Origin of the sequence: Streptomyces sp. NPDC048436 (assembly GCF_043200355.1) — a bacterium.
In the GTDB taxonomy this organism is placed as follows: Bacteria; Actinomycetota; Actinomycetes; order Streptomycetales; family Streptomycetaceae; genus Streptomyces.
The window spans coordinates 56,743-114,413 of the sequence record NZ_JBICXP010000013.1 but is presented as its reverse complement, the minus strand read 5'-3'; the positions used below and the strand labels follow the sequence as shown (position 1 = coordinate 114,413).

General features: G+C 69.1%; 42 protein-coding genes and 2 pseudogenes (2 of these 44 only partly in view). 30 read left to right on the top strand and 14 right to left on the bottom strand.

Features of this window, described 5'->3' with window-relative positions:
* The 5 genes from ACGFX9_RS32955 to ACGFX9_RS32935 form a co-directional block, all read left to right on the top strand.
* Window positions 1-730: the 3' portion of an ABC transporter permease gene (locus ACGFX9_RS32955; protein ID WP_393481603.1), read on the top strand. 83 nt of this gene lie to the left of the window's left edge; only the last 730 of its 813 coding nucleotides appear in the window; the start codon falls outside the window, past its left edge; it ends in the stop codon at window positions 728-730.
* A complete protein-coding gene (locus tag ACGFX9_RS32950; protein ID WP_393481600.1) occupies window positions 727-1,506 on the top strand; it encodes an ABC transporter ATP-binding protein in 780 nt (259 codons plus the stop codon). Before ACGFX9_RS32955 ends, ACGFX9_RS32950 begins: the two co-directional genes overlap by 4 nt.
* 78 nt (window positions 1,507-1,584) lie before the next feature.
* Window positions 1,585-2,568 (top strand): aliphatic sulfonate ABC transporter substrate-binding protein, encoded by a 984-nt coding sequence (locus tag ACGFX9_RS32945; RefSeq protein WP_393481597.1) that lies wholly within the window; start codon window positions 1,585-1,587, stop codon window positions 2,566-2,568.
* Between the two features lie 192 nt (window positions 2,569-2,760).
* Complete coding sequence (locus ACGFX9_RS32940) at window positions 2,761-4,260, top strand: sulfatase-like hydrolase/transferase (RefSeq protein ID WP_393481594.1); 1,500 nt, start codon at window positions 2,761-2,763, stop codon at window positions 4,258-4,260.
* Window positions 4,257-5,201 carry a formylglycine-generating enzyme family protein gene (locus tag ACGFX9_RS32935; RefSeq protein WP_393481591.1) on the top strand — a complete coding sequence of 315 codons (945 nt, stop codon included), beginning with the start codon at window positions 4,257-4,259 and terminating at the stop codon, window positions 5,199-5,201. The genes ACGFX9_RS32940 and ACGFX9_RS32935 overlap by 4 nt, the downstream gene beginning before the upstream one ends.
* A 66-nt stretch (window positions 5,202-5,267) precedes the next feature.
* Here ACGFX9_RS32935 and ACGFX9_RS32930 read toward each other — a convergent pair whose 3' ends face one another.
* Entirely contained in the window at window positions 5,268-5,942 is a 675-nt protein-coding gene (locus ACGFX9_RS32930) for a helix-turn-helix domain-containing protein (protein WP_393481588.1), read from the bottom strand.
* Window positions 5,943-6,231: 289 nt separating this feature from the next.
* On the opposite strand from ACGFX9_RS32930, the gene ACGFX9_RS32925 reads away from it, so the two are divergent.
* The 4 genes from ACGFX9_RS32925 to ACGFX9_RS32910 all read left to right on the top strand — a co-directional run bounded on the left by ACGFX9_RS32925 (window position 6,232) and on the right by ACGFX9_RS32910 (window position 12,331).
* Window positions 6,232-7,671 (top strand): NCS2 family permease, encoded by a 1,440-nt coding sequence (locus ACGFX9_RS32925; RefSeq protein WP_393481585.1) that lies wholly within the window; start codon window positions 6,232-6,234, stop codon window positions 7,669-7,671.
* A gap of 364 nt (window positions 7,672-8,035) precedes the next feature.
* Entirely contained in the window at window positions 8,036-10,279 is a 2,244-nt protein-coding gene (locus ACGFX9_RS32920; protein ID WP_393481582.1) for an MMPL family transporter, read from the top strand.
* 7 nt (window positions 10,280-10,286) lie between these two features.
* Window positions 10,287-11,621, top strand: a complete 1,335-nt coding sequence (locus tag ACGFX9_RS32915; RefSeq protein ID WP_393481579.1) for a sensor histidine kinase — start codon at window positions 10,287-10,289, stop codon at window positions 11,619-11,621.
* Window positions 11,618-12,331 (top strand): response regulator, encoded by a 714-nt coding sequence (locus tag ACGFX9_RS32910; protein ID WP_393481575.1) that lies wholly within the window; start codon window positions 11,618-11,620, stop codon window positions 12,329-12,331. The genes ACGFX9_RS32915 and ACGFX9_RS32910 overlap by 4 nt, the downstream gene beginning before the upstream one ends.
* A gap of 52 nt (window positions 12,332-12,383) precedes the next feature.
* Here ACGFX9_RS32910 and ACGFX9_RS32905 read toward each other — a convergent pair whose 3' ends face one another.
* Complete coding sequence (locus tag ACGFX9_RS32905) at window positions 12,384-13,580, bottom strand: MFS transporter (protein WP_393481929.1); 1,197 nt, start codon at window positions 13,578-13,580, stop codon at window positions 12,384-12,386.
* 359 nt (window positions 13,581-13,939) lie between these two features.
* Window positions 13,940-14,836: an alpha/beta hydrolase gene (locus tag ACGFX9_RS32900; RefSeq protein WP_393481572.1), complete on the bottom strand. Its 897-nt coding sequence runs from the start codon at window positions 14,834-14,836 to the stop codon at window positions 13,940-13,942.
* Between the two features lie 280 nt (window positions 14,837-15,116).
* Here ACGFX9_RS32900 and ACGFX9_RS32895 point away from each other — a divergent pair, with 280 nt between their 5' ends.
* Window positions 15,117-16,136 (top strand): Gfo/Idh/MocA family protein, encoded by a 1,020-nt coding sequence (locus tag ACGFX9_RS32895; RefSeq protein WP_393481569.1) that lies wholly within the window; start codon window positions 15,117-15,119, stop codon window positions 16,134-16,136.
* 220 nt (window positions 16,137-16,356) lie between these two features.
* On the opposite strand, the gene ACGFX9_RS32890 is transcribed toward ACGFX9_RS32895, so the two are convergent.
* Window positions 16,357-16,764, bottom strand: coding sequence for a hypothetical protein (locus tag ACGFX9_RS32890; protein WP_393481566.1), 408 nt, complete (start codon window positions 16,762-16,764; stop codon window positions 16,357-16,359).
* Window positions 16,765-16,910: 146 nt separating this feature from the next.
* Here ACGFX9_RS32890 and ACGFX9_RS32885 point away from each other — a divergent pair, with 146 nt between their 5' ends.
* The 6 genes from ACGFX9_RS32885 to ACGFX9_RS32860 all read left to right on the top strand — a co-directional run bounded on the left by ACGFX9_RS32885 (window position 16,911) and on the right by ACGFX9_RS32860 (window position 22,969).
* Window positions 16,911-17,195 carry a hypothetical protein gene (locus ACGFX9_RS32885; protein ID WP_393481563.1) on the top strand — a complete coding sequence of 95 codons (285 nt, stop codon included), beginning with the start codon at window positions 16,911-16,913 and terminating at the stop codon, window positions 17,193-17,195.
* A 615-nt stretch (window positions 17,196-17,810) separates the two neighbouring features.
* Window positions 17,811-18,866 (top strand): LacI family DNA-binding transcriptional regulator, encoded by a 1,056-nt coding sequence (locus ACGFX9_RS32880; protein WP_393481560.1) that lies wholly within the window; start codon window positions 17,811-17,813, stop codon window positions 18,864-18,866.
* Window positions 18,867-19,346: 480 nt separating this feature from the next.
* The gene (locus ACGFX9_RS32875) at window positions 19,347-20,450 is read left to right on the top strand and encodes a non-reducing end alpha-L-arabinofuranosidase family hydrolase (RefSeq protein ID WP_393481558.1); all 1,104 of its coding nucleotides are present in this window, start codon (window positions 19,347-19,349) and stop codon (window positions 20,448-20,450) included.
* Window positions 20,451-20,490: 40 nt separating this feature from the next.
* Complete coding sequence (locus ACGFX9_RS32870) at window positions 20,491-21,399, top strand: alpha/beta hydrolase family protein (RefSeq protein ID WP_393481555.1); 909 nt, start codon at window positions 20,491-20,493, stop codon at window positions 21,397-21,399.
* Window positions 21,400-21,466: 67 nt separating this feature from the next.
* A complete protein-coding gene (locus ACGFX9_RS32865) occupies window positions 21,467-22,522 on the top strand; it encodes an endo-1,4-beta-xylanase (protein ID WP_393481552.1) in 1,056 nt (351 codons plus the stop codon).
* 90 nt (window positions 22,523-22,612) lie between these two features.
* Window positions 22,613-22,969 carry a hypothetical protein gene (locus ACGFX9_RS32860; protein ID WP_393481549.1) on the top strand — a complete coding sequence of 119 codons (357 nt, stop codon included), beginning with the start codon at window positions 22,613-22,615 and terminating at the stop codon, window positions 22,967-22,969.
* A 211-nt stretch (window positions 22,970-23,180) separates the two neighbouring features.
* Here the strand turns inward: ACGFX9_RS32860 and ACGFX9_RS32855 are convergent, their stop codons facing one another.
* Both ACGFX9_RS32855 and ACGFX9_RS32850 read right to left on the bottom strand, forming a co-directional pair.
* Window positions 23,181-24,170 (bottom strand): aldo/keto reductase, encoded by a 990-nt coding sequence (locus tag ACGFX9_RS32855; RefSeq protein ID WP_393481546.1) that lies wholly within the window; start codon window positions 24,168-24,170, stop codon window positions 23,181-23,183.
* Between the two features lie 64 nt (window positions 24,171-24,234).
* Window positions 24,235-24,822: a flavodoxin family protein gene (locus tag ACGFX9_RS32850; protein WP_393481543.1), complete on the bottom strand. Its 588-nt coding sequence runs from the start codon at window positions 24,820-24,822 to the stop codon at window positions 24,235-24,237.
* A 242-nt stretch (window positions 24,823-25,064) separates the two neighbouring features.
* On the opposite strand from ACGFX9_RS32850, the gene ACGFX9_RS32845 reads away from it, so the two are divergent.
* Window positions 25,065-25,793 (top strand): TetR/AcrR family transcriptional regulator, encoded by a 729-nt coding sequence (locus ACGFX9_RS32845; RefSeq protein ID WP_393481540.1) that lies wholly within the window; start codon window positions 25,065-25,067, stop codon window positions 25,791-25,793.
* A gap of 205 nt (window positions 25,794-25,998) precedes the next feature.
* On the opposite strand, the gene ACGFX9_RS32840 is transcribed toward ACGFX9_RS32845, so the two are convergent.
* Window positions 25,999-27,081, bottom strand: a complete 1,083-nt coding sequence (locus ACGFX9_RS32840; protein ID WP_393481926.1) for a LacI family DNA-binding transcriptional regulator — start codon at window positions 27,079-27,081, stop codon at window positions 25,999-26,001.
* Window positions 27,082-27,424: 343 nt separating this feature from the next.
* On the opposite strand from ACGFX9_RS32840, the gene ACGFX9_RS32835 reads away from it, so the two are divergent.
* Window positions 27,425-27,628: a hypothetical protein gene (locus ACGFX9_RS32835; RefSeq protein ID WP_393481537.1), complete on the top strand. Its 204-nt coding sequence runs from the start codon at window positions 27,425-27,427 to the stop codon at window positions 27,626-27,628.
* 183 nt (window positions 27,629-27,811) lie between these two features.
* Here the strand turns inward: ACGFX9_RS32835 and ACGFX9_RS32830 are convergent, their stop codons facing one another.
* Both ACGFX9_RS32830 and ACGFX9_RS32825 read right to left on the bottom strand, forming a co-directional pair.
* Window positions 27,812-29,947, bottom strand: coding sequence for a beta-galactosidase (locus ACGFX9_RS32830; protein ID WP_393481534.1), 2,136 nt, complete (start codon window positions 29,945-29,947; stop codon window positions 27,812-27,814).
* Window positions 29,948-30,151: 204 nt separating this feature from the next.
* Entirely contained in the window at window positions 30,152-32,992 is a 2,841-nt protein-coding gene (locus ACGFX9_RS32825; protein WP_393481531.1) for a glycoside hydrolase family 3 C-terminal domain-containing protein, read from the bottom strand.
* Window positions 32,993-33,275: 283 nt separating this feature from the next.
* Here ACGFX9_RS32825 and ACGFX9_RS32820 point away from each other — a divergent pair, with 283 nt between their 5' ends.
* The 10 genes and pseudogenes from ACGFX9_RS32820 to ACGFX9_RS32775 all read left to right on the top strand — a co-directional run bounded on the left by ACGFX9_RS32820 (window position 33,276) and on the right by ACGFX9_RS32775 (window position 45,554).
* Window positions 33,276-34,283, top strand: coding sequence for a hypothetical protein (locus tag ACGFX9_RS32820; protein ID WP_393481528.1), 1,008 nt, complete (start codon window positions 33,276-33,278; stop codon window positions 34,281-34,283).
* A gap of 267 nt (window positions 34,284-34,550) precedes the next feature.
* On the top strand, window positions 34,551-34,880 hold the full coding sequence (locus tag ACGFX9_RS32815) for a hypothetical protein (protein ID WP_393481525.1): 330 nt from the start codon (window positions 34,551-34,553) through the stop codon (window positions 34,878-34,880).
* Window positions 34,881-34,885: 5 nt separating this feature from the next.
* Window positions 34,886-35,896, top strand: a complete 1,011-nt coding sequence (locus ACGFX9_RS32810; RefSeq protein WP_393481522.1) for a LacI family DNA-binding transcriptional regulator — start codon at window positions 34,886-34,888, stop codon at window positions 35,894-35,896.
* Between the two features lie 5 nt (window positions 35,897-35,901).
* The gene (locus ACGFX9_RS32805) at window positions 35,902-36,750 is read left to right on the top strand and encodes a phytanoyl-CoA dioxygenase family protein (RefSeq protein WP_393481519.1); all 849 of its coding nucleotides are present in this window, start codon (window positions 35,902-35,904) and stop codon (window positions 36,748-36,750) included.
* Window positions 36,747-37,042, top strand: a pseudogene (locus ACGFX9_RS32800) (hypothetical protein). The gene ACGFX9_RS32805 and the pseudogene ACGFX9_RS32800 overlap by 4 nt, the downstream one beginning before the upstream one ends.
* Before the next feature lie 48 nt (window positions 37,043-37,090).
* Window positions 37,091-38,086, top strand: coding sequence for an acetylxylan esterase (locus tag ACGFX9_RS32795; RefSeq protein ID WP_393481516.1), 996 nt, complete (start codon window positions 37,091-37,093; stop codon window positions 38,084-38,086).
* Window positions 38,087-38,197: 111 nt separating this feature from the next.
* The gene (locus ACGFX9_RS32790; RefSeq protein ID WP_393481514.1) at window positions 38,198-40,228 is read left to right on the top strand and encodes a beta-galactosidase; all 2,031 of its coding nucleotides are present in this window, start codon (window positions 38,198-38,200) and stop codon (window positions 40,226-40,228) included.
* Window positions 40,229-40,323: 95 nt separating this feature from the next.
* A complete protein-coding gene (locus ACGFX9_RS32785) occupies window positions 40,324-41,829 on the top strand; it encodes a glycoside hydrolase family 43 protein (protein WP_393481511.1) in 1,506 nt (501 codons plus the stop codon).
* A gap of 113 nt (window positions 41,830-41,942) precedes the next feature.
* Window positions 41,943-43,631, top strand: a complete 1,689-nt coding sequence (locus ACGFX9_RS32780) for a cellulase family glycosylhydrolase (protein WP_393481923.1) — start codon at window positions 41,943-41,945, stop codon at window positions 43,629-43,631.
* 171 nt (window positions 43,632-43,802) lie between these two features.
* Entirely contained in the window at window positions 43,803-45,554 is a 1,752-nt protein-coding gene (locus ACGFX9_RS32775; RefSeq protein WP_393481508.1) for a cellulase family glycosylhydrolase, read from the top strand.
* 76 nt (window positions 45,555-45,630) lie between these two features.
* Here ACGFX9_RS32775 and ACGFX9_RS32770 read toward each other — a convergent pair whose 3' ends face one another.
* Together ACGFX9_RS32770 and ACGFX9_RS32765 are read right to left on the bottom strand one after the other, a co-directional pair.
* Entirely contained in the window at window positions 45,631-46,803 is a 1,173-nt protein-coding gene (locus ACGFX9_RS32770) for an SGNH/GDSL hydrolase family protein (protein ID WP_393481505.1), read from the bottom strand.
* A 47-nt stretch (window positions 46,804-46,850) separates the two neighbouring features.
* Complete coding sequence (locus ACGFX9_RS32765) at window positions 46,851-48,425, bottom strand: non-reducing end alpha-L-arabinofuranosidase family hydrolase (protein ID WP_393481502.1); 1,575 nt, start codon at window positions 48,423-48,425, stop codon at window positions 46,851-46,853.
* A gap of 541 nt (window positions 48,426-48,966) precedes the next feature.
* Here ACGFX9_RS32765 and ACGFX9_RS32760 point away from each other — a divergent pair.
* Complete coding sequence (locus ACGFX9_RS32760) at window positions 48,967-50,295, top strand: glycoside hydrolase family 2 TIM barrel-domain containing protein (protein ID WP_393481499.1); 1,329 nt, start codon at window positions 48,967-48,969, stop codon at window positions 50,293-50,295.
* A gap of 46 nt (window positions 50,296-50,341) precedes the next feature.
* Window positions 50,342-51,900, top strand: a pseudogene (locus ACGFX9_RS32755) (beta-galactosidase domain 4-containing protein).
* A gap of 177 nt (window positions 51,901-52,077) precedes the next feature.
* On the opposite strand, the gene ACGFX9_RS32750 reads toward ACGFX9_RS32755, so the two are convergent.
* The 3 genes from ACGFX9_RS32750 to ACGFX9_RS32740 all read right to left on the bottom strand — a co-directional run.
* Complete coding sequence (locus tag ACGFX9_RS32750) at window positions 52,078-54,189, bottom strand: glycoside hydrolase family 6 protein (protein ID WP_393481496.1); 2,112 nt, start codon at window positions 54,187-54,189, stop codon at window positions 52,078-52,080.
* Window positions 54,190-54,339: 150 nt separating this feature from the next.
* Window positions 54,340-55,887, bottom strand: coding sequence for a cellulose binding domain-containing protein (locus ACGFX9_RS32745; RefSeq protein ID WP_393481493.1), 1,548 nt, complete (start codon window positions 55,885-55,887; stop codon window positions 54,340-54,342).
* Window positions 55,884-57,671 carry the 3' portion of a glycoside hydrolase family 48 protein gene (locus ACGFX9_RS32740; protein ID WP_393481920.1) on the bottom strand. 963 nt of this gene lie beyond the right edge of the window, so only the last 1,788 of its 2,751 coding nucleotides appear in the window; its start codon lies off the right edge, out of view; it ends in the stop codon at window positions 55,884-55,886. Before ACGFX9_RS32740 ends, ACGFX9_RS32745 begins: the two co-directional genes overlap by 4 nt.

Below are 57,671 nucleotides of genomic sequence, written 5' to 3'. Positions count from 1 at the left end.
CCTCAACTTCGTGGCACTGGCTGCGGGTATCGCCCTGTGGGCCGTCGTGGCCGTGCTTGGCCTTGTCGACAACCTCCCCACGCCGGCGGCGGTGGCCCAGAAGGCCGGCACCATGATCTCCGACGGCACGCTGGCCTCCGATACGTTCGCCAGCCTGCGCCGGGTCCTTCTGGGCTACGCCCTCGGCGTGCTCGTCGCCGTACCGGTCGGCTTCCTCATGGGCTGGTACCCGACAGTGCGCGCCCTGGTCGAGCCGTACATCCAGTTCTTCCGCACCATCCCTCCGCTCGCGATGATTCCACTGGCGGTCGTACTGCTGGGGATCGGCGAGGTGCCGAAGGTCGCCGTGATCTTCCTGGCCTCGTTCATGGCCTGCGTCGTCTCCTCCTTCCAGGGCGTCATCGACGTGGACAAGACGCTGATCAACGCGGCCCGGGTGCTCGGCGCCTCGGACCGGACCATCTTCGCCAAGGTGGTCGTGCCGGCCTCCACCCCGTTCATCCTCGTCGGCATGCGGATCGGCCTCGGCGCGTCCTGGGCGACCGTGGTCGCCGCCGAACTCATCGGCGCGCAGGAGGGGTTGGGCTACCGGATGCAGAAAGCGTCCACCTGGTTCGAAATGGACACGATCTTCGTGTCCCTGATCACCATCGGCGTACTCGGGCTCGTCATGGACCGGCTGTTGCTGCTGGCCGAGCGACGCCTCACCGGCTGGCAGGAGCGACGATGAACAGCAAGATCACGTTCCGGGACGTGGTGAAGACCTTCCCGCTGAAGGGCACCTCCTTCACGGCACTGGGCGGGGTGAGCCTGGACATCGCGGACCAGGAGTTCGTCACCGTCGTGGGCCCGTCCGGCTGCGGCAAGTCCACGCTGCTGAGCATGGCCGCGGGGCTGCAGGAGCCCGATTCGGGCAGCGTCCTGGTCGACGGCACACCGGTGTCCGGACCGGGCCCGGACCGGGGGGTGATCTTCCAGCAGTACGCCCTGTTTCCCTGGCTGACCGTGCGGCAGAACGTGGAGTTCGGGCTCAAGCTCGCCTCCGTACCGGCGGTGGAGCGACGCCGGCGTGCCGAGCAGGCCATCGGACTTGTCGGCCTGAGTGACTTCGCCGAGGCCCTGCCCAAAATGCTGTCCGGTGGCATGAAGCAGCGCTGTGCCATCGCGCGTGCGTACGCGGTCGACCCCCAAGTGCTCTTGATGGACGAGCCGTTCGGGGCGCTCGACGCCCTGACCCGGGTGCAGTTGCAGGACCAGTTGCTGCAGACCTGGAGCCAGGAAAAGCGCACCGTACTGTTCATCACCCACGACGTGGACGAAGCCGTCTACCTCGCCAGCCGGGTTGTCGTGATGGCCGCCAGGCCCGGCCGCATCCACCAAGTCGTCGACGTGGATCTGCCCTACCCACGTACCGAAGAGATTCGGCTCTCGCCCGAGTTCAGGCGCATCCGCAACGAGGTGTGGACCTCCGTGTACCACCAGGAAGCCCCGGCTGACGCCGCCTGACTCGCCGATCATCCGAGCCCTCGCCCTGGGCCTTCCCAGAACCCACCCGAGCATCGTCCCGAGAGGGGACCATCCCGCATGCCCAGAAGCACGATCAGGCACGCCTTCACGGCCCTGCCCATCGCCTTGATGCTCGTACTCTCCGGCAGCGCGTGTTCCGGTGGTTCCACCGGGGACGACGACACGGTCCGGTTCGGTTACATCGCCGACTACAACGGCGCCAGCCTCCTTGCGATCGCCGAAAAGCAGGGGTTGTGGAAAGAGGCAGGTCTGACCCCGCAGGTGAAGCCCTTCAACAACGGTCCGGTGCAGATCCAGGCGCTCGCCGCCGGTGACCTCGACTACGGCTACATCGGCCCTGGAGCGATGTGGCTGCCCGCCACCGGCAAATCAAAGCTCATCGCCATCGACACCCTCACCTACGCGGACCGCGTCATCGCGAAACCCGGCATGAAGTCGATGAAGGACCTCACAGGCAAGCGCATCGGCGTACCCGAAGGCACCTCAGGCGACATGATCCTCAACATCGCCCTGGAGAAGGCCGGGATGACCGCGAAGGACGTCGAGAAGGTCAACATGGACCCGTCCACCATCGTCTCCGCCTTCTCCTCCGGACGGATCGACGGCGCCGGCTTCTTCTACCCCGCCATCGACACCATCAAGAAGAAGGTCCCGGACCTCGAGGAAATCGCCAGCACCAAGGACACCGGGGACGCCTTCCCCACGGCGTTCGTCGCCGGCAACAAGGTGCCGGAGGGGAAGAACCTGAAGGTGATCAAGGTGCTGCAGCAGGCCAATGACTGGCGCCACAAGCACCCCGAGGAGACCATCGCGCTCACCGCGAAGATGCTGGACGTCACCGAAGCCCAGGCCAGGGCCGACGCCTCCCACGTGCGGACGCTCTCCACCAAGGATCTGGTCGCCAAGACCAGGAATGGCGAGGTGGACGCGTGGCTCAAGAAGCTCGGCGATTTCTTCGTCCGCAACGAGCAGATGGACGACAACCCGGACCCGGGTGAGTACTACGACGGCGACCTGTACGAGAAAGCGCACGGCGAGTAGGGCACGCGTCGGCGAGGCCCGACGCGCCGCTCCTGCCCGCGACGACCTGACCTGACCCGATCCGACCGACCCGACCCGACCATGATCCGGGGCAACGTCATGAGCGGCGGGGGATGACGCCCGCGCAGGATCCGAGAACAGAGCTCCACCGACCGGAAAGGCACTGCCGTGCGCCACAACATGCTCTTCCTCATGACTGACCAGCACCGGGTGGACACTCTCGGCGCCTACGGCAACCCACAGGTGCGCACCCCCAACCTGGACCGGCTCGCCGGCGAGGGCACCCGGTTCGACAGCTGCTACACGCCGACCGCCATCTGCACCCCGGCCCGCGCCAGCCTCCTCACCGGCGCGGCGCCCTTCCGGCACCGGCTGCTCGCCAACTACGAGCGGAACGTGGGCTACTTGGAGGACCTTGCGGAGGGCCAGTTCACCTTCTCCCGACAACTGCGCGACGAGGGCTACAACGTAGGCCTGCTCGGCAAGTGGCACGGCGGTGTGCGGCGGACGGCCGCCGACTACGGGTTCGAGGGCCCCGACCTGGCCGGCTGGCACAACCCCGTCGACCACCCCGACTACCTGGCCTACCTCAAGGAGAACGGTCTTCCGGAGTACCGCATCAGCGACCAAATGCGCGGTACGACGCCGAACGGCAGCCCCGGCAACCTTCTCGCGGCCCGGCTGCACCAGCCGGTCGAGGCCACCTTCGAGTACTACCTGGCCACCCGCACCATCGAGATGCTGCGCCGGTTCGCGGCTGACGAACGCGCGGGGGAGGGTGCCCCGTTCTTCCTCGCCACCCACTTCTTCGGCCCGCACCTGCCCTACATCCTGCCCGACTCCCACTTCGACCTGTACGAACCGGAGTCGGTACCGCTGCCCGCCTCCATAGCCGAGACGTTCGCGGGGAAGCCGCCGGTGCAGAGCAACTACAGCAAGCTGTGGGCGTTCGACACGATGCCGATCGAGGACAGCCGCAAACTCATCGCCGTGTACTGGGGATACGTCACGCTCATCGACGAGCAGATCGGCCGCATCCTCGACGCCATCCGTGAGCTGGGCCTCGACGAGCGCACCGCGGTGTGCTTCACCGCCGACCACGGCGAGTTCACCGGATCCCACCGGCTGCACGACAAGGGCCCCGCCATGTACGAGGACATCTACCGCATCCCCGGGCTTCTGCGAGTGCCGGGCGGGGTCCCGGGGCAGGTGCGTGCGGAGTTCGTCTCCCTCACCGACTACACGGCGACCATCCTGGAACTGGCCGGAAGCGACCCGGCGCCCGCCGTCGACAGCCGCAGCCTGCTGCCGCTGGCCCGCGGCGAGCGGCCGGAGTGGGACGAGCACCACCTGGCCGAGTACCACGGCCACCACTTCCCCTACCCGCAGCGCATGCTGCGCACCCGGCGCTACAAGTTGGTGGTCAACCCCGAGTCGCGCAACGAGCTGTACGACCTGGAAGCCGACCCCGACGAACTGCTCAACCGCTACGACCACCCTGAACTCAACGGCGTACGCAAGCAGTTGATGCACCGCCTCTATCACCTGCTGCGTGACCGCGGCGACAATTTCTTCCACTGGATGACACCCATGTACGACGTTCCGACCGACTACGACACAACCCTGTCCGCGTTCGAGACCCAGGAGACGGAAGGCGCGGGCCCCGCGACGACCGTCGGCAGGACGAAATGACCTGCGCAACCGGCCGGCCACGCCCCTCCTGCTGCGCCCCCGCCCGCACCGAAGCCGGCACGAGCGGTGCGGCGCCGCTCGACGTCTCGCTCCCACCGGGGCCGGTCAGCACGTCGCGCTCGCCCGGCGACGAGACCCGCGTCGCGCTGCCCGGTGGCACCTTCCGGATGGGGAACGAGGACGCCGACGCGAATCCGGGGGACCGGGAGGGACCCGTGCGCGAGGTGGCCGTGGACGCCTTCGCCATCGGCGCGCATGCCGTCACCACCGCCCGTTTCGCGACCTTCGTCCACGAGACCGGGCACCGCACCGAAGCCGAACGGTACGGCTGGAGCTATGTCTTCGCCCGCTTCCTTCCCGCGGAGCTGCGGCGCGTCTCCCCGCGCCCCGATGCCACTCCGTGGTGGTGCGGCGTCCGAGGAGCCACCTGGCGCACTCCCGAAGGTCCCGGCAGCGATCTCGAAGGGCGCCAGGATCACCCGGTCACCCACGTCGGCTGGTCCGATGCGCGGGCGTTCGCGAAGTGGGCCGGCGGGCGGCTGCCCACCGAAGTCGAATGGGAGTACGCCGCACGCGGCGGCCTGGACCAGGCCCGTTACCCGTGGGGTGACGAGCTGACCCCCGATGGCGAGTACCGCTGCAACATCTGGCAGGGCACCTTCCCCGCCAAGAACACCGCCGAGGACGGCTACACCGGTACCGCGCCGGTGCACGCCTTCCCGCCCAACGGGCATGGCCTCTACAACGTGGCCGGCAATGTGTGGGAGTGGTGCGCCGACCGGTGGGACCCGAAGGACTCACATACGCGCGTCATGCGGGGCGGGTCGTACTTGTGCCACGACTCGTACTGCAACCGCTACCGCGTCGCCGCCCGCACTTCCAACACCGCCGACAGCACCACGGGCAATCTTGGCTTCCGTGTGGCGTGGGATCTGGCCTGACCCTACTTGCGGGTCTTCGGTCTTCGGTCTTCGGGTCTTCGCGGTCACAGGCGGCCGGCGTGCCGCCTACCGCTCCAGCGCCTCCCAGAAGCGGTCGATGATGTTGTCGACGTACCGCTGTCCGCCCTCGCCTGCGGCCGAGTTGGAGCCGGCCCGGCTGAGGGTCGCGGCCAGCAAGGTCTGGTACTCGTCGTGCATGGTGCGCAGCGGGTTCTTCAGGTTGCGGTGGTCCAGGGAGGCGAGTTTGGCGATGGCCTTGATGTGCGCCTGCCAGCGGGTGGAGACCGCTTCGGTGAGCAGGCGCGCGAGTTCGTCCTCCAGGCCGGTGACGGCGATCAGGTCGCGGGGGGCCAGACCGAGGAAGCTGCCGAGCTTGGCGGACTGCTGGGCGTCGCCGCTCCAGCGGCCGGCGGCCTCCATGTGCATATAGGCCTCGCGCGGCAGGCCGGTCGCGTCGGCCACGTCGTCCGCGGCGATACCGCGGGCGAGCCGGTGCTCGTACAGGGTCCGCGGCCGGCCCATCAGCTCACCGGGCGCGCACCACAAGGCGCCGGCCAGTGCGGCGAGTTCGCTCGGGTCGGGCGCGGCGACGCCGCGTTCCCACGCGCTGATGTGGTCAGGGGTGATGTGGGTTATGCCGAACGAAACGCTCATGCCGTACGCGACGTGTCCGGGGGCCATCCCGAGTTTCTCGCGCAAGGTCCGGGCGGCACGCGCGTTGAAGGGGATCGGTGGATGCACGGAAAGAGAGTAGGCATTTACGGACCGCGACCGCAGGTCCGCTGTCGTCTGCGTCCGCTTTTGGTGGAGTAGATCCGCAACGATTTTGTAGGAAGGAACATACTGATCGCCACATTGCGACCGCCTCAGTCCCGCCATTTGTCACCGGAATTGAGAACTCCGTCACGCCGCGTATGATCCACCCCCGAGGTGCCGCATGTACGTTCGCACTACTGCCTCACATGCGCCTGCGGTGGCACCTGACAACTCCCGAAAATCCCCCTCATATGCAGGTCCAGGAGACGCAGTCATGCAGACGAGCACGGGGCCGGCCGCGCCGCCCGCCAGATCCGGTGGCCCCCTCGACCGGTTCTTCCAGATAAGCGAACGCGGGTCTACGTACGCCCGCGAAATACGCGGCGGGGTCGCCACGTTCTTCACCATGGCTTACATCCTGGTGTTGAACCCGATCATCCTCGGCGGCGCCGAGGACAAGTTCGGTGAGCAGCTCGACCCCACCCAATTGGCCACCGCCACCACGCTGGTGGCGGCGATGATGACCATCATCATGGGCTTCGGCGGCAATCTCCCCCTCGCCCTCGCCGCGGGCCTCGGTCTCAACGCCGTCGTCGCCTTCCAGATCGCCCCGCTGATGAGCTGGGACGACGCGATGGGCCTGGTCGTCCTCGAGGGTCTGCTGATCTGCGTCCTGGTGATGACCGGCCTGCGGCAGGCTGTCATGCACGCCATTCCGCAGGCGCTCAAGCAGGCCATCAGCGTGGGCATCGGCTTGTTCATCGCCTTCATCGGCTTCGTCGACGCCGGCTTCGTCACGCGCGTCCCGGACGCCGCGAACAGCACCGTCCCCGTCCAGCTCGGCAGCGGCACCCTCGTCGGCTGGCCGATGCTGGTCTTCTGTCTCGGCGTGCTCCTGACCGTCGTCCTCCTGGCCCGCAAGGTCACCGGCGCCATCCTCATCAGCATCGCCGCGATGACCGTTCTCGCCCTGATCGTCAACTCGATCGCCGACGTCAAGTCCTGGGGCCTGATCTCCCCGTCCGTTCCGGACAACGCGGTCGCCGCCCCGGACTTCGGGCTGCTCGGCGAGTTCGACATCTTCGGCTCGTTCGGCCAGGTCAGCGTCCTGACGGTGGTCCTGCTGATCTTCACCCTGATCCTGTCCGACTTCTTCGACACGATGGGCACCGTCGTCGGTGTCACGGCCGAGGCCGGACTCCTCGACGAGCGCGGCCAGGTCCCCGGCCTTGGCCGCGTCCTGCTCATCGACGGCGCCGCGGCCGTCGCGGGTGGCGCCGCCTCGTCCTCGTCGGCGACCACGTACGTCGAGTCCGCCGCGGGTGTCGGCGAAGGCGCGCGCACCGGTTTCGCCAGCGTGATCACGGGCGGCCTGTTCGCCGCCGCGCTCTTCCTCACCCCGGTCCTGACGATCGTGCCCCTGCAGGCCGCGTCCCCGGCCCTGGTCGCGGTCGGGTTCCTGATGATGACGCAGGTCAAGCACATCGACTGGGAGCGCTACGAGCTGGCCGTCCCCGCGTTCCTCACCATCGCCGTGATGCCGTTCACGTACTCCATCACCAACGGCATCGGCGCCGGTTTCGTCTCGCACGTCGTCATCAAGGCCTGCCTCGGCAAGGCCCGCGAGGTGCACTGGCTGCTGTGGGGCACCGCAGGCCTCTTCCTCGTCTACTTCGCGATCGATCCGCTGGAACAGCTCATCGGCATGAAGTAACCGCCGCTGAGCCGGGATCCACGCCGGGGCGCCCCATCCGTTCACGGGTGCGGGCGCTCCGGCTCGTGTCCTCTCTGCAGGGTCGGCGGCGCAGTTCCTCGTACAACGGGGCGCGGTGAGCCATCAGTTCCTTGAGGCGGGTCTGGCGCAGGTCGGCCCCCCCCCGTTGCTCCGGCGCCGGGGGGCCGTTGAGGCCCAAGTCGGCCTGGTGCGTAGGCATCAGGACGCGTGAGTGGCTGGTCCTGGTGCACCAGGGGAAGACGGCGGCGGGGGACGATGCCCGGCGGAGCGCCGGAAGGAAGGGTTGGAGGCGCGGAAATCACGCGCATTCCCCTTTCCTAGCGGTGTCTGGAGTGATCAACAGGTGGCGACATTTCTTTACCGGATCGGACGGTGGGCCTTCCGGCGGCGTCGGCTCGTGGGCGGTGTGTGGCTGGGTGTCCTGGTGGCGGCCTTAGTTGCCGCCGCCGTGGCACCGGCCGGGGAGGAAGAGGACCTCTCCATGCCCGGCACCGAGTCGCAGAAGGCGTTCGACCTGCTGGACGAGCGCTTCCCCCAGAGCAACTCCCAGGGTGCCGAGGCGCGTCTGGTGTTCCAGGCCCCGCACGGGCACCGGGTGACGGCCAGGGAGAACAGGGCGGTCGTCGAGGACACGCTCGGCTCGCTGGACGGGGGCGATCAGGTCGCGTCGACGACCGACCCCTATGAGACCGGCGCTGTCAGCGAGGACGGCAGCATCACCTACTCCACGATCACCTACACCGCGGACGCCGTCGACCTGACCGAGCCGACGAAGAGCGCCCTCGAGGACGCCGCGAGCCAGGCCCGGGACGCGGGGCTGACCGTGGAGATCGGCGGCTCGGCCCTGGATTCGGAAGAGGAACCGGGCGGGACGACGGAGCTCATCGGTGTGGCGGTGGCGGCGGTGGTCCTCGTCCTCGCCCTCGGGTCGCTGGTCGCGGCCGGATTGTCGCTGCTGACCGCCTTCGTGGGCGTGGCCATCGCCTTCGGCCTGGTCTCCGCACTGGCGGTTCCGCTGGGCCTGACGTCCACCGTCGCCATCCTGGCGCTGATGCTGGGCCTCGCGGTCGGCATCGACTACGCGCTGTTCATCACCTCCCGCTTCCGCGACGAGCGCGCCCAGGGCAGCGAGCCGGAGGAGGCCGCGGGACGGGCGGTGGGCACGGCCGGATCCGCCGTCGTCTTCGCCGGCGCGACCGTCTTCATCGCCCTGGTCGGCCTTGGGGTCGTCGGAATTCCCGAACTCACCAAGATGGGCATGGGCGGCGCGGGTGCGGTGGCCCTTGCCGTACTCGTCGCACTGACCCTGGTCCCCGCGCTTTTCGGCTTCTTCGGCCGCCGCGTACTGTCCCGCGCAGGCCGCAAGGCCGTCCCGCGGGGAAGCGAGCGCCCGCACCCGGTGTCCACCGCGGCCGGCCGGAATGGGCTCGGCACCCGCTGGGCGAGGTTCGTGCTGCGCCGTCCGGTGGCCGTGCTGATGATCGCCGGACTCGGTCTCGGTGCCGTCGCCCTGCCGGCGCTGAGCCTCGAACTCGGGCTGCCCGGAGACGAGTCCAAGTCGGTGGAGACCACCCAGCGCCGTGCCTACGACCTGCTGTCAGAGGGCTTCGGCCCGGGCTTCAACGGCCCGTTGACCGTGGTCGTGGACACGTCGGAGTCCGGGGACGCCCGGGCCACCACGGACTTGGTCGTCAAGACCGTACGGGCAGTGGGCGGGGTCGCGTCGGTCGGTGATCCGGTTCTCAGCCGGACCAAGGACACGGCCGTCCTCACCGCCGTCCCGCGGACCGCGCCGAACAGCGGCGAGACCAAGGACCTGGTGCACGCGATCCGGGGCGCGGTCGCAGGCGTCGAGGCCGACACGGGCGCCGGCATCCTGGTGACCGGTACCACCGCGCTGAACATCGACATTTCCGAAGCCATGTCCGACGCCCTCATCCCCTATCTGACCGTGGTCATCGGCCTGGCGGTGCTCCTGCTGATGGTGGTCTTCCGCTCGGTCCTGGTCCCGGTCAAGGCGGCGCTCGGCTTCCTGCTGTCGGTGGGTGCCGCCTTCGGCGTACTCGTCGCCGTCTTCCAGTGGGGCTGGGCGGCAGACCTGATCGGCATCGAGCAGACCGGACCGGTCATGTCACTGATGCCGATCCTCATCATCGGAATAGTCTTCGGCCTCGCCATGGACTACGAGGTCTTCCTCCTCACCCGGATGCGGGAGGCCTACGTCCACGGCGCGTCCCCCGGCGAGGCGATCGTCAACGGTTTCCGGCACAGCGGACGTGTGGTGGCCGCGGCGGCGATCATCATGATCAGCGTGTTCGCCGGATTCATCGGCATGAGCAGCCCGACCATCCAGACGATGGGCGTCGGTCTGGCCGCCGCCGTCGTCTTCGACGCCTTCGTGGTCAGGATGGCTATCGCACCCGCGGTCCTGGCACTGCTCGGCCACCGCGCCTGGTGGCTGCCCCGTACCCTGAACCGTGTGCTGCCGAATGTGGATATCGAGGGTGAGGCACTGAGCAGGCAAGTCCCGGCCTCCGGGGCCAAGTTGGGAGCATCGGTGCCGCGTCTCCCCGTCGGCCGGAACTGAGCCGGCCATGACGAAGGTGAACACGGGTGACGGTGGCCGGCGATCCCGCCGTACGTGGTGGCGGGAGGGAGCGATCACGGCGACGGCGTTCGCGCTCTGTCTGCTCGGCGGCGTGCTGCAGGACGACGGCAGCACGCTGACACCGCCGCCTGCCGCCGCCTACTTCATCGCCGCGGTGTCCTGTGCCGTGCTGCCGGTGCGGCACCGGGCGCCCCTGGCAGCCATGGCGGCCACGACCGCGAGCGGCATGCTGGTGCCGCCCCTGGGCCTCCTGCTGAGCCCGCTCATCGTGGCCCCCGCCGTGATCACCGCCTACTCGCTCACCGCGCGCACCGAACGGCACGCGGCGAGCGCGGTGTCGCTCACCTCTGTGGCGCTGCTCGTCGCCTCCACCCCGTTGTTCGGGGCTCTCTCGTGGAAGGACGCGAGCAGGGTGGGGGCGGTGGCGGCGTTTCCGTTGGTGGCCGGCGTACTCGGGCACTCGACGCAGAACCGACGGGCCTACCTGGCGGCAGTGGAGGAGCGGGCCCGGCGGGCAGAGAAGAGCCGGGACAGTGAGGCGCGCCGGAGAGTGGCCGAGGAACGGGTGCGCATCGCCCGGGAACTGCACGATCTGGTGGCCCATCAGATCACCTTGGCCAACGCGCAGGCCACGGTCGCCGCCCACCTCTTCGACGCCCGCCCGGAGCAGACCCGCAAGAGCCTGAACGAGCTCGTCGAGACCACCGGTGACGCGCTCGATGAACTGCGGGCCACAGTCGGCCTGTTGCGTCAGTCCGGGGACACGGCCGCGCCCGCCGAACCGGCCCCCGGACTCTCCCGGCTCCCCTCGCTCCTCGAGTCCTTCCGCCGCGCGGGTCTGGAGGTGTCGGTGCACCAGGAGGGCACGGCCAGGCCGCTGCCGCCGGGAGTGGACCTCACCGCCTACCGCATCGTCCAGGAGGCCCTGACCAACGTGACCAAGCACGCCGGTACCGGTAGCGCCCGGGTGCGCCTCGCCTGGACCCGCGATCGCGTGAGCATCACCGTCGCCGACGACGGAGGGAAGGCTCGTACGGCGACGACCGCACCCAAGGGACCGAATGCGTCCACGGCGGGGGACCGTCAGCCCGGTTACGGTCTGATCGGGATGCGTGAACGCGCCACCGCGGTCGGGGGACACCTCTCCGCGGGCAGGCGCCCGGAGGGCGGCTTCCTCGTCTCCACCGAGCTGCCCCTCCCGCCCACCAAGGACTCGACGCGTAGGACTGACGGAGCAACAACCTTGGAGGGGCGGGTGGCTGACGGAGTGACAGGCGACGTACGGCCGGGCAATGACGGAGAGGCGGGGGATGTGCCGTGACGCTCCGGGTGTTGCTCGCCGACGATCAAGCCCTGCTGCGCGATGCCTTCCGGCTGCTTCTCGACAGTGCCGAGGACATCACCGTGGTCGGCGAGGCCGCCGACGGCAGGGAAGCGGTGAGACTCACCCGGGAGCTTCGCCCTGACGTGGTGATCATGGACATCCGTATGCCCGAGGTGGACGGTCTCACCGCCACGGCGGAGATCTGCGCGGACCCGGAACTGCGTGCCAGTCGCATCCTGATCCTCACCACGTACGAGACCGACGAGTACGTCGCTCAGGCGCTGCGCGCGGGAGCAGGCGGCTTCATCGGCAAGGGCATCGGGGCCGAGGACCTGCTGGACGCCGTGCGTACGATCGCCGACGGCGACACTCTTCTCTCGCCCGCCGCGACCCGCTCCTTGGTCGCCCGTTTCCTGGCCACACCGGACGACGCCCCGCCGCGCCACCCCGAACAGCTCGCCGTGCTCACCCCGCGCGAACGCGAAATGGTGGCCCTGGTGGCGACCGGCCTGTCCAACCAGGAGATCGCCGAGCGGATGTTCCTCAGCCCCTTCACCGTCCGAGCCCATGTGCAGCGCGCCATGACGAAGCTGGAGGCCCGCGACCGGGCGCAACTCGTCGTCATCGCCTACCGGACGGGCCTGGCCCATGCCGCCCCCGGCGGCGGCACCGGCGGCACCGGCGGCGGGACCGACCGCCTGTCGTAGTCCGATGCGGGGGCCTCTCGGCGGCTCGCTGATCCCGCTCATCGCGGACCCGTCACGGCCCTGCGTTGCCTGCGCCCACGGCCGGGCGCCGCGCCAGGTAGACACCGGCGGCAGCGGCGAGCAGCACCATGACCCCGATGAAGACAAGCGCGGCATCTTCAAGACCGAGTGCCTCGGAGAGCACGCCGATGCCGATGACCGGGATCGAGATACCTGTGTACGCGACCACGAACAGCGACGAGATGACGCCTGCCCGGTGCGCCTCCGGGGCGGCGCCCGAGACGGCTGCCACCGCGGCCCGCAGGGCGAGTCCCTGACCCGCTCCGCCCACAAGTGCGCTGAGTACCACCAAGGGGAGCTGCTCCCAGGTCAACGCCCCTGCCAACAGGCCCAGACCGATGATCAGCAAGAGGCAGCCGAGCGGCAGCGCCCTTGCCACACCGAGCCTGCCGACGAGGAGTTGGCCGATGGTGGACGCGAAGAACGCCAGGAAGACGATCAGTCCGATGAGGGCGAGGTTCGTGACGTCAAGGGTCCGGGTGAGGAAGGCCGGGGACACCGAGGTGAACACCCCCAGCAGGGAGAATCCGACGAAGGCGGCGAGTGCTGCGGGTACGAAGACCTTCCGGACCTCCGGCGGCAGGCTGGGCCCTTGTGGTCGTGCCGTGCGCAGGGGCCGCGGGTCGCGCACGGTCTCGGCCAGGGACCAGATCATGGCGAACGCGACGCCCACCAGGACGAGATGCACCACGAACGGCATCTGCAGCGGTCCCGGCGCGTACTCGGCGAGCAGCCCCGCGAGCAGCGGGCCGCAGCCGAGGCCTCCCATGTTGGCCGCGGTAGATGCGAAGGCGGCCCGCCCCTCCTTGCCGGGCGGGGCGCACTCCATCACGTACGCGGTCGCGGCGCCGGTGAACAGTCCGGCGGACAGCCCCGAGAGGAGCCGTCCGAGGTACAGGAGCGCCAGGCCGCCCTCGGACAGGAAGCACACGGCGCTGAGGGCTGCGAGCCCCAGTCCGCAGAGCAGGACCGGTTTGCGGCCGACGGTGTCCGAGACGTTGCCCGCGAGCAGCAGGACACCGATCACTCCGAAGGCGTAGACGGCGAAGACGACCGTCACGATCAGTTCGGAGAAGCCGAGCTCGTCCTGGTACAGACCGTAGAGCGGGGTGGGAAGCGTGGTGCCGGCCATACACACGGCGAAGGCGCCGGCGGCCCGGAGATATCCGCCCCGGCGACGGTCCGGCACGGCGTTCTGACGATCAGTCACACCAGGCACCGTAGTCGGCGTCGGGAGCCGCCGGGCGCTCTGAGATTCCGGCGTGGTGTCGTTCCCCTCGCAAACCGGGCCGGCTCTGTGAGTGCCGGCGTTGGTCTTCACGCTGAACGCCTGCATCCGAATGCGCGAGGCCGAGAAACTGTCCGCGCACGACGGTCGGCCGACGGCCCGTAGATGAGGCTGGTGGACGACTACCGGTGCGGGTGCCCCTGCTCAGCAGCCGCTCGGCATACCCGATACCCGATATACCCGAGCCCGCGCCGAAGCCGCCCGCTACCGGACTCTCTTTGGCGCAAACGCACTCAGTTACGAGGCCGACCAGGCTGCGCCTACGCCGCGAGTGTGTCCAGGACTTCTGCGATGGGGGCGAGACCCAGGGGCCCTACGTGCGACGCCTCGGGAAAGTTGTGTACGCGGAAGCGGTTGCCGGGTGTGAGTGCGTCGGCCTCCGCGACCATCCTGTCCTGGAGCGCGGTGGCGATCGTCCGGTCTTTACCGAAGCGCAAGTAGGTGCGGGGAATGCGTCCCCAGCTGTCAGCTCGGCCGACCGCTCGGCCCGCATAAGCGGCGATGGGCTCATCGGTCTGCATGCCGGCCATGAACGTGCGGAAGTCGGCGTCGGGGTAGTCCGCGCAGCTCATCTCCTTCAGGAGGGCCAGTTCACGGCCGTCACCTGTCCGGAAGTTCAGCCGCAGCACCCCGAGCCGGTCCTGGTCACCGACCACCAGCTCGACCGGGCTGACGGCGTTGGCGTTCTCGGGTGCCGCCGTGCAGGCGTCCGCTGTGGGCAGGGCACGGCTGGGGCAGAAGGCCGCCATGTAGCAGATGTGGTGAAGCAGATGCGGGACGGCATTGCCGACACGGCTGACCGATACGCCACCCAGGCTGTGCCCGACCAGCACCACCGGGCTGTTCCGCGCCGCGCGCCGCACGATACCCGTGACGCGCGCCTCGTAGTCGTCCAGCCCGAGGCCCTTCAGCGGGGAAGGCTCGACCGCCATCGCTTTGAGGTCCTGCCGCTGACACGACTCCGGGACGAAAGCCTCCGCGCCATGCCCCGGCTGGTCCACCATGACGACGCGGTGACCGCGCAGCGTCAGCTCCCGCGCGATCGGCATCCAGAACGCGCCGGCGCTGTGGGTACCGTGCACCAGCACGTAGGTGGTCGGCCCGCGACGTGGCTCCGCCACCGCCCGTGAGGCTCCGAGCCCGCCGGCCACAGCCATGCTCCCCACCGCAATCCCCAGACCGCGCAGCGCCGTCCGCCTGGTGGTACCCGTTGGCTGTTCGTTCGTGGAATCCCTCATGTTCCGACGCTATGAGTGTCCCGGTGAGCCCACCAGCGGCCCAGCACCCCCGTGGGGGTGGGCCTGACACCACCTACGAACGCGGGGCTCGGTCGATCGCTCTGTGAACACCGGGGCGGATTGGCCGCGAGTCGGTCCGCCTTTCGCTGGAGATGATGGGCGGGAAGGTCCTTGAACAGGAGGGGAGACACCACAAGTCATGCCATCTCAGCGAGTGCTCGGTGTGGCCGTCATCGGCGCCGGGAAAATGGGCGCGGACCATGTACGTCGGATCCACGACGTCATCAGCGGGGCGCGGGTGACCGCTGTCGCCGACATCGAGGCGGAACGGGCGCAGTTGCTCGCCGATTCGATCGAAGGTTGCACGGCCTACACAGAAGCGGCGGCGGCCATTGCGGCGGAAGACGTGGATGCCGTTCTCATTGCCTCACCCGGTCCTGCCCATGAGGCAGCCCTGAGCGAAGCCCTCGGCCGTGACCTGCCGGTGCTGTGTGAAAAGCCGATGACTCCGGACACGGCATCCGCCCAGCGGATCCTGGAAGCCGAGCAGCGGCTCGGACGTCGGCGTATCCAGGTGGGTTTCATGCGGCGCTACGACGCCGAGTACGTCCAGCTCAAAAGGCTCCTCGACAGCGGCGAGTTGGGCGCGGCACTGATGCTGCACCAACGGCACCGCAACCTGCTCATGCCGCCGGGGTTCACCGACGAGATGCTCATCAGCAGCTCGGTCGCACACGAGGTGGACGCGACCCGCTGGCTGCTCGACCAGGAGATCACGGCGATCACCGTGCACAAGCCGACGGCGTCGTCGCATGCCCCGGCCGGCATGAACGACCCCCAGTTCGTCCTCCTGGAGACCTCGGCGGGCGGGCTCGTCGACGTCGAAATCTTCGGCCATTGCGGTTACGGCTACCAGGTGCAGGCCGAGGCGGTCTGCGAGCGGGGCACCGTACGTATCGGAGACGAACGAGGGCCCCGGATCAGCGCCGACGGCCGCTGGGGAGCCCGCATCCCGCCGGATTACGTCGAGCGTTTTGAGGGCGCCTACGACCGCGAGGTGCAGACCTGGGTGGACGCCACCCGCCGGGGCGAGATCACCGGCCCCAGTGCCTGGGACGGCTATGCGGCTGCGGCCGTGTGCGAGGCGGGCCTGGTGTCCCAGCGGGAGGGCGGGCGGGTCGAGGTGGCGCTGATCGAGCGTCCCGAGTTCTACGAGTAGAGCGTAGATCGTAGATCGTAGGGCAAGGGGAGCAGGCGGCGGCTGACCGGTGCCGCCCGCTCCGTCGTGCATACGTCGGTGTTTCCTCTGTGCCTTCGGCCGGGCGCTGCGCCGTTGAACGAACGTAGCAGTACCTGTCGTACGACCCGACCCGACCCGACCCGTTCCGCCGCCCGCGTCCGGCGCTGCGACGAGCAGGACATCGCGGGCGAGGCAAGGCTCAGATTCGCTGGCTCCCCTCAACCTCAGCCCCGTCCCTGCCCCCTGCCTCTCGCCGCGTGCGCGCGGTGCGAAAGTCCATCACTGCCGCGCCGATCGCGATGGCGGGTACCAGCGTCAGCATCAACGCCAACTGCAGGGTCCCGGCAGTGGTCGCGCTCACGGCGCCGAGGACTCCAGCGGCGACGAGCAGCCCCAGGTACGTGCGCCAGGAACTGCCGTACGGCGGAAGCCCCGTATGCCCTGTCCGCACCCCATCGTCCTCATTGGCGAACGCGGCACGCACGGGCTCAGGGTCGCCCTCCAAGCGCGCCTGACGCCAAGCCAGAGTGACGCGCACCGCTGCGTAGACCGCCAGTGCACCGCCGACGGACAACCACTGCTCCGGAGTATCGGGTAAGCGAGACATCCGCCCCGTGTACCCCCGCCCCGCCGGTCGAGTCGTCAAGCCGCCAGGACTTGGATGATGCGTGGCGACCGGCTCGGGCAGGGTCAAAGGCCAGAAGGGCAAGTCGAGTCGCTCTGCTGTTCACGATCGGTGGGTCGATCGGCGCCATGCGCCAGTGGCTGCGCGAGCACTGCGAAGAGATGCGCGGCATGGCCTACCACGCCCGCGTGGTGACCACGAACAGCGGCGTCGACGCGGTCAATATGGCGATCATCGACGACACCGCCGTGCTGTTGCTGCTGACCGCGGACGGATCGTTCACGAGTGGGCACAGCCTGGAGACGGCCGAGGCCGTCAATTCCTTCCGCGACTACTACAGGTCCTGGTGGGCCTCAGCAGAGCCCCTGGAGAGCTACGCCCAGCGCACTGGCCTCATGCCCCCGAATCCCTGACGAGCCTCGCGTCATTCAGGGGGCAGGGTTCGGTTCGGCGTCGGCACGTTGAGGACCTTGGCGAGTTGGGGCAGTCGCGAGGCGCTGTTGGTTCGCAGACTCGGTGCAGGCAAAGATTGGTGACGACCCTGGGCAGCCATGCTTCTGGGACCTTGATCAGCTGCTGGTCGGCCGCCTGAGTGAGCGACAGGTTCACTGAGTGGACGTCTGGCCGTCTGATCGTCTCGGGGGCCGGGCCGGCAACCGGCCGCAAGGTTGACTCGGGCGGCCGGTTCACCCTGCACCGCGAGCCTTCCGCGCCGGTGACCGGAAATCGCTCGCATGACCGCAACTAGGGGGCACCCGGCGCCTGTTGGGAATGTGTGACCAAAACCAAGACCAAAAGCACGCCGGAAGTATGCCGGAACCTCGCTTTCCGCTGGTGACAGGGCGGCTCTGTAGGATCTCTACGTCAGACGAGTTTCCGGGTCCAGCAACGGATGAGACGGGCGGCGGGACTTGGCCCGCCGGGCGGTGTTCTGCGTATGTCGATCTATCTGTATCGAAGTGGGACACGTGCGTAACTCGCATGTCGGCGGCCTTGATCCGGGTAAACGGCCTCTCAGGAGAGCAGTAGTGGCGGACAGCCGTGAGGGAGCGCCGGTGGGCAGCGGGAAGGCCGCGCGGAGTGACGGGTCGACGTCGGTGTCGGTGTCGGTGAAGATCGCGCAGATCGCCGAGTTGGCGGGTGTATCGGTGCCCACGGTGTCAAAGGTGCTCAACGGCCGACCAGGAGTGTCGGGCGAGACCCGGTCCCGGGTCGAGGAACTGATCAACGAGTACGGATACCGCAAGCCCTCGGACAACAAGCAGAAGTACGTGGAGCTGATCTTCCGCGAGCTGGAGAGCATGTGGGTGGGGGAGATCATCCGCGGTGTCGAGGAGGTGGCCCGCAGGAACCGCGCCGGTGTCGTGGTCTCCAAGTTCGGTCTGCACGACGCGGATGCCTCGGTCGACGACACCGTGGGGCGACGCCCGCTGTGTGTCCTGTCGGTGTTCCAGCTCCCCGAAGCGGAACGGGAGCGACTCAAGGCGAAGGGCATCCCCTACGTCGTGTTCGATCCGGTGGACGATGTTCCCGAAGGTGTCCCCTATGTCGGCGCCACCAACTTCAAAGGGAGCCAGTCCGCGACGCGCCATCTGATCGCGCTGGGACACCGGCGCATCGCCATGGTCAGCGGCCCTGATCACGCGTTCTGCCTGGCCCGAGCGGCGGGCTATCGGTCCGCACTCGAGGCGGCCGGCCTCCCCGTGGATCCGGATCTGACGGTCCGTTCCCAGCTCACGCGCGAGGGCGGCCAGGCTGCGGCGCGCACCCTGCTCGGCCGGCCGGATCGGCCCACCGCGATCGTCACCGCCAACGACATGCAGGCACTTGGTGTCTACCAGGCGGCGCGCGAGGCCGGGCTGCGTATCCCCCAGGACCTGGGCGTGGTCGGCTTCGACGACATGCCGGTCGCGGTCTGGGCCGATCCGCCGCTGACGACGGTGCGGCAGCCGTTGAGTGAAATGGCGGCCTCTGCCACCGAGTTGGCCCTCGCGCTCGGCCGCGGGGAGAGGGTTCCGCAGCTCGGCCTGGAGATCGCCACGGAACTCGTGGTCCGCCAGAGCACGGCCCCGCCACAGAGCTGAGCAGGGCCCCGCCGCGGAGCCGAGCGCGGGCCCCGCCGCGGAACTGGCACGGCCCCGCCACAGAGCTCACCACGGCCCCCCACGACGAACCGAGCGCGGCGTCCCCGCCCCCCCCCAAGCGAGCCCAGGCGCTCGCCAACTCGCCCACGCATGCCCCCTGTCGAAACTTCCGCGCAAATCTTTCTTAGCTAAGGCTGAAACTATTTCGTGCGAAGCGTTGACCAGACACCGTCAAGCGCCTCATCATTCCTACGTCCGAAGGTCCGACTGTCGTTCGGTATATCGACCAAGCTTCGGACTGGGCGGCCTGAGCCGTACAGCGAGGCGTCCAGCCGCCCGAACCCGTTCCACCGCATGCGCACCACCCCCCATTTCCTGTTCCGGTGAGGCTCCTCCCGCTCGCAGCCCCGGTCCTCGTACAGCCGGGCGCACCAGGCGTCGTGAGGTGGGTCCATCGGTCGAGCCGCTATGGAGTTGCCCATGCCCTTGCCGCATCGTCTCCGCCCCCGCCCCCGCCCTCGCCCCAGTCGCCGTCACGCCTATGTGGCCCTGCTCATCGCCCTGCTTGCGGCGTTCTTCGCCGTGCCCGCCGAGGGAGCGACGTCGGCGGGCGCCCGCCAGCAGGGCCTGCCGGGCAGCTTCCGGTGGTCGTCCACGGGGCCGCTGATCTCACCGCAGCCCGACGGCAGCAACTCCGTCGCCGTCAAGGACCCTTCGGTGGTTCAGGACAAGAACGGCAGATGGCACGTCTTCATGACCACCGCGAGCACCTCCGGTGACTGGAGCCTGGCCCAGACCAGCTTCGACAACTGGTCCCAGGCCGCCGGCGCGAAACAGACCCACCTGGAAAAGGCCTCCGCCATCGGCCCCGGCTACCGCGCCGCCCCGCACGCCTTCTACTTCGCCCCCAAGAACGAGTGGTACCTCGTCTACCAGACCGGGCTGCCGTCGTACTCCACCACCAAGAACATCAACGACCCGACCAGCTGGTCCGCGCCGAAGAACCTCATGAGCAGCATGCCCGACGTCGTCCGGCAGAACATCGGCAACGGCAACTGGCTCGACTTCTACGTGATCTGCGACGACGCGAAGTGTTACCTGTTCTCCGCGGACGACAACGGCCACGTGTACCGGTCCGAGACCACCGTCGCCAACTTCCCCAATGGCTTCGGCAACACCAAGATCGTTCTCCAGGACTCCCGCTCCGCCCTCTTCGAAGGAGGCGCGGTCTACCGCGTCAAGGGCACCGACACCTACCTGCTGATGTGGGAGGCCATCGGTTCCGACGGCAACCGTTACTACCGCTCCTTCACCTCCAAGGGCCTGACCGGTACGTGGCAGCCCCTCGCCGCCACCGAAGCCAACCCCTTCGCCCGCTCCACCAATGTCACCTTCCCGGGCGGCGCCTGGACGAAGGACATCAGTCATGGCGAGCTGATCCGTTCCACCAACGACCAGACCATGACACTCGATCCGTGCCACCTCCAGCTCCTCTACCAGGGCCGGAACCCCAACTCCAGTGGTGACTACTCGCAGTTGCCCTACCGACTCGCCCTGGCCACACAGACCGGCCCCGCCTGCTGAGACCTGCAGACAGGACCTAACCCCCCACAAGGAGTCACGCATGTCGTTGAGACGACGTACCTTCCTCGGCCTGACCGCAGCCGCGACAGCCGGCCTGAGCACCCCCCTGCTCGCCTCCGGACTGAACCATGCTTACGGCGCCGAACTGGGTGCGCCTGCACAGAAGTTCGCCATCGGAGTGCGCCAGTTCAACTGGAGCCGAGGTGCCCGCTCGCTGTTCACCAAGGTCTTCTACCCCGCCCCCGGCACCCCCGGCGGCGCCCCCGTCCCCAACGCCCCTCTCGCCGACGGCGTGTTCCCCATCGCCGAGTGGAGCCATGGCATGGGCGGCAACTCCGACTCCTACGCCTCGCAGACCCATGCGATAGCCTCCGCCGGCTTCATCTGTCCCGCTCCCTCGTTCTCCGACAACACCAACCTCGGCTCCGTCTACGGAGGCGAATGGTCGAAGGACGTCTCCGAGGTCATCACCCGGACCCTGGCGCTCAACGACGCCACGGGCGGTCCCTTCGCCGGGCACATCGACACCAGGGCCGGCGTCGGAGTCTCCGGGCACTCCATGGGCGGCATGACCACCCATGGCCTGGTGACCGCATGGCCCGACGACCGTATCGTCGCCGCCGTCCCGGTCGCCTGTGTGGACATGGGCAACCCCGCCGCCTCGGTCCGTGCGGGCGTGCTGTTCATCCACGGCGACAGGGACCCGACCTGCGACTACGCCCTGGCCCGGCGGGCGTACCAGGAGCTGCGCGCGCCCAAGGCGTTCCTCACCCACGTCGGCGCGGACCACGCCGCGTATCTGAACCCGGGGTTCCCCACTTTCGACCGGACCCAGAACACCCTCGTGGACTGGTTCCGCTGGCGTCTGTACGACGACACCGCCGCCCGCGACCGGCTCCCCGCCGACGCCACCGGCAACGGCACTCGCTGGGAAGCCGCCCTGGCCTGACGGCCGCCGATAGCCGTACGAGACCAGCCCCTGCACTGCCACACCCCCCATAAGAGAGGGACACGCAATGACCGACAGATTCTCCAGAAGCCGCACAACGCGACGCGCCCCACGACGCCTCCCACGACGCGCCCGGTCGGCGATCACCGCCGCGGCGACCGGCGCCCTGGCGACAGCGGCCGTCCTGGCGTTCTCGCCCACCGCTCACGCCGCCGACACCCTCGGCGGCGCGGCCGCCCAGCACGGCCGGTACTTCGGCGCCGCGGTTGCCCCACACCTCGGTGAGACCGACTACGAGTCCACGCTCAACCGGGAGTTCTCCAGCGTGGTGGCCGAGAACGCGATGAAGTGGGACGCCACCGAGCCCAGCCGGGGGCAGTTCAATTTCAGCGGCGGCGACCAACTCGTCAACTACGCCAATCAGCACGGAAAGTTCGTCCGAGGCCACGCCCTGGTCTGGCACGCCCAGCAGCCCGGCTGGGTACAGGGACTGACCGGCGACAACCTGCGCCAGGCGATGCGGGGCCACATAGCCGGGGTCGCCGGCCACTACGCGGGCAAGATCGACTCCTGGGACGTGGTCAACGAGGCGTTCGAATGGGACGGCAGCCGCCGCAAGTCCAACCTCCAGCAGCAACTCGGCAACGGCTGGATCGAGGACGCCTTCCGCGCCGCGAAAGCAGCAGACCCCAAGGCCAAGCTCTGCTACAACGACTACGGCACCGACGGCATCAACGCCAAGAGCGACGCCATTTACCGGATGGTCCAGGACTTCAGGGCCCGCGGCGTCCCGATCGACTGCGTCGGCTTCCAGAGCCACCTGGCCTCGAACTCCAACCTCAGCACCTACCGGCAGAACCTCCAGCGTTTCGCCGACCTCGGCGTGAATGTGCAGATCACCGAACTCGACGTCGGCGGCTCCGGCGCGGCACAGGCCAATGTGTACCGCCAGGTCACCCAGGCATGCGTGGCCGTCGCCCGGTGCAACGGCATCACCGTGTGGGGCATCACCGACAAGTACTCCTGGCGCGCCCAGGAAACCCCGCTGCTCTTCAACGGCAACTACCAGAAGAAGGAGGCATACGGTGCGGTCCTCGCGGCGCTGAACAGCGCAGCGAGCTGAAGCCGGCCGGGGCCCGGCGACAGTCCCGCCGGGCCCCGGCAACTTCACGCGTGCACGACGTGTGACGGAGTGGAGGTACTGCTCCGGCACGTGCACATCACCGCTCGCAGCTCGCGCGCCGCGTGCCGGACGCCGGTCGAGGGACGGGACGGGCAGCAGGCGGCCGAGCAGGACCGCGTCGTCCCAGCCGTCCGTGACGATCTTCTCGGCCTGCTGCGGCTCGGTGATCAGGGGACCGGCTGCGCCCCTGGATACGTGCGGCGACACGACGCTGCTGCGTTCGGTCACCACGCGGGCGTCGTAGCCGCGGCCACCGGCGCGGTGAGGTTCGTTGCGGCGATCGTGCTGATGGCGTTCCTGGACGCTGTGTTGCTGTGCGCGACGCTCGGCATGGTGATCGCCAGTGCTACTGGTCTACCGGCAATAGGGCTGCGGGCCGTGGCGTGATCCGGGTAGCGTGCTGGACGTGCGTTGATCTTCACCGCGGCGGCGTTACGGCTGTCGCAGACGGAACAGCCGCCCTCCTGTCGGTACGACGGCGAGGACTGGCCGGCATGTCCACCGTCGAACTGACTGGAGATCACCACGTGACCAGCCGATTCCCGCTGCCCTGATCCCACCGGAGCCGACCTGAGTGGCCTCTGTCCCGGGGTGGATCTCAGATCCAGGTGGGCACGTGCCCGTCGGCATAGCGGGCTCCGAAGCCGCCCTGAGGCAGGATCTCGTCGATGGCATTGAGGTCGGCGTCGGTGAGGGTGAGGTCGGTGGCGCCGGTGTTTTCCTCGATGCGCTTCGGGCTGCGGGTGCCGGGGATTGGCACGATGTGCTCGCCCCGGGTCAGGAGCCAGGCCAGGGCGAGCTGGGAGACGGTGGCACCCTTGGTCGCCGCGAGCTCGGCGAGCCGGTCGACGGCTTCGACGTTCTTCTCGAAGTTGCCCGGCTGCCAGCGTGGGTCGACGTTGCGCATGTCGGTGGCTTCGTACTGGCCGGCGGGCTTGGCGGTGCCGGTGATGAACCCGCGGCCGAGGGGGGAGTAGGCGACGAAGCCGATGCCGAGTTCGTCCAGGACAGGGAAGAGCTGCTCGACGTCCCGTTCGAACAGGGAGTACTCGGTCTGCAGGACGGAGACCGGCTGCACGGCGTGCGCCTTGCGGATCGTCTCGGGCCCGGCCTCGCTGAGACCGAAGTACTTCACCTTGCCCGCGTCGATCAGTTCCTTGACGGTGCCCGCGACCTCCTCGATGGGCACCTCAGGGTCGACGCGGTGCTGGTAGAAGACGTCGATGTGATCCACGCCGAGGTAGCGCAGGCTGTTGTCGGCGACCTTGCGGATGTTGTCGGGCCGGCTGTCGAGAGGGCCGCCGATCTGCTCCGGAGGCACCGACATGTCGATACCGAACTTGGTGGCCAGGACCACGTCGTCGCGGAAGTCCCTGACGGCCTTGCCGACCAGGATCTCGTTGGATCCGGTGCCCCAGCCGTACATCTCGGCGGTGTCGAAGAAGGTGACGCCCAGGTCGTGGGCGCGGCGGAGGGCGGCGACGCCGGCCTCCTCGTCGGTGGGCCCGTAGGCCATCGTCAGGCCCATCGCGCCGTAGCCGATGGCTGAGACCTCAAGACCCTGGCTTCCCAGTGTTCGGTTTTGCATGGCGTACTCCTCTGACATGGCGTACTCCTCTGAATCGAATGAATCGCATAAAAGGTTCTGTGTCTCAGTGCGCTGCGGCGGTCAGTCCGGCCCGGTGGATCCGGGTGTGCTCGGCGACCCGTCGGCCGAGGTGGCGGGCTGTGCTCAGGTCTGCGTCGTGGACGGTGGCGGTGTCGTTGAAGCTCTGTGCGCCGGCACCGAGGTAGAAGCCGAGGCGGTTGTCGTCCTGGGGGCTGGAGGTGGTGGTGTTCCAGCCCGGCAGGAGGTTCAGGCTCACCCAGAGCATTCCGTGCTGGGCCGCCAGGAGGGAGAGGTACTGCAGGGTGTGCAGCTTGTCGCCGCTCATGGAGCCGGAGTTGGTGAATCCCGCCGCGAGCTTGTCGCTCCAGGCGCGGGTGCTCCACCGCTTGCTGCTGGCCTCGGCGAAGGCATGGAACGCCCCCGACGCGCTGCCCATGTAGGTGGGGGTGCCGAAGATGATGGCGTCCGCGGCGTCCATCGCTTCCCAGTCGGCGTCGCTGAGGGAGGCGACGTCCACGCGCTGGAGCTGCGTCCCGGCGACGGAGCGTGCGCCGTCCTCGACGGCCGCGGCGATCTGCGCGGTGTGGCCGTAGCCGGAATGCGACGCGATGACGATCGAGATATCGGACATGGGTGTTCCTCTCCTGCCGCGATGGCGGCGTGTTCTGTGGTGGTGCCGGCGGGCGATGAGCTGCCCGCTGCGGCGGTCGGCCGCACTGCTCCACGAGTGGGGGACCGACGGCCCCGGCCGGGGTGCGGCGCATGCGCAGGTCTCGCGTGCCGGCGCCGACCACCATCACCATGGATCGTTGTTCCGCCTTAAACAGTAGCACTGATAAGGCGACGATACGCAAAATGCGATATCGTTGTTCCATGAACGAGGGACGACGCGCCGCGCGGCGCCAGGTGCTGCAGGTGGCCGCCAAGCTTTTGGAGGAGGGCGGCAGCGACGCGGTCTCGACGCGCGCTGTCGCCGCAGCCGCGGGCATCACGGCCCCCGCGCTCTACCGGATGTTCGACGACAAGGACGGACTCCTGGCCGAGCTGGCCGCCTACGGGTTCGAGATGTACCTGGCCGAAAAACGGGACGCCCTGGCGCTGACCCCCGACGACCCGGTGGCCGACCTCTACCGCGGCTGGGACCTGCACGTCGACTTCGGAGCGCAGCACCCCGCGTTCTACATGCTCATGTACGGCACCGCGCAGCCCGGGCGGCGGCCCCCCGCCGCGGACGAGGCGCACGCCCTGCTGGTGAAACTGCTGCGCCGCGCGGCCGAGGCCGGGCGGCTTCGCGTTCCGGTGGAACAGGCGACCCGTGTCATCCACGCGGCAACGACGGGTGCCACGCTGGCGCTGATCGGCGAAGCCCCCTCAAAGCGGGACCTCGCCACGTCGGCACGACTGCGGGACACCGTCATCGCCTCCATCACCACGGACCAGCCCGCCTCGTTCGAATCGGACCTGGCCTCGCGCGCACTCGCCCTCGACGCCGCACTGGAAACCGCGCTCACCACCGGACCCCCGGTCGCGGGCACCGGGGTGCCCCTGAGAGCCGCGGAGACGGCTCTGCTGCGCGAATGGCTGCAGCAACTGGCAGGCTGAACCGAACCGGCCGCCTGCTTAGCGGGCGGTGGGCGTTCCCTCCAGCCCTCCTTCGCCCTCGCCCCCGCCATCGACTGCCAGCGGTCGGCGCATTCGAACACGACACGCCCTTGGCGGACCGGACCCTTGGCGTACCCCGATCAGTCCCATGTGCCCGTCGCGTCGCTGCCGACGGGCAGAGACGGCGCACCCGTCGGCAGCGGGACTACTTAGACGCGGTCTTGCCTGGCCGGGGTGTGCCGCGCTTCGGCGGAGCCGTGCTCCCGCGGACCGTGAGTGTGGTGGCGATCTCGACCCCGGCCTGCGAGACCTCCTCGCCGCGGCCCAGCGTGAGTGCTAGCTCCGCGGCAGCGACGGCCATCTCGGTCAGCGGCTGGTGCACGGTGGTCAGCGGCGGCTCGACCCAGGCGACGATCGGCAGGTCGTCGAAGCCGACCACGCTCAGGTCGGCGGGAACGGAAAGGCCGAGTTCCCTGGCGGCCTGGTAGACGCCCAGCGCCTGCATGTCGTTGGTGGTGCAGATAGCGGTGGGCCGCTCGCTCCGGGCCAGGAGCTCCAGCGCTGCGATGCGCCCGTGCTCACGGACCAGAGGGGCCTGGACCAGCAGCGTCGGGTCGGCGGTCACGCCTGCCTCCGCCAGCGCGGAGAGGTAACCGGCCTTACGGGTCAGGCAGACGGGGTGGTCCGGACCGGTGATCATGGCGATGCGGCGGTGTCCCAACTCCAGCAGATGCCGGGTCGCGGCGTGGCCGCCTCGAAAGTTGGTGGTGCCGACGAAGGGAACGTCGTCGGGGAGCTCGTCCACCGGGTCGAAGACGATCAGAGGGATCCCCTTGGCGTGCAGCTGCGCGCGTTCGATCGGCGTCAGTTGGGCGACCGACACCACGCAGTTGGGGCGACGGTTGATGGTGTCGTCCACGGTCGTGGCCTGGCCGTCGCGGGAGGCGAGCTCGGTGACCGTCAGACCGAAGCGGTGCTTGCGGGCCACGCGTTCCACGCCTCGGATGACCTCGGTCGCCCACATGCTCTCCAGCTCGCGGAACAGCAGCTCCACCGTATTGCTGCGATTGGCGATCGGCTTGCGGTAGCCGTGGAGGGTGATGAGTTCTTCAACCCGGGCGCGGGTCTGGTCGGAGACCCCCGTACGCCGGTTGAGCACCTTCGAGACGGTGGGGATGGAGACGCCTGCGGCTTCCGCGATGTAGGCGATCGTGACCGAGCCGGACCCTTCTCCTTGCGAGCGCCGTTCGTCAGCTGCCGGTTCGCCCGCTCGGTAGTCCGTCGTCACGTTCACCCTTCCAGATTCGGTTGCACCGCCGGGCTGCCCCGGGGCCCGTCAGTCACGGTGTCCCGGCGGCCTTGTGCGGGCCATTGTGACATCCCTGACCTGACCCGGGACTGCCGGAGTTGTGTCCGAAGCGTCGTTGACCGTCCCACGGCACGAGGCCATCTTTCCAGGGAAATGAAAGGGAAGCAACGAAGAAACTTTCCCTATGACGCTGCTAAGGGGCCCAGACCGGAGGTGGCTGTGCGACTTCCAGGCTCCCGATGCCTGAGCGTCGCCGGTCCGGAGCGGGGCCGGTCGGGGCGGGCGGGGTTCCAACGGACCCGCCTGCAGCCAAGGCGTCGGCGTGCTGGTCGAGTTGAGCGGGATCGGCACCCTCCGGGAGGAAGCCCGCCGCCCGGAGGGCAGCGCGGTCAGGAAGCATGCGTCGGCACCGAACCGCCCAGGCATCGCGCATCTCGGCATGATCAATCGCGATGGCCTCAGTTCGAAGCCGGATCGGACGCACGCCTCGTCGTCCACCACTCTCCGTATCGCCTACACCCTCTGATGCCCGTGCGGCGGGCGCGTACTCACCCGTCAGAACGGCTGCGGTCGACGGGTGCCGTCTGCGCCCTCGCGGTGCTTGCCCCGCCGGGTGGCGCCTGGGTGGTGGCACCCGGTGGGACCCTCGTCCAGCTGTGGACCTGCCCCGGTGTCGCCAACCAGAAGTGGGCGATGGGATGAGGGTCCGTCATTCGGCGGCGAACACCCGTACATCCCAAGGCCCCAGCTCGACCGGCGCCCCGGCCGGGAGTGCAGCCTTCGCTGCCGGGTCGGAACCGTCGGCGAGGAGGTCCACCAGGCCGCAGGGGGCGGAGGCGGCGGTCGGCTGCCAGCTCCAGTTGTGTACGACATGGACGCGGCGTCCGTCCCGAGCGGTGCCGGTCAGGGCGGTGACCGAGGCGGGAAGCTGATGCCAGCCGCCGAGTGGCTCAGGAGCCAGCCACTGGGCCAGGGCGCTGGCGGTTTCCGGGGCGGGGACGGTGCCGACGCAGGTCACCCGGCCCCGGCCGTGGGCGCGGCTGGTCATCGCGGGCCAGCGGCCGTAGTGCGGGTGCCGGTACTCGGCAAGGACCTCGGCATCGGACGGCACCAGCCCGTCCGCCCAGCGGGTGGCCCGGGCCTCGGACGGCAGAGTCAGGGGGCTGCCGGTCGGGGTGTCGAGGGGGAGTTCGGCCGAGAGGTTGCTGAACTCCTCGTAGCTGACCCCGGCCGCGCGGCTGAGCCTGGCGGGGGCGGGTTCGGGCCTGGCCCTGGCCTCCTCGTCCGCGTAGCCGGTGCGGGGGCCGAGCACCAGGTGGCCGCCCGCATCGGCGTAGGCGTCGAGCCAGTCCAGGATGCCGTCCTCGGCCAGGTAGAGTCCGGCGGCGATCAGCACCGGGTGGCGTTGGGCGACCAGTTCGGGGCTCAGTCCCGCCGACGGGTCGGCCGGGTCGTGCAGCTGGCGGGCGTGCAGGATCCGCACCTGCCGCCCGGACTCGACCGCGCCACGGTAGAATGGGTCGAACAGTCCGTGGTAAGAGCCGCCATCGGGACCGCCGTCGGCGCCGGCCAGCGGCGGGTGCTTCTGCATCAGCCACTTGCTGGGCAGCGAGTACACCATGGCGATGTCGCAGTCGGGCTCAAGGCCGGCGACAGCCGCCCCGGCTGCGGCGAACTCCGCACCCAAGCGCGCTATTTCGGCGTACGCACGGCCGGGACGGCCGCTGTGCGGCAGCACGCCGCCCCAGTAGGTCTCGGCGCCGAAGTGCAGGGTGTGCCAGTGCCAGTACTCCACCATCCGCGCGCCGCGCGCCACCATCGCCCAGGCAGCCTGGCGCCACTGGCCGTCGAAGGGCGGGACGGTGTCGTAAGTGCCGCCGACGCTCTGTGCGTTGGTCTCGGTGATCAGGAAGGGTTCCTGGCGTGTGGCCCAGGCCCGGTCCGCGCCTTGGAGCAGCCCCCAGACCCCGCCGGCCAGCCAGGAGTGCGAGGGCCGCTCCGGGTCGGCGGGCAGGGCGAGCGCGTCCTGCATCTCGTAATAGGGGTTGGCCGCGATCGTGTCCAGGTTCTGCGCCAACTGCTGGTCGTCCAGAGCCGCGTGGCTGTAGTGGAGGCAGGTGGTGACGAACTGGTCAGGGTGGGCGTACTCCCGGGCGAGGCCGGCCTGCCAGGCGATGAACTCGCTGGTCTGCCGGGCCTGGAAGGCACGCCAGGCCACGTCGTACTGGGGCTGGGCGTTGCCGTCGGGCGTCCACAGGTCGGCCCAGTCGGTCAGCCGGTGAGACCAATAGACCAGGCCCCACTCGCGGTTGAGCGTCTCCACGTCGCCGTAGCGGGAGCGCAGGTCGTCGACGAAGCGCTGGAAGACGCCGGTGTTGTGCGGCAGTCGGCATCCTGGCTCGTTGTCGAGTTGGTAGCCGATCACCGCGGGGTGGTCGGCGTAGCGGGCCAGGATGCGCCGGATCACGCGTTCGGCGTGGAAGCGGAAGGCGGGGTGGGTGGAGTCCATCTCCTGGCGACCGCCCCAGTTGGCGCGGCGGCCGGTGGCATCCTCCGCGGCGATCTCCGGGTACTGCCGGGCCATCCACGGCGGGACGGCGTAGGTGGGGGTGCCAAGGACCACGGAGATGCCGCGAGCCTGGGCGGCGTCCAGGGTCGGCTGCAGCCAGTCCAGGTCGAAGCGTCCGTTCTCGGGCTCCCAGGTGGACCACACCGACTCGCCGACGCGGATGACGTTGAAGCCTGCCTCCGCCATCAGGTCGAGATCGGCCTCGACCCGGTCCATGCGGTGGTACTCGGGGTAGTACGCGGCGCCGAACAGAACGCGGGACGGCAGTACGGGCATCGGATGGCCTCCGTGGCAGCGGTTGGCGGGGGGATCGTTCGACGAGGGAAAGCAACTCCGGTGCGGAGCCAGGGGAGTGGGTCCGCACCGGAGAGATCAGGGCTGGAGGTGGCGGCCCCGCCCCGCCTCACCAGGAGCGGGGCCGCCACCGGTCTCAAGGGGCGAAGGACAGCGAGACCTCAGGGGGCGAAGGACAGCGAGGCTTCAGAGGGCGAAGGACAGCGTGCTCAGGCGCTGCTCCCGGGTGAGTACGACCCGCAGGTCGTGCACGCCCTCGACCCGCTCGGCCAGACGGGACGTCACAGTCGTCCAGGCGTAACGCTCTCCCGTCGAGGGCACGGTGAAGGCCGCCAGCAGCCGCTCACCGGACCAGAGTTCGAGCAGCGCGGTGCCGACGGCGGTGCGGAACACCTCGACGGTGACCATGCGCGCGCCGCTCAGGTCGACGTTGCGGAACAGCAGCTCGCCGCGGCTGCCTTCGGGCCTGACGGCGTCGCCGTCCGTGCGGCTGGCGTCGGTCAGGGCGATGTCCTGGCAGTCGTCGAAATCGACGGCGTGCAGCGGACGTCCGAGCACTTCGCGCGGCCTGGGGGCCGGGCCGGTGACGGTCAGTCGGGCGCTGCCGACCAGGTTGGCGGCGGACCGGGCGACGAGCAGGTCGTAGCGTCCCGGGTCGACGGTGAAAGCGCCCGTGGCCACGTCCCAGTGGCTGAGCGCTTCCGCGGTGGGGAGCCGGAATTCCAGCTCGGCGGTCTCCCCGGTGGCCAGCCGCACCTTCTGATAGGCGATCAGCTTCAGCCGCGGCGCCGCATAGCGTGCGTCGAGGGCCCTGGCGTACAGCTGGACGGTCTCCGCACCGGCCCTCGTGCCGCTGTTGGTCAAGGTGATGGTCGCGGCGATCTCCCCGTCCTGGGCCAGTTCGGCCGCACGGGTCTTGAGCTCGCCGTACGCGAAGGTGGTGTACGAGAGTCCGTGGCCGAAAGGGTAGAGCGGCGCGGCATCGTGGTACTGGTAGGTCCAGCCGGCCTTGATGATGTCGTAGTCGAGGCGCCCGGGCAGTTCGTCCTCGCCGCGGTACCAGGTCTGCGGCAGCCGTCCGGAGGCGTCGGCCTCGCCGCGGAACACCCGGGCCAGCGCGCGGCCGGTCTCCTGGCCGCCGTGCGAGGTCCACAGGACCGCGGGCAGGTGGGCGTCGGCCCAGTCCACGGCGTAGGGGTAGCTGGACATCACGATCAGGACGGTGTCGGGACGTACCGCGGTGACGGCGCGCAGCAGCCGCTCCTGGGCCGGGGGCAGCCGAGTCGAGGCCCGGTCCTCGGTCTCGCGGCCGTTGATGTGCGGGTCGTTGCCGAGGACGACGACCGCGACGTCGGCCGCCTGAGCGGCTGCGACCGCGGCGGCCGTGCCGTCGACGACGACGCTGCGGGTGAACCGCAGTGCCTGGTCGGCGCTGTCCGCGGTCATGGTGATGACGCCGGTCCTGGCGTTGGCCTGCGCCCAGCGGCCGGTGAGCATGCTGCGTAGCAGTTCGGTTCCGTCCTCGGCGCAGTCCAAGGCGAAGGTTTCGTGGACGAACCACTCGCCCGGCTGGTCGCGGTCGGCGGCCACGGTCTGGTCCGCGCCGCGCAGTGAGGCGTGTCGGCCGGTGGCGGCCGAGCGCAGGGTGAGTACCTCCTGGTCCCAGTCGAAGAGGTCGAACTGACCGGCGGGGTCCTGGAGTTGGGCGTCCGTCAGTGTGAGCAGGCCGTCCGCGCCGACCGCGGTGAGGGTGCGGCCGTCTTGGGTGTGCAGGGCGATGCGGTCCACGCCCTCGACGCCCTCGACGCCGAGTCCGTCGGCGACGGTGATCCGGTAGGGGTGGTTGCCGCTGTACCAGTCCTCGTAGAGGGTGGCGGCCAGCGGCCCGACGACGGCCACGCGGCGTTCGGCGGCCAGTGGCAGCAGTCCCTCGTTCTTGAGCAGGACGACCGACTCGGTGGCGGCGCGCAGGGCGAGGTCCTGGTGCGCGGGCGAGTTGACGGCCTCCCAGGGGATGCCGGCGTAGGGGTCGCGTTCGGGGTCGAACTCGCCGAGGCGGAAGCGGATCGACAGTTGCCGACGGACCGCGCGGTCCACGTCGTCCATGGTGAGCAGGCCCCGTTCGAGGGCGGTGCTGATGCGCTGGAACGTGGTCAGGGTGTCCGCGTCGTTGTCGGTGAAGGAGTCGATGCCCGCTTTGAGGGCCGCGGCGTGGGATTCGGCGTGGTCGTCGAAGTAGTGCTCGGGATCGACGAGATTGGAGGGCGCCTGGGCGTCGGAGACCACGAAGAGGTCATGTCCCGTGGGCTCGGCCCAGCGGCGCAGCTGCTGCTCGATCAGCGGGCTGACGTGGCAGGGGCGGCCGTTGACGAGGTTGTACGCGGCCATCACACCGGTGGCGGCACCGCTGGCGATGGCGAGCCGGAAGGCGGCCAGGTCGTACTCGTGCAGCACCCGGGGGCGCACGCCGGAAGAGGTGGTGCAGCGGTCGTCCTCGTTGTTGGAGGCGAGGAAGTGCTTGAGGATCGGCGCGGTACGCAGATACTCGGGGTGGTCGCCGGACATTCCGCGGCAGAAGGCGTCGCCGAGTCGGGCGGAGAGCAGGGCGTCCTCGGAGTAGCCCTCCTCATTGCGGCCCCAGCGCGGATCGCGCAGCAGGTTCACCACCGGGGCCCAGCCCTGCAGGCTGTTGCGGCCGGTGCCGACGGCCGGTGGCCGGTGGTGGTGGAAGGCCCGCTGTTCGACCGAGATGGCCTCGGCGACCGCGTGGATCAGCCTTTCGTCCCAGGTCGCGCCCAGGCCGACGGCCTGCGGGAAGGTGGTGGCCCGGCCCAGCCAGGCGATGCCGTGCAGGGTCTCGGTGCCGGTGCGGAACTCCTCGACGCCCAGGCGGGGGATCGCCGGCACGTACTGATGCAGCATCGAGATCCGCTCCTCGGGCGTGAGCCGGGAGAGCAGGTCCTCGACGCGTTCGCCCAGGGGGAGCCCGGCATCGCGGTAGGGCAGCGTGGCGGCAGCGGTGCTCACAGGTAGTTGTCCCTTGCGGATTTCGACAGTCGGGGATCAGCGTTGAAGCGCTTCGAAGCTGGCATGGGAACAAGGTGCTGTAAAGCGAAACTTTCCAGGAAATATAACTTCAGTTTCAGCGCGGTATTTCCTGTCGCCTCTCTTGCCCTGGCGGCGAGAGGGCCCTTAATCTCTCGGCAACATTCAAGCGCTTCGACGACTCCGCAGGAACGAAACATCGTTCCCGAGCACCCCTCGGAACCGCCGCTCCACCCGCCACCCCAACAGGCGAAGGGCCGCTCCCATGACCGAAATCAACCGCAGAACTTTCGTGAGCGGCGCCGCCGCCGTGGCCGGGGCAGCCGCCCTGTCCCCGCTGTTGACCGCCTGCGGCGGCAGCGACACCGGCGGCAACAAGGGCGGAATTAGTAGCAAGAAGGGCCTGAAGGCCGCCCTGCCGACCTATGTGGCGGGCAGGGCGGCCAAGCCGGACATCCCCTCGGTGAATGGCGTGGTCGGGACGGTGACCGCCCCCGGCTACCTCAACTACCCGGCCAATCCGGTGAAGACGGTCTCCGGCGTCCCCGGCAAGGGCGGCAGCTACACCGCGATCGTCCCGTCGTTAGGCGCGGTGCCGGACCCGGGCAACTCCTTCTCCCAGGCGATGAGCAAGGCCTTGGGCGTCAACCTGAAGATGAAGCCCGTCGACGGCATCAACTACGGCTCCATCGTCCCGACCATGACGGCGGCCAAGAAGCTTCCGGACTGGATCCAGCTACCCACCTGGTACCGCAGCATCAACGTGGGCGGCCTGGTCGGCACCCAGCTGGCCGACCTGACGCCCTATCTGTCGGGGGACAAGATCGAGAAGTACCCCAACCTCGCGGCCATCCCCACCGAGGCGTGGACCAACGCGGCGTGGGCGGACAAGATATACGGCTTCCCCTGCTTCGCCAGCGGCTTCGCGCTCCCCGGGACCACTTTCTTCCGCCGGGACATCCTCGACGCGAAGGGCATCACCGCGGACCAGGTGAAGTCCGCCGACGACCTCTACAACCTGGGCAAGGAGAGCACCGACGCCAAGGGCAAGGTGTGGGCCTTCGACGACATCTGGACCTATGCGAGCCCGTTCTGGGGCGTGCCGTTCAAGTTCACCGTCACCGACGGCAAGCTGGTCCACAAGTACGAGACGGACCAGCTCCTGGAGGCCCTGGACTGGCACTACAAGCTGGCCAAGTCCGGTTTCATGCACCCCGCGCGCTGGCCGGCAACAACAGCGGCAAAACCCGCTTCCACGCAGGCGACGTCCTGATCGCCGGGGACGGCCTCGGTGCGTGGAACCTGAGTGACAACCAGGCCGGGACCGCGGCCGACAAGGACTACCGCCGCGGCGCCTTGAACATCTTCGCGGCCGACGGCAAGTCCACTCCCAGCACCTTCCTCGGCCCCAACACCACCATTGTCAGCTACCTGAACGCCAAGCTCTCCAAGGCCCAGATCCTGGAGCTCCTGGAAGTGGCCAACTACCATCGACGCCGCCAAGATCGACGGCGCAGGGGACTGGCGCACCCTGTGGTCGGTGGTCCTGCCCACCTCCAAGGCGGTCACCGCGGTGATCACCCTGTTCTACGCGGTCGGCTACTGGAACTCCTTCTTCAACGTGATGCTCTACATGCCGACCGAGAGCGAGAAGTGGCCACTGCAGTACGTGCTGCTGCAGTACGTGTCCAAGGGGCTGGGCATGCCGGGCTCGGTCGACAACGGCGCCTCCGCCGGGCACGCCCAGGCCGCGCCGCTGTCACTGCAGATGGCCGTGGTGGTACTGACGCTTGTGCCCATCCTGATGGTCTACCCGTTCATGCAGAAGCACTTCAGGACCGGTGTGCTCACCGGCGCGGTCAAGGGCTGACCGGCATGGTGACACTGGCCCAGGTGGCCGAGGTCGCGGGAGTCTCGCCGAGCACGGTGAGCTATGTGCTCAGCGGCAAGCGGGCGATCTCCCCGCCCACCCGGGAGCGGGTGGAACAGGCGATCCGAGCGCTCGGCTACCACCTCAACGCCGGCGCCAGAACGCTCGCGGGCAAACGGTCGCACATCATCGCGCTGGTGGTCCCGCTGCGCACCGACGTCTGTGTGCCGGTCATGATGGAGATCGCCCTCGCCGTCACCATGGCGGCACGCCGGCACGGCTACGACGTCCTGCTCCTCACCAACGACGAGGGCCCTGCCGGGCTGCGCCGGGTGGCGGGCAGCGGCCGTGCCGACGGCGTGATCCTGATGGACGTCCAGCTCGACGACCCGCGCATCGCCGTGCTGCGGGAGACCGACTCCCGGGCCACGCTGATCGGTCTGCCCGCGGACCCGAGCGAACTGGCATGCGTGGACCACGACTTCGCCCGCGCCGGGGCGCTCTGCGCGGAACACCTGGCCGAGCTGGGACACCGGGAGACCGCCTTCATCGGCTACGCTCCGGCCGTCTACCGGCGGCACTCCGGCTATGCGGAACGGACGATCGCCGGTTTCCGGGAAGCCGCTCGGCAACGGGGACTGCGGGTGGTGCACCGCCCCTGCGAGGGAACCTTCGAGTCCACCGCGGGAGCGCCCGCCCGCATCCTCGCCGACCGCACGGGGACCACCGGATTCGTGGTCCAGAACGAGGGCGCCATCGGCCCGCTGCTGTCCCTGCTGCGGACCTCGGGGCGAGTCGTCCCTGACGACGCCTCCGTGGTGGTGCTGTGCCCGGAACAACTCGCCGAGCAGCACTCGCCCCAGCTCACCGCCGTCACCGGCTCGGCGAGAGAACTCGGCAGCCGCGCCGTGGACTTGCTGATGTCCCAGCTCGACGGCCGGCCCAACGAGGAGATCGCCCTGCTTCGGTCCGTCCTCACGGCCAGGGAGAGCTCAGGATCCGTACGGAGTCCTTGAACCCCATGAGCGAAGAACAACAACCGACCAGCGAGGCAGACATGGAGAAACACGAGACACTGCTCAGCTCCGTACAGATGGCACAGTTCGTGGCGCGGGGTTCGCTGCGCCTGGACGCGGTGGTCCCTGCGGAGCTGAACGCCGAGGCCATGGCGACCTCGGCGCTGGGCCCGCACGTCGCGTACGGAACCCCGCTGTCGAAGGCGTACCCGGACGGGTCCCTGGCCAAGAGGCTGCTGGAGGTCCCTGAAGTGGCCGGGGCGCTGCGCAGTCTCGTGGGCCCCGAGCCGACCGTCGACCACGACGCGGTGCACATCCGCGAACCACGCGGCGGGGCGGCCCAGTCGCTGCACGCCGACGCGATCATCGACGTCCGCCCCGACGCCTTCGACGTGCAGCTCATGCACTACCCGCAGGAGGTGACCCTGGAGATGGGCGGCACGCTCAGCGTCCCCGGCAGCCACCTGCGGCGGGTCAACGAGACGGACACGGGCCGCTACCAGAACCTGCTCGGCCAGGACCGCCTTGTCTGCCCGGCCGGCACGGTGGTCTTCGTGCACCACGGCATCTGGCACGGCGGCCGTCGCAACGACAGCGACTCGACGCGCTACATGTTCAAGATCCGGTTCAATCCGACGGTCCGTCAGCAACGGCTGTGGGACACCACGGACCTGGACTCTCCGGAGGTCCTCGCGGCGTTGGGCGAGACCTTCTCCTGGTACGAGCAGGCCGCCGGCCGCCTGGAGCTCTACAACCGGTCTCTGCTGTGGCGGGAGCTCACCGGAGACCAAGGCTTCGACCTCGACTACTGGGTGACCAGGGTCGCCAACCGCCCCCAGATGGAGGCGATATGACCACCACTACCGCCTCGACGCAGCGTCAGCAGGTGCTGGTGCTGTTCCTGTCGGACTCCTCCTGGATGCCCGCGTCGTCGGCTGGTCGCGCTACGACGGCACCGGCGACACCTCGCCGACCACCGGCGACAGCGATGTGCCTCCCTATGCCACGGGCACGGACGCGCTGCGGGACGGCTGGCGGCTGTTCCAGGTGTCGCCACTGCTGCCGCCCTACCCGGGCCATGAGTACGACGTTTCCTTCCTCAAGCACGAGTTCCTCTTCGAGAGGATCGTGCAAGTTGCCCCATAGGCAACTCCATGACCCGACCCACCACAAACGCCGTCCTGGAGCAGACCCATGCCGCTGACAGACTTCGGACTTGACGAACTCGTCGACTACCGGCCGCAGTCGGCCGTGCCCGGCGACTTCGACTCGTTCTGGGAGCACACCCTCGCCGACGCCCGGGCACGGGCACGGGCCGGAGAAGTGCGGGTGCAGGGGGTGACCGAGCGGTTCCGGCTGCGGACCGTCGACGTGGACGACGTCCGTTTCCCCGGCTGGAACGGTGCAGCGGTGGCCGCGTGGCTGCTGCGCCCGCGCGGGGCCGAGGGCCCGCTGCCGGTCGTCGTCACCTACCTCGGCTACGGCGGCGGCCGGGGACTGCCCACCGAGCACCTCTTCTGGCCCTCGGCCGGCTACGCCCAGCTGATGGTCGACAGCCGTGGCCAGGGCCACGACACCCCGGACCGAGGTGCGGGTGCGAGCGAAGGCACCCAGTGGGCAGAGGGACTGATGACCCGCGGCATCGAAGCGCCTGAGACCTACTACTACCGCCGCCTGATCACAGACTGCGTCCTGGCGGTGGACGCGGTGGCGCAGCTCCCTGGCCTCGACCCGGCCAGGATGGTGCTGGCCGGCGGCAGCCAGGGTGGCGGGCTGACCCTGGCCGCGGCCGGGCTCTGCGGGGACAGCGTCGCGGCTGCCATGCCCGATGTGCCGTTCCTGTGCCACTTCCGCAGTGCCGTCCAGATCAGCGGTGAGGGCCCCTATGTGGAAGTCGCCAAGTACCTGCGCTGGCACAGTCGGCACCGGGTCGACCAGACCCTCGCCGCCCTCGACTACTTCGACGGCGTCCACTTCGCCCGGCGGGCCACCGCACCGGCCCTGTTCAGCGTCGGCCTGATGGACCCGGTCTGCCCGCCGTCCACGGTCTACGCCGCCTACAACCACTACGCAGGCGAGGACCGCTCCATCACCGTCTGGCCCTTCGGCGACCACGGCGGCGGCTATGGGTCCAACCCGCCCGCGCAATTGGAGTGGCTGGACGGGCGCGGGCTGGCCCCCAAGCCCTGACCTCGGCGCCCTGCCTACCGGCCTGAACCGAACCGGCCCGGCCTGAACCGAACCGGCCCGAACTGAACCGGCCTGAACCGACCACCGACGCCCTGACCGGAGGACCGGACCATGACCACCCCCTCGCAGGCTTCCCGTTCACGAAGCACCCGCCCGCCGGCCGCCGACGCCCTGACGGACCGTCTCGGCGGTCTCGCCTTCGGCGGTGACTACAACCCCGAGCAGTGGACCGAGGAGGTCTGGAAGCAGGACGACGAGCTGATGCGCACGGCCAGGGTCAACCTGGCCACGGTCGGGGTCTTCTCCTGGGCCCTCCTTGAACCGGAGGAAGGCCGCTATGACTTCGCCTGGCTGGACGCCCACCTCGAGAGGCTGCACGCCAACGGCGTCGCTGTGGACCTGGCCACCCCGACCGCCTCCCCGCCGCCGTGGTTCTCGCTCGCGCACCCCGACGCCCTGCCGGTCCAGATGGACGGCACCCGCTTCACCCACGGCAGCCGCGACACCTACTGCCTGGCCGCGCCCGCCTACCGCGCCGCTGCCCGGCGCGTGGCCGGGGCACTGGCCGAGCGTTACGGCGACCACCCCGCGCTGGCGCTGTGGCACGTCCACAACGAATACGCGTCAGTGTGCTGGTGCGACCACACCGCCGCGGCGTTCCGGCTCTGGCTCCAGGCCCGGCACGGGTCCCTTGACGCCCTCAACGAGTCCTGGGGGACAGCCTTCTGGAGCCAGCGCTACCACTCCTGGGAGGAGATCCAGCCGCCCCGCGCCACCCAGTGGCACAAGAACCCCGGGCAGGCGCTCGACTTCCGCCGCTTCTGGTCCGACGAGGCACTGGCAGCCTTCCGTGAGCAGCGCGACGCGATCCGCGCCGCAAGCGACCGCCCGGTGACCACCAACCTGATGCTGCCCGGCTACCAGACCCTCGACCTGTGGGCCTTCGGCCGCGAGGTCGACGTCGTCAGCATCGACCACTACCCGAGCGCGCCGGGCCTGGACGCCGCCGCCGACACCGCCTTCGGCGCAGACAGGGCCCGCTCCTTCGCCGGGGGCGCCCCCTGGCTGCTGATGGAGCAGGGCACCAACACCGTGTACGCCGGCGACCGGACCCTGGGCAAGGAGCCCGGCGACATCCTGCGCCACAGTCTGGGCCATATCGCCAGGGGCTCCGAGGGCGCGCTGTTCTTCCAGTGGCGCCAGTCCCGCGCGGGCGCCGAGCAGTGGCACTCGGCGATGGTGCCGCACGCAGGACCCGACAGCCGGATCTTCCGCGAGGTCACCGGGACCGGCGAGGCCGTCGCCCGGCTCGGCGAGCTCGCCGGCTCCACCGTCCACGCCGATGTCGCCGTGCTGCACGACTCCGACGCCTGGTGGGCCATGGACTCCGACGGGCTGCCCTCCGCCGAACTCGACTACCTCGGCACACTGCGCCGGGCCCACCGGGCGCTGTGGGACGCCGGTGTCACCGTCGACTTCGCACATCCCGAGCAGGAGCTGGACCGCTACCGCCTTGTCGTGGCACCGGCGCTGTTCCTGCTCTCCGATGCCGCGGCCGCCAACCTGCGCCGCTACGTCGAGGGCGGCGGCACCCTCCTTGTCCAGTACGCCTGCGCCTACGCGGACGACCGGATGCAGGCCCGCCTCGGCGGCTACCCCGCACAGCCGCTGCGCGAGGCGCTGGGCATCCGGGTCGAGGAGTACCGCCCACTGGGACACGGCGAGCTGATCCAGCTGTCCGAGGGATCGCGGGCCACCGTCTGGAGCGAACTGCTGCACACCGAAGGCGCCGAGACGCTCGCCACGTACACCCACGGCATGCTCGACGCCGGCCCGGCGCTGACCCGCCACCGCTTCGGCGGCGGACAAGGCTGGTATCTCTCCACACGCCTGGAGGACGCCGACTACAGCGCTCTGGTACGCCAGTTGCTCGACGCGGCCGGAGTCACGCCCGGCCTTCCCGGCCTGCCGACCGGCGTGGAAGCCGTCACCCGGCACGCGCCCGACGGCCGCAGCTGGCAGTTCCTGATCAACCACGGCACGGATGCCGTACGCCTGCCGAGCCCGGCCCACGATCTGCTCACCGGGACCGTCGCCCACGAACTGCCCGCCGGCGGTTGCGCGGTGCTGCGCGGCTCGTGACCCCGCACGTTGCCCGACCGGTCGGACCGCGCCGCCAGGCCTGACCGGCGCACCCGTCCGCTGCGCATCTCCCGTACCCGAAAGGACCTCGTGGCGTGTCAGACACCACCCGCCCCACCAACCCCGTGATCCCCGGATTCCACCCCGACCCCAGCATCTGCCGCGTCGGCGACGACTACTACCTCGTCTGCTCCAGCTTCGAGTACTTTCCCGGCATCCCCGTCTTCCACAGCCGCGACCTGGCTCACTGGACACAGATCGGCAACGCCCTTGACCGGCCGAGCCAGTTGAGCCTGCCGGCCGACATGCCGTCCTCCGCCGGGATCTACGCCCCGACCCTGCGGCACCACGACGGACGCTTCTGGCTGATCGTCACCAATGTGAGCAAGGGCGTCGGCAATATCGTCGTCTCCGCCACCGACCCCGCCGGTCCCTGGTCGGATCCCGTCCGGCTGCCCGGCGTGCCCGGCATCGACCCCGATCTGGCCTGGGACGAGGACGGCACCTGCTGGTGCACCGTCGCCGGGGTCACGCAGGTGCGGATCGACCTGGCGACCGGGGAGACATTCGGGCCGCCGAAGAAGCTGTGGTCGGGCGCACCGGGAGCCAAGGCCCCGGAAGCGCCGCACCTGTACCGGATCGGGGAGTACTGGTATCTGCTCATCGCCGTGGGAGGCACCGAGCGCGGCCACGGCGTGGCGATCGCCCGCGGCCATGCGCCCAGCGGCCCGTTCGAGCCGTGCCCCGCCAACCCGATCCTCACCCACCGCGGAACCGACCACCCCGTGCAGAACACCGGGCACGCGGATCTGGTCCAGGCCCCCGACGGATCCTGGTGGATGGTCATGCTCGGGGTGCGGCCGGGCGGCGGCACCCCGGGCTGGCACGTGCTCGGCCGGGAGACCTTCCTGGCGCCCGTCACCTGGGTGGACGGCTGGCCGGTCGTCGGCGAAGTCGCCCTGGATCTACCGAAGTTCCCGTGGCCGCTTGCCCCCGGCCCCGTCGAGGAGCAGCGGGACGACTTCGAGCTGAACGAACTGCGCCCGTCGTGGATCTCGCTGCGCGACCGCCCGGCCGAGCACTTCACCACCAAGGAACGCCCGGGCTGGCTGACGCTCCGCGCCCGGGGCGACTCCCTGGACGCGGCCGACGTCGTCTTCGCCGGCCGGCGCCAGCAACATCTGAGGTGCCGTGCGCGCACCCTCATCGACGCCTCGCAGGGATGCGGCGGTCTGGCCGTACGGCTTGACGAGCGGCACCACTACGCGATCGAGGTGTCCGACACCGAGGTGCGGGTCATGGCCCGCGTCGGGACCCTGCGCTCCGTCGTGGCCGCGGAGCCCCTGACCGGCGGGCCGGTCGTCCTGGGCGTCACCATCACCGACCCGCTGCCTCCGCACGACTCCCGCACCAGCCCCGACGCCATCTCTCTTGGCTTCGAACGGCCCGACGGCACCTTCACCACGCTCGCCACCCTCGACGGCCGCTACCTGTCGACCGAGGTCGCAGGCGGCTTCACCGGCCGCGTCATCGGCATGTACGCGACGAGCGGCACCACCCACTTCGACTGGTTCGACTACGAACCCACCACCGCGCCATGACCCCCGATCCGAGCACCACCCACATGACCGACCGAAAGGGACGACACGTGAGGGACATACGGAAATCGGAGTACCACCGCGGCCGTCGCCGCGGGCGCCTGGCTGCCCTGCTGATGACGCTGCTCGTGGTCGTGGGCCTGTCCGGCAGCATCGCGATGGCCACGGCCGACAGCTCGGCACACCAGGTCCAATCCAAGGTGAGAGTTCCCGCCGGCGCCATGGACGCCGTCGCCGAGATGCAGCCCAGCTGGAACCTGGGCAACACCCTGGACGCCTTTCCGAACGAGACGTCCTGGGGCAATCCACCGACCACCAAAGCACTGTTCGACACCATCCGCGCGCAGGGTTTCCGCAGCGTACGCATCCCGGTGACCTGGACCGACCACCGGTCGGCCACCGCTCCCTACACCATCGACGCCGCGTACATGGCCCGGGTGAAGCAGGTGGTGGACTGGGCGCTCGCCGACGGCCTCTATGTCGTGATCAACGTCCACCACGACTCGTGGCAGTGGATCAACAAGATGGCCACCGACCACGACAAGGTGCGCGCACGCTTCAACGCCACCTGGACCCAGATCTCCTCGACCTTCCGGGACGCACCACGCACCCTGCTCTTCGAAAGTGTCAACGAGCCGGTCTTCGACGACGCCACGGACACGCAGAAGGCCGAGCTCCTGAACGAGCTGAACACCTCCTTCCACAAGGTCGTCCGCTCGTCGGGCGGCGGCAACACCAACCGCCTGCTCGCCCTGCCCACGCAGTACTGCACGGCCGACCAGAAGCCCATGGACGAACTGAACGCCACGATCAGCGCCCTGCACGACCCCAATCTGGTGGCCACCGTGCACTTCTACGGCTGGTACCCGTTCAGCGTGAACGTCGCGGGCGGCACTCACTACGACGCCACCGCCCAGAAGAACACGACCGACTCCTTCGCCCGGATGCGCGACACATTCGTCGCCAAGGGAATCCCCGTCTACCTCGGCGAGTACGGGCTGCTCAGCTGGCCCGACGACAACCATCCCCCGCGCGTCGAGCGGGGTGAGGCGCTGAAGTACTTCGAAAACGTCAGCAACGCGGCGCGCGCCGCCAAAGTCACCACCGCCCTGTGGGACCCCTTCGCCTACCTGAACCGCGACACGATGAAATGGCGCGACCCCGCCCTGTTCTCCTGGATCAAGTCGAGCTGGACCACCCGTTCGGGAACCGCCTCCTTCGACAAGGTCTTCGTGCGGATGTCGAGCCCGATCACCGCCCAGTCGCTCACACTGAACCCGAACGGCACCACCTTCCGGGGCCTGTGGCAAGGCGACACTCGGCTCGTCGCGGGACGCGACTACACGCTCTCCGGTAACAAACTCACCCTCACGGCCGCCGCACTGACCCGGCTGACCGGCAACCATGACTACGGAGTCAACGCGACGCTCCAGGCACGGTTCTCCCGCGGACTGCCCTGGAACATCGACATCGTCACCCACGACACTCCGGTGCTGTCCAACTCCACGGGTACGACCGGCTCGTTCACCATTCCCACGCAGTACCGCGGTGACGTGCTGGCGACCATGGAGGCCAAGTACGCCGACGGCAGCACCGCCGGCCAGACCTCCTGGACTCCGTACCAGGAGTTCAACAAGGCGTTCTCGCCCGACTATCCGGGCGGTAAGACCACCCTGACCACTGAGTTCCTTGACGCGCTGCGCGCCGACGCGCCAGTGACACTGACCTTCCACTACTACAGCGGCGCCACCGTCACCTACCACGTGACCAAGTCCGGAAGCTCGGTCACCGGCACGACGTCCTGAGCAACGGCCCCTCGCCCTGGTTGCCCGACTCGCACCGGGCAACCAGGGCGTTTCCACGTACGAAACATTTCAGCGAAATCGAAAATTGATGGGCGAAACACGGCAACCTCCCGTTCACCGGCGGCAACTGCACGAAGAGACACTGACCAGGTCTTCCAGAACGGATGAACGATGAAGAACAAACAGTCCCCACAGCACCGCCGCCGCAGACTGCGGCTGACCGTGGGAGTGCCGCTGGCCGCGGTCGTCGCGAGCGTGCTCACGTACGGCACGGTCTTCGGAACGTTCGGCGACGACGCCACCCCCAAGGCGTCCGCGGCCGCCGCCCCGGTTCCCGCCGACGCGAAGGCGGCCGTGGCCGCGATGCAGCCGGGCTGGAACCTCGGCAACAGCCTTGACGCCGTCCCCGACGAGACGGCGTGGGGCCAGCCCCGCACCACAAAGGCCCTGCTGGACAAGGTCCGCGCCCAGGGCTTCAACAGCATCCGGGTGCCCGTGACATGGAGCGACCACCAGGGAGCGGCACCGAATTACACCATCGACCCCGCGTACATCAAGAGGGTCAAGCAAGTGGTCGACTGGGCGATCGACGACGGTCTCTATGTGATCCTCGACGTCCATCACGACTCATGGCAGTGGACGAAGGCGATGTCCACCGACCACGACAAGGTGCTGTCCCGCTTCAACTCCACCTGGACCCAGATCTCCAAGGCGTTCAAGAACGAGCCCGCGAAGCTGGTCTTCGAGAGCATCAACGAGCCCCAGTTCGACAACGCCGACGCTGACCGGAAGGCCGATCTGCTCAATGAGTTGAACACCTCCTTCCACAAGGTCGTGCGCGGGTCGGGAGGGAACAACAAGAGCCGCCTGCTCATGCTGCCCACCGAAGGCTGCACGCCCGACCAGGCACTGATGAACAACCTGGCCACCAAGATCAAGTCCTTGCGCGACCCGAGGCTGATCGCCACCGTGCACTACTACGGCTACTTTCCGTTCAGCGTGAACCTCGCCGGCTCCACCCGCTTCGATGCCACGGCCCAGGGGGACTTGGACAAGGCATTCAAGCGGATGCATGACACCTTCGTCGCCAAGGACATCCCCGTCGTCCTCGGCGAGGACGGGCTGCTCGGCGACGACCACGGTCCCGGCGGTGTGGAACGCGGCGAGATGCTGAAGTACTTCGAGGCGCTCGGCCACACGGCCCGCACCAACAAGGTCACCACCGTCCTGTGGGACAACGGGTCCCTCTTCGACCGCAGCCGGGGACAGTGGAAGGACGCCGGACTGTTCCGTCAGATCAAGTCGAGTTGGACGACGCGCTCGGCAACGGCCGCTTCGGACAACGTCTTTGTGCCGAAATCCGGCCCGGTCAAGGTCCGTACGCTCACCCTGAACCTGAACGGTGCCACCTTCAAGGCGCTCAAGCAGGGGACCACCAAGCTGGTCAACGGCAAGGACTACACACTCTCCGGAAACCGTCTCACCCTGAAGGCGGCGACGCTTGCCCGCCTCGTCGGCGATCGCAGCGAGGGGGTCAACGCGACGCTGCAGGCCGAGTTCTCCCGAGGTGTGCCCTGGCGCATCCAGGTGATCTCCCACGGCACCCCGGTGCAGTCGGCTGCCACCGGAGCGGCCGATGCGTTCCGGATCCCCACACGGTTCCGCGGGGACGTGCTGGCGACGATGACCGCCAAGTACGCCGACGGCAGCAATGCCGGACCGACTGACTGGACCCCGTACCAGCAGTTCAACAAGGCGTTCTCGCCCGACTACGGGAAGAACTTCATCCGCCTCACCCCCGCCTTCCTCGACGCGGTGAAGGCAGGTTCGCGCGTGACGCTCACCTTCCACTTCTGGAGCGGCGCCAAGGTGACGTACTACGTGACGAAGTCGGGATCCACCGTGACCGGAACGACCTCCTGAGAGGTCGGTAAGGCCGCGTCATGCCGATGCGGTGAGGCAGGGTCGGCCCTGCCTCACCGCATCACCTTTGGTGCCGTTACCAGCCTGTCGGCAGACCGCCGATGAACGACGTGAGGCGGTCGGCGATGAGCCGGTCGTCGTGGGCCGAGTAGTGCCAGTCGCAGCCGGAGAAGTCCAGGCCCGAGTCGTCGAGGGACCAGTAGCGGACCCGGCTGTCGCCGGCGTCGTTGCGTGCCTTGACGACCTCCTTGACATGGCCGGCGTACTGGCCGGAGCCGATCGCCACGACGGTCGTGTCGGCGCCGTAGCGCGTGCGCAGCTTCTGGATGAAGTCGCCGTACGCGCCGCGGTAGGCGGCCGCGAGGCTGTCCGGCGTCCACGGCTCACCGGGGTTGACCGCGGTCGAGAAGTCGTTGGTGCCGAGGTTGACCACCACGACCTTGGGGCGCCAGGTGCCCGGGTTCTGCCAGACGTCACCCGACACGTTCAGCAGGGCACGGTCGTAGAAGGTCCGGTACGTGACGTCCGGCGAGCCTCCGTTGTAGTTGCGCACCATGCCACGGCCCGAGTAGCCGTTGATCTGGTAGTCGGCGTTCATCCGCCGGGCGGTGAGGGCGCCGTAGCTCACATCGGAGTTGGTGTTCCGCTTGACCTGCTCCGAGGTGCACGTGCGTGACGTCGAGAGGTTGCCGTAGCCCACCGTGAGGGAGTCGCCGATGAACTCGATCTGGCGATCGCGGGCGGCCGGTTTGCTCAGTACGGCACCGCCGGGTGCGGCGACGAAACCTCCGAAGGTGCTGGTGTCCCCTGGAGTGTCGTTGCGCTTGACGAGCCGGACGGTGTGCGTGCCGTTCGACAGGCCCTTGACCCAGTGCGTGGTGTTGCCGGGCGTGACGAGCGTGTCGACGGTTGCTCCGTCGATCTGGACGTCGTAGTCGGCGGCCGAGTCGTTGAGAACGATGCCCACGCCGGTACCGCTGAAGCGGCCCTCGAAGTACACGCCGGGCCAGCTGTACTGCACGGTGTCTCCGCCGTCCTTGACCCGCCCGGCGGTGTGCACCTGTGCCAGCACCCCTTTCGCGCGGACCAGTTGCCACTGCTGGTTGGCGCTCTTGGTGGGGGTCGACTGCGTGAGACTCGCCCCGTCGGCGGCGCCCAACCCGGTCAAGAGCGCCGCCATCAGGGCGGTCACCGCGATGAGCACTCCCGTACGCCGTCGGCGTCCCCACCAGGACGTGCTGAATCCCAAATGCATGGCATCCCTCTGCATTCTTGTCGCTTTCACTGAGTCAAGAGTCAGCAGTTGGAGTTCGACTGCGTCAGCAGGCCCATGCGGTAGGGGAGTTGTGAGTAGTCGCCGCCGGAGTTGGGATCACGCCCTTGGTATACGTACTGCAGATGGCAGGGGTCGATGGGCAGTGTCTGGTCGTTGCCGGCCCGGATCATCTCGCCGTGGCTGATGTCGTTGGTCCACGCGGGGCCGTTGAAGGAGACGTTGGCCTTGCCCGCGAACGGGGCGCTCTCGGTGGCCGCCTGCGGGGACCAGGTGCCGGTCAGGCTCGACGACGTCCAGGAGCGGAAGTAGCGTCCGTTCGCACCGATCGCCTCGACGATGAGGAGGTACTGGTTCGTCCCGGACACCTTGTACACGTTCGACGCCTCGAAGAGAGCGTACTTGGAGTCCGTCATGACGATCTGGGTGTTGCCGAACCCGTTGGGGAAGTTCGCGAGGGTGGTCTGCGCGCGGTAGAGGTGGCCGTTGTCGTCGCTGAAGAACAGGTAGCAGTTCGACGTGTCGCAGATCGTCCAGAAGTCGATCCAGCCGCCGTCGCCCTTGTTCTGCGTCACGATCGCGGGCTCGGACGCGATGAACGTCTTCGGTGTGGACCAGGATTTGGGGTTCGACGGGTCGGTCGTGGTCGAGTAGGTGGGCGGGCCGGTCTGGTAGACCATGTACCACAGGCCTTGCGGGGCGTTGTAGAAGACTTGGGGAGCGGCGCGATAGCCGCTGCCGATGCCCGACGAGTCGAGGTAGTGCTGGGTGGCCGAGGACGCGTCCGCCCACTTCTCGAAGCTGAAGTACTCCAGGTTCCAGCCGCCGGACTTGCTGGCCGTGGTGGCGTACACGTGGTATTTGCCGTTGTACCGGATGACCGAGAAGTCCTTGATCGAGGCGAGGTTGTGCGAGGCGTCGGACTTCGGCCCGGCCAGTACGCCGGTCGACACCCACGACGGCGCCGACGACAGTGAGGTGGAGACGGTTCCGGCCCGCACCAACTGCCACTGCTGGGCGGTCGCGCCGCTGTCGGCGGTCTGAACAACCGCTGCACCATCGGCAGTTGAGGCCCCGGATACGCTGACGGCTTTGTTGCTGGCCTTGCCGATCAGGCGGACATGGCCGTCAGAGGAGTCGGCGAGCGAGAAACGCTGATTGCTTCCGTTCGCGTCGTCCCACTGCTGGATGCGGGCGCCATCGGCGGTGGACGCCCCGGCCACGTCGAGCACTTTGCCGGTGAAGCGGGATCGGATCTCGTACGCGCCGTTGCCCGCGTCGACGAACCGCCACTGCTGCCAGGCGCCACTGTTGCGGGTGTACTGCTGCATACCTGTGCCGTTGTCCACGTCGCGGCCGGTGACATCGAGAGCCTTGCCGCTGGCGCGGTTGACCAGCACGTACCAGGCGCCGGTGTCGACCGTTGCCGCCGAGGCAGGAGCCGCGCCGAGGGCGACGCACAGGCCGGCCAGCAGCGCGGCGACCAGGACGCCGACGATCCCTCGTCGCCTGCCCGCTCTGTGTGGGCGATGCTGAGCAGTTCTGGACGTGGCCGGGTCTTCTGACGCGGACGAGCCTGACGTTCTGTGCGTGACCATGGCGCCTCCTTGCGGGGTGCGGGTGCTGTCGCTGAACCGGCAGAGCGTTGGGAGCGCTCCCAGTCGCCGGTTGATGTCAGGTGGAGCCGAGCGGGGAGCCCGAGGCCCCCGCAACGGCCTACGGGTTCGATATTTCGGACGATGAACGAACCTCCGGACGCCGTGAATCATAGAATTCCCACAGCCAACGTCAACCCCTCGCGCATGAGGGAACTCATCAACCGCAGGGCAGCGTCGCGGAGTTGAAGCCCTCCCGAGATGCCTCGTGGGCGCTGAGCTGTTCGACATCGCCGCGGGGCGCCGCGTTCGCACGGCCCAACCCCCGGAACAGCCCCGTGTGATGGCGGCGCTTCCCGCAAGACACCTTCGATAGTACGGTCGCCCGCATCATCCAAGATCGCCGGAGGATGCCGCATGTCCGCCCGCTATTTCGAGGACTTCGCACCCGGCCACGGCAGGGCCGTGCCGCGCGCAGCCCTGGACTCCGACGCCCCAGAATCGACCTCAACGGGGACTGGGCGTTCCGGTTCTCGCCCGCCCTGTGCCCGGAACCGGACGGATTCGAAGCCCCGGACTTCGACGACGGATCCTGGGACGCCCTTCGCACTGGCAGCTGCACGGCTACGGCCGCCCCATTTACGTCAACATCGCCTACCCGATACCGGTCGACCCGCCCTTCGTCCCGGACGAGAACGAGACCGGGGACTACCGCCGGGTCTTCGACCTGCCCGCCACCTGGGCCAACGCGCCGACCGTGGTGCGCTTCGAAGGCGTGGACTCCTGCGCCCGGGTCTGGCTCAACGGCCGTGAGCTGGGCGTCACTTACGGCAGCCGCCTGCCGACCGGGTTCGACGTGACCGAGCTGCTGCGGCCCGGCCGGAACGTCCTCGCGGTCCGGGTGCACCAGTTCTCCGCGGGCACCTACCTCGAGGACCAGGACACCTGGCGCCTGTCGGGCATCTTCCGCGATATGTCCTTGCTGGCCCGCCCGACGGGCGGCATCCGGGACGTCTTCGTGCACGCCGACTACGACGCGGACACCGGCGCGGGCCAGCTCCGGGTGGAGGCCGACGCGGACGCACCGGTACGGATCGACATCCCGGCCCTCGGGATCCACGACCAGCCGGCCGGGGACGAGTTCGCCTTCGCGGCGGTACGGCCCTGGAGCGCGGAGGACCCGCAGCTCTACGAGGCGTACCTGGCCACGGGCAGCGAGCGGGTCCGGATCCGGGTCGGGTTCCGCAGCGTGGCCGTCGACGAGGCAGGGGTGCTCCGGGTCAACGGCCGCCGGGTGGTGCTGCGCGGCGTGAACCGGCACGAGTTCGACCCCGATCGCGGCCGTGCGCTCTCGCTCGAAGTCATGCGCCGTGACGTGGAGTTGATGAAGCAGCACAACATCAACGCCGTGCGCACCGCGCACTACCCGCCGCACCCCGCGTTCCTCGACCTGTGCGACGAGCTCGGCCTGTGGGTCATGGTCGAATGCGACCTCGAGACCCACGGCTTCGAGCATGCCGATCCGGAGCGCTGGCAGCGCAACCCCTCCGACAACCCTCGCTGGCATGACGCCTACCTGGACCGCATCGAGCGGACCGTGGAACGGGACAAGAACCACCCGAGCGTCATCCTGTGGTCGCTCGGCAACGAGGCCGGGGACGGCCGCAACCTCCGGGCCATGTCCGAGTGGGTCCGGCGGCGCGACCCGTCCCGCCCGATCCACTACGAGGCCGACCGGCTCGGCGAGTACACCGACGTGCAGGGCCAGATGTACCGGCCGGCCCGCCGCCGTCGCCCGGATCGGCAGGGGACAGCAGCTGCCGGGCGAGGTCCACTATCCGGCGCGCGCCGGCTCCGGCGACCCGGCGGATGACCCGCGCAACCGCAAGCCCTTCCTGCTCGCCGAGTTCGCCCACGCCATGGGCAACGGGCCCGGCGGACTCGCCGAATACATGCAGCTGTGCGACGAGTACCCGCGGGTCCAGGGTGGCTACGTCTGGGAGTGGATGGACCAGGGACTGCGCACCCGTGACGCCCAGGGGCGCGAGTTCTTCGGCTACGGCGGCGACTTCGGTGAGGACCTGCACGACGGCAACTTCATCTGCGACGGCCTGGTCCTCCCCGACCGCACTCCCTCCCCGGGTCTCCTGGAGTACGCGAAGGTGATCGCCCCCGTCCGCATAGGCCCCGGCCCGGAGGCGGACGCCTTCACGGTGGAGAACCACTACGAGGTCCTGGACCTGTCCCACCTGCGGTTCACCTGGTCACTGGCCCGCGAAGGGGTCGAGCTGGCCCATGGCGTGCTGCCCACACCGGAGCTCGCGGCCGGGGAACATGGCTGGCTGCCGCTGCCCCGCCTTGACCCTCCCCCAGCTACCGCTGGGAGGTGCCCCCAGGGCGGGGAGGACGGCGGAGGCGAGCTCTGGCTCACCGTCCAGGCGGAGCTGGCCAAGCCCGCCGACTGGGCCCCTGAAGGTCACGTGGTCGCCTGGGGGCAACTTCAGCTCCAGCTCCAGCTCCAGCTCTCCGCGACGGACCGTCGCCGACCGATCGGCCCGCCGGGCCCTGCCCGCAGCGACGGCGAGTACATTCTGCTGGGCCCCGGCTGCTTCGACCGGACCACCGGAGCTCTGCTCTCCATCGGCGAACTCTCCCTCCGCGGACCACGGCTGAACCTGTGGCGCGCCCCCACCGACAACGACCGCGGCCGGCACCAGCGCGACGCCGCCTACTGGAAGGACCGTGGACTCGACCGACTGCGGTACCGCACCGTCTCCGTCACCCCGGACGCCCACGGCATGACAGTCGTCGTCCGCAACGCCGCCGCGGGCAGCTCCGGTTACCTCACCACCTACCGCTGGGACAGCGACGGTGACAGCCTGCGCCTGCGGGTGCACGCCGAACCCGTCGGCCACTGGCCGGAGCGGGGCGATGACTTCGGCGACACCATGGTGGACCCGGCACTCCCGCCGGAGGAGTACCAGGAGCTGGTCCGCAGGAACGGGGCCCGCTCACTGGCGCGCATCGGACTCGACTGGGAGATCCCCGCCGACCGGTCCCAGGTGGAGTGGTTCGGAACAGGCCCCGGCGAGGCCTACCCCGACTCGCGGCAGGCAGTCCGCGTCGGCGGTTTCCGCGCGACCTGGTCGAGCTGCGGACGCCCTACGTGCGCCCCCAGGAGAACGGCAACCGTGCGGACACCCGCTGGGCCACCTTCACCGAGGGGGCAGGGAACGGACTGCGCGTCATGGGCGAGGAGCCGTTCCATTTCGCCGCGCGCCGCTGGACCGACCGACAGCTCGACGCCGCACGGCACCCCAGCGATCTCACCCCGGGCCCGGTGATCCACCTCCACACCGACCATGCCGTCCAGGGCCTCGGCACCGCCGCGGTGGGACCGGGCGTACTGCCTCAGTACCGGCTCGAACTCGCCCCGGTGGGCTTCGCGTTCGTCCTGACTCCCCTGCAAGATAGCTGAGTGGACGTTGAGTCCGATCTTGCCTGCGCCGACTCGGCCCTGATCAGCGTCTCCGGCAGCACACCTTGGGCCCGGTGACGGCACCCCCCTGGTCATCCGATCGACAGGGGGGCACCGTCATGCCGGGCCTGGTGGCCGATGGCCCTCCTTGAGGACCGCGGCATGGATCACGCAAGATCAGGGGGCGGTGCCCCAGGAGAGCGTGCCGTTCACGTACGCGCCGATCTTCGCCGCGTCGGCGAAGGACGTGCTGGTCGAACGGCTGTAGTCGTCCGCCTCGTTGAAGTTGGACCAGTCGCTCTTGTTCAGCCGGAGCTGCATCTCACCGGTGGAGGCGCCGGCGGCCAGGGTGCCGCTGCCGAACGAGACCTCCAGGTAGTGGCTGGCACCGGCTGCCGAACCGGCGGTCTTCACCCCGTGGGTCAGGGTCCCGCAGCCGATGACCGCGTAGTCGCACGAGGTACCGAAGGTGGAGGACCCGGACTCGGGGGTGAACCAGTAGCGCAGCTTCACCTTGGACAGGTCCACCGCGGTGCTGCCGGTGTTGACCACCTGCAAGGCCATCCGGATCTGGTTGTCGGTGGCGGAGGAGTCGGTGTTCTTGTACTGGACCTTGAGGGCGCCCGTCCCGGTGCCGCCGCCCGCCGACGTGGTGACCGAGAGGGCGCTGGAGGCCGCCGAGACGTTACCTGCGGCATCCTTGGCCTTGACCGTGTAGCTGTAGGCGGTCGAGGCCGCCAGTCCCGTGTCGGTGTACGAGGTCGTGGTCGTGGAGCCCACCTTCACTCCGGAGCGGAACACGTCGTAGCCGCTCACACCGGTGTCGTCGGTCGACGCAGTCCAGGACAGCGAGACGCTGTCGGCGGTCTTCGCCGTCGCCGTCAGGCCGGTCGGGGCGGTCGGCGCCTTGGTGTCGCCACCGCCGCCGCCGTTGATCGCCGGGTAGGCGTTGCGCACGAGCTCCTGGAACTGCGCGGAGAACCAGTGGCCCGCGAGCGGGGAGTTGGGCAGGGCGCCGGACATGCTGTTGCCGTTGCGGCCGTTACCGGTGTACGTGGGGTCGCACATCCGGTCGAAGCCCTTGCCCTCGTCGTTGTCGATGGGGGCGCTGTTGCCGTCGGACTCACCCGGGGGCTTCGCCCAGACGTACGCGTCGATGCCGGGCTCCGGCGCGCTGGTGGGACGTTCGCCGATGCCCGCGCCGCTCTGGTTGCACCAGTTGCCGGCGTGGATGCGCCGGTCGACCCGGCCGCCGTTGACGTAGGTGTCCACGCTGGTCTGCGGGCCGGGGCCGGTGGGCCGTGCGGAGCCGCCCCAGCCGTTGCGGGCCGTGTCGATCAGCATGCCGATGTTGGAGTTGAAGCCCTCGCTCACCAGTTGGGTACGCAGCGCCTGGGCGAACGACAGCTCATCGACGTAGTAGTTCCAGTCGACCCACTTGGACTGGCGCACCGTGGTGCCGTTCACCGAGTCGGTGACCTTGAAGTTCGGCTCTTTGAGCGCCGAGTAGTTGGCCGTGTTCACGATGAAGCCCGAGACGTCGGCGACCGTGGCGCCCTCGGTCGTGGCCGCCTTCTTGAACTCCGTGACGGCCGGACCCATGTTGCTGTCCCAGCCCAGCCAGCCGTGGTGGGCGGCGTCGATGTAGTTGTAGACGTTGGGAATGGCACCCAGGGTGTGCAGCGCGTAGCCGATGCCCTTCTCGTAGTTGCCGTTCGCCTTCATCGTCGCGCAGGCTTCGGTCGAACCGGCTGTGCCGCCCGCGTTGGTGACCAGGTTCGGCAGCGAGTCGGGCTCGATGACCGTGACGATGCGCAGGTTCGCGTACGCCGGATCGTCGAGGACGTCGGAGATCGGGTCGATGTACTCGCTCTTGTAGCGGCCCAGCTCGGTCGGGCCGAGCTCACCGTTGGACGCCAGCGCGGCGCAGTCCCGTCCCGGCAGGTCGTAGATGACGACCTGGAACAGGTTCGCGCCCTGGTCCAGTGCCGTGTCGAGGTGTTCGCGCAGGCCCTTCGCCTGGGACGAGCCCTTGATGGCCGCGATGCGGTCCATCCAGACGAAGGCCGGCGTGTCGGCGATGGCGGCGCCGCCCGGTTCGGCCGCGGCCTTGGCGGACCAGTCGGGGTTCACATACGCCTTGGCGCCCACGTAGGGATTGTCGACCCGCGCCGCCGCCGATGCGGGGGTGGTGGGGATGATGACGGCCAGCGCCGCGCCCATGGCCAGGGCGGAGACTGCGGCCAGTCTTCGGCGTAGCCGGTGCAAGGTGGTTCCACTGGTACTCATTGCGGCTCCGTGCTCCTCTCGTGCGCCTGCGGATGCTCCTCGCAGGCGGTTCGTGGGGTGTCGGCTGTGCACCCGATGGCGGGTATCGCGGGGCGGATGGACAACCCGCCATCGGGAGTGGGATGGGTGGCCGGCGCTGTCAGCGCCCGGTCACGGTGAAGTGCCCGACGCCAGGGCGCCGTTGACGTACACGGCGACCTTCGGGGCGTCGGCGAAGGCCGTGTTGGTGGCCCTGCTGTAGTCGTCGGTCTCGTTGAAGTTGGACCAGTCGCTCTTGTTCAGCCGCAGCTGCATCTCACCGGTGGAGGCGCCGGGTGCCAGGCTGCCGTCGGTGAAGCCGACTTCCAGGTAGTGGTCCGCGCCGGGTTTGCCGGACCCTGCGGACACCACGCGGTGGGTGACCGCGCCGCAGCCGATCACCGCGTAGTCGCACGCTGTGCCGTACGTGGCCGCGCCGGACTCGCCGCTGAACCAGTAGCGCAGGGTGACCTTGCTCAGATCGACCGCCGTGGAGCCGGTGTTGACGAGCCGGAGGCCGGGTCTGATCTGGTTGTCGCCCGGCGAGGAGTCGTTGTTCTTGTACTGGGCCTTGATGGCGCCGGTCGGTCCGCCGCCTCCCGGCGAGGTGGTCGCGGTGACCGGCGCGGAGGCCGCGGAGGTGTTCCCCGCCGCGTCCTTGGCCCGCACGGTGTAGCTGTGGGTGGAGGACGCGGTAAGCCCCGTGTCGGTGAACGAGGCGGAGGCGGTGGTGCCCGCCTTCACCCCGTCCCGGTAGACGTCGTACCCGCTGACAGCGGTGTCGTCGGTCGCCGGAGTCCAGGAGAGCGAGACAGAGCTGCTGGTCGTGCCGGTCACGGCCACGCCCGCCGGCACCGTCGGTGCCTGGGTGTCCGGCCCGCCGCCGTCGTCCTCCTTGCTCGCCGCGAAGGAGAAGCCGTTCATTCCGAGGCCCTGACCGCCCTGCCAGATCTCGAACCCGGCCTCCGCGTCGATGAGATGGTGCGCGGGGTTGATCGATCCGCGGCCGACGCCGTCGTCGATCAGCTTCTTCACGTTGAAGTCGGTGAGCTCGGTGGCGCCGCCCTGGAGCACGTACGAGATGACTTTCCAGCCCGAGGCGCCGGGACCGGTCCAGACGTCCCAGTTCCGGCCGTCGAGCTGCACCGTGGCGGTGCGGGACCCGATCGGCTGGACGCCGCCGCGATGGTTCATCCAGATCATCAGCTCGGTGCCGTCCGGCTGGTCGTCGGTGATCGGCGCCGAGTTGAACCAGATGTCCATCGACGCGTTGTACGCGCCGGAGCCGACCTGGGTGGTCGACCAGTCGGTGCGTACGCTGCCCAGCTCGTCGACGCGCAACGGCAGCCCGCTGCCCGTGGTGCACGCCCCCCAGTGACAGCCCTTGTAACTGGAGGGATAGGTGGCCGGGGCGGCGTTCGTCGGCAGGGAGAACGAGGCCTTGGTGACGCTCCAGGCGCCCGTGGCCGGGTCGACGCTCACACACTGCTCGGCTTCGGAGTTCCACTCGTTCTGCTGGTAGGTGTACTCCCCGCCCCGCAGTTGGGTGGTGCCCCACTGAGTGCAGTCGGTGACCGGAGCCGCCGCCGAGGCGGCCGGGGCGCCGGTGAGCATCGACGCGGCGGCGAGTACGAACGCTGCCGCTGTCCCGGCCAGGAGCGGGAACCGCCTGCCGGTCACGGCTCGATTCCCCACGCGAGGGTTCCGGCGACGTAGGCGCCGACCTTGGAGGAGTCCACGTACGCGGTGTTGGTGGCGTGGCTGTAGTCGTCCGCCTCGTTGAAGTTGGACCAGTCGCTCTTGTTCGTCCGCAGCTGGATCTCGCCCGTCGACGCACCGGCGGCCAGGGTTCCGGCACCGCCGGTGAAGCCGATCTCCAGATAGCGGTCGGCTCCCGTCGTGGGGCTGGAGACGGCGGTCACCGAGTGGGTGATGTTGGACGAGCCGAGCGCGGCGTAGTCGCAGTACGTGCCGAAGGTGTTCGGTCCGCCGTCGGAGGTGAACCAGTACCGCACCTTTACCGTCGACAGGTCGATGGGGGCGCTGCCCGTGTTCAGCACCCGCAGGCCCATCCTGATCTGGTTGTCACCGGTGGCCGAGTCGTTGTTCTTGTACTGGACCTTCACCGCGCCGGTGCCGCTCGACCCGCCCTTCGTGGTGGCGGTGACCGCGGCTGAAAGCGCAGAGGTGTTGCCCCCCGCGTCCCGTGCCGCGACCGCGTACCTGTACTCGGTCTTCGCGGCGAGAGCGGTGTCGGTGAACGTCCGGGCGGTGGCGTTGCCCGCAAGGACTCCGTTGCGGTAGACGTCGTAGCCGGTCACGCCGACGTTGTCGGTGGCGGCCGACCAGGAGAGCGACACGCTGTCGCTGGTCGTCGCGGTCACGGTGAGGCCGGCCGGAACCGAAGGGGCCTCGGTGTCCCCGCCGGTCCCGCCGCCGTCCACCAGCAGCTCCGCGTAGATCGCGAAGGCCAGCGCGAGCGCCGCCTGCGCCCAGAACCGGTGGAACGTGAACGTGGGTGCGGCACCGCCGTCGAGGTAGGCCTGCACCTTGGGCCAGTCCGGGTCGTCCTTGTACCAGCTGCGGATGCTGATGAAGGTCGCACCCGGCTTGATGGGGTCACCGTTCGGCATCGTGCCCGACCAGCCGTCCGGGATGTACACCTTGTCGTTGAACCGGTTGTAGTCCCTGCGGGTCTCCGGCACGGCGATGCCCTTGGCGGTGGTGTTCAGCGCCATCGCGTCCAGGAGCGCCTTGGCCAGCGCCGCGGCGTCCTTGTCGCCCGACTTGGCGGCGTAGTAGGTGAGCGTCTTGACGTACGCGGCGCCGACACCGACGTCGTTGGCGTAGTCCACCACCGTGACGTGCAGGCCCGCGTTCTTCCCGGGTGACGCCGCGTTCCAGGTGTCGGGCTGACCGGTCCACTTGAGCGTGGAGGGGAAGCGGAAGCTGCCGTCGGCGCCCACCGTCGTCTCGGACGCGGCCCAGGCGACCCACTTGGACAGCACGGCCTTGGCGGCGGCGTTGCCCGTCTCGTGGTAATACGCCGCGAGCCGCTCCATGCCCCACGCCTGGAAGCCGAACCAGTTGTTGCTCGGCGGGTCGTGATAGACCGGCTGCCAGTCGTACGCCATGCCGTAGAAGGTCGGCGTACCGGCCGGCGGCTTGCTGTAGCTCCCCTCCCAGCTGTTGGTGCAGCCGCCCGCGAAGGCGCCCTCGCTGGACTGCAGCCAGGTCAGGAACTCCAGCTGCCGGGTCAGGCTCTTGGACCAGTCGCCCCTGGCCGTGGCCGACTTGGGGGTCAGCGCCGGTACGTTGGACAGCGCCCAGGCCGAGAGCGGGTTCTGGTAGCCCTGGTGGGAGGCGCCGTCACCGATGCGCCAGGCCCATCCGCCGCCGCTGTCCGCCGCTGCGCCACCCCAGGCGTAGTACCAGGACAGCAGGTAGTGCTGGGCGTCCCGGCC

Bases quoted from the DNA above. Each gene is read 5' to 3' on its own strand.
- ACGFX9_RS32855 (WP_393481546.1), bottom strand. From the start codon at position 24,170: ATGCAAAACCGAACACTGGGAAGCCAGGGTCTTGAGGTCTCAGCCATC.
- ACGFX9_RS32945 (WP_393481597.1), top strand. From the start codon at position 1,585: ATGCCCAGAAGCACGATCAGGCACGCCTTCACGGCCCTGCCCATCGCC.
- ACGFX9_RS32895 (WP_393481569.1), top strand. From the start codon at position 15,117: ATGCCATCTCAGCGAGTGCTCGGTGTGGCCGTCATCGGCGCCGGGAAA.
- ACGFX9_RS32875 (WP_393481558.1), top strand. From the start codon at position 19,347: ATGCCCTTGCCGCATCGTCTCCGCCCCCGCCCCCGCCCTCGCCCCAGT.
- ACGFX9_RS32775 (WP_393481508.1), top strand. From the start codon at position 43,803: ATGAAGAACAAACAGTCCCCACAGCACCGCCGCCGCAGACTGCGGCTG.
- ACGFX9_RS32935 (WP_393481591.1), top strand. From the start codon at position 4,257: ATGACCTGCGCAACCGGCCGGCCACGCCCCTCCTGCTGCGCCCCCGCC.
- ACGFX9_RS32915 (WP_393481579.1), top strand. From the start codon at position 10,287: ATGACGAAGGTGAACACGGGTGACGGTGGCCGGCGATCCCGCCGTACG.
- ACGFX9_RS32890 (WP_393481566.1), bottom strand. From the start codon at position 16,764: ATGTCTCGCTTACCCGATACTCCGGAGCAGTGGTTGTCCGTCGGCGGT.
- ACGFX9_RS32925 (WP_393481585.1), top strand. From the start codon at position 6,232: ATGCAGACGAGCACGGGGCCGGCCGCGCCGCCCGCCAGATCCGGTGGC.
- ACGFX9_RS32940 (WP_393481594.1), top strand. From the start codon at position 2,761: ATGACTGACCAGCACCGGGTGGACACTCTCGGCGCCTACGGCAACCCA.
- ACGFX9_RS32850 (WP_393481543.1), bottom strand. From the start codon at position 24,822: ATGTCCGATATCTCGATCGTCATCGCGTCGCATTCCGGCTACGGCCAC.
- ACGFX9_RS32900 (WP_393481572.1), bottom strand. From the start codon at position 14,836: ATGGCTGTGGCCGGCGGGCTCGGAGCCTCACGGGCGGTGGCGGAGCCA.
- ACGFX9_RS32885 (WP_393481563.1), top strand. From the start codon at position 16,911: ATGCGCCAGTGGCTGCGCGAGCACTGCGAAGAGATGCGCGGCATGGCC.
- ACGFX9_RS32865 (WP_393481552.1), top strand. From the start codon at position 21,467: ATGACCGACAGATTCTCCAGAAGCCGCACAACGCGACGCGCCCCACGA.
- ACGFX9_RS32790 (WP_393481514.1), top strand. From the start codon at position 38,198: ATGACCACCCCCTCGCAGGCTTCCCGTTCACGAAGCACCCGCCCGCCG.
- ACGFX9_RS32830 (WP_393481534.1), bottom strand. From the start codon at position 29,947: ATGCCCGTACTGCCGTCCCGCGTTCTGTTCGGCGCCGCGTACTACCCC.
- ACGFX9_RS32780 (WP_393481923.1), top strand. From the start codon at position 41,943: ATGACGCTGCTCGTGGTCGTGGGCCTGTCCGGCAGCATCGCGATGGCC.
- ACGFX9_RS32950 (WP_393481600.1), top strand. From the start codon at position 727: ATGAACAGCAAGATCACGTTCCGGGACGTGGTGAAGACCTTCCCGCTG.
- ACGFX9_RS32820 (WP_393481528.1), top strand. From the start codon at position 33,276: ATGACCGAAATCAACCGCAGAACTTTCGTGAGCGGCGCCGCCGCCGTG.
- ACGFX9_RS32750 (WP_393481496.1), bottom strand. From the start codon at position 54,189: ATGAGTACCAGTGGAACCACCTTGCACCGGCTACGCCGAAGACTGGCC.
- ACGFX9_RS32805 (WP_393481519.1), top strand. From the start codon at position 35,902: ATGAGCGAAGAACAACAACCGACCAGCGAGGCAGACATGGAGAAACAC.
- ACGFX9_RS32765 (WP_393481502.1), bottom strand. From the start codon at position 48,425: ATGGTCACGCACAGAACGTCAGGCTCGTCCGCGTCAGAAGACCCGGCC.
- ACGFX9_RS32870 (WP_393481555.1), top strand. From the start codon at position 20,491: ATGTCGTTGAGACGACGTACCTTCCTCGGCCTGACCGCAGCCGCGACA.
- ACGFX9_RS32810 (WP_393481522.1), top strand. From the start codon at position 34,886: ATGGTGACACTGGCCCAGGTGGCCGAGGTCGCGGGAGTCTCGCCGAGC.
- ACGFX9_RS32845 (WP_393481540.1), top strand. From the start codon at position 25,065: ATGAACGAGGGACGACGCGCCGCGCGGCGCCAGGTGCTGCAGGTGGCC.
- ACGFX9_RS32795 (WP_393481516.1), top strand. From the start codon at position 37,091: ATGCCGCTGACAGACTTCGGACTTGACGAACTCGTCGACTACCGGCCG.